Annotated in this window: 34 protein-coding genes and 6 pseudogenes; 26 read left to right on the forward strand and 14 right to left on the reverse strand. The window is 59.6% G+C overall.

What is annotated here, in order from left to right; genetic code table 11:
- The first annotated feature begins 144 nt into the window (after positions 1-144).
- The 19 genes and pseudogenes from ALO64_RS22260 (at position 145) to ALO64_RS22350 (ending at position 17,046) form a co-directional block, all read left to right on the forward strand.
- Positions 145-863: pseudogene (locus ALO64_RS22260) on the forward strand (beta-ketoacyl synthase chain length factor).
- Positions 839-1,651, forward strand: coding sequence for a lysophospholipid acyltransferase family protein (locus tag ALO64_RS22265; RefSeq protein ID WP_044343295.1), 813 nt, complete (start codon positions 839-841; stop codon positions 1,649-1,651). Before ALO64_RS22260 ends, ALO64_RS22265 begins: the two are co-directional and overlap by 25 nt.
- Positions 1,626-1,886 carry a phosphopantetheine-binding protein gene (locus tag ALO64_RS22270; RefSeq protein WP_005731021.1) on the forward strand — a complete coding sequence of 87 codons (261 nt, stop codon included), beginning with the start codon at positions 1,626-1,628 and terminating at the stop codon, positions 1,884-1,886. The genes ALO64_RS22265 and ALO64_RS22270 overlap by 26 nt, the downstream gene beginning before the upstream one ends.
- Before the next feature lie 9 nt (positions 1,887-1,895).
- Positions 1,896-2,150: an acyl carrier protein gene (locus tag ALO64_RS22275; RefSeq protein ID WP_002551686.1), complete on the forward strand. Its 255-nt coding sequence runs from the start codon at positions 1,896-1,898 to the stop codon at positions 2,148-2,150.
- Complete coding sequence (locus ALO64_RS22280) at positions 2,147-2,692, forward strand: COG4648 family protein (RefSeq protein ID WP_004654313.1); 546 nt, start codon at positions 2,147-2,149, stop codon at positions 2,690-2,692. Before ALO64_RS22275 ends, ALO64_RS22280 begins: the two co-directional genes overlap by 4 nt.
- 10 nt (positions 2,693-2,702) lie before the next feature.
- A pseudogene (locus ALO64_RS22285) lies at positions 2,703-4,380 on the forward strand (AMP-binding protein).
- Positions 4,373-5,107, forward strand: coding sequence for a glycosyltransferase family 2 protein (locus ALO64_RS22290; RefSeq protein WP_002551683.1), 735 nt, complete (start codon positions 4,373-4,375; stop codon positions 5,105-5,107). Before ALO64_RS22285 ends, ALO64_RS22290 begins: the two are co-directional and overlap by 8 nt.
- Positions 5,104-6,051 carry an LpxL/LpxP family acyltransferase gene (locus tag ALO64_RS22295; RefSeq protein ID WP_044343296.1) on the forward strand — a complete coding sequence of 316 codons (948 nt, stop codon included), beginning with the start codon at positions 5,104-5,106 and terminating at the stop codon, positions 6,049-6,051. Before ALO64_RS22290 ends, ALO64_RS22295 begins: the two co-directional genes overlap by 4 nt.
- Positions 6,032-7,579: an HAL/PAL/TAL family ammonia-lyase gene (locus tag ALO64_RS22300; protein ID WP_044343297.1), complete on the forward strand. Its 1,548-nt coding sequence runs from the start codon at positions 6,032-6,034 to the stop codon at positions 7,577-7,579. The genes ALO64_RS22295 and ALO64_RS22300 overlap by 20 nt, the downstream gene beginning before the upstream one ends.
- The gene (locus ALO64_RS22305) at positions 7,569-7,994 is read left to right on the forward strand and encodes an acyl-CoA thioesterase (RefSeq protein WP_044343298.1); all 426 of its coding nucleotides are present in this window, start codon (positions 7,569-7,571) and stop codon (positions 7,992-7,994) included. The genes ALO64_RS22300 and ALO64_RS22305 overlap by 11 nt, the downstream gene beginning before the upstream one ends.
- Entirely contained in the window at positions 7,991-8,605 is a 615-nt protein-coding gene (locus ALO64_RS22310; RefSeq protein WP_005743093.1) for an outer membrane lipoprotein carrier protein LolA, read from the forward strand. The genes ALO64_RS22305 and ALO64_RS22310 overlap by 4 nt, the downstream gene beginning before the upstream one ends.
- Complete coding sequence (locus tag ALO64_RS22315; RefSeq protein ID WP_044343338.1) at positions 8,589-10,952, forward strand: MMPL family transporter; 2,364 nt, start codon at positions 8,589-8,591, stop codon at positions 10,950-10,952. Before ALO64_RS22310 ends, ALO64_RS22315 begins: the two co-directional genes overlap by 17 nt.
- 54 nt (positions 10,953-11,006) lie before the next feature.
- Complete coding sequence (locus ALO64_RS22320; protein WP_044343299.1) at positions 11,007-12,242, forward strand: NAD(P)/FAD-dependent oxidoreductase; 1,236 nt, start codon at positions 11,007-11,009, stop codon at positions 12,240-12,242.
- Positions 12,239-12,973, forward strand: a complete 735-nt coding sequence (locus tag ALO64_RS22325; RefSeq protein WP_044343300.1) for a class I SAM-dependent methyltransferase — start codon at positions 12,239-12,241, stop codon at positions 12,971-12,973. The genes ALO64_RS22320 and ALO64_RS22325 overlap by 4 nt, the downstream gene beginning before the upstream one ends.
- Entirely contained in the window at positions 12,970-13,452 is a 483-nt protein-coding gene (locus tag ALO64_RS22330) for a hypothetical protein (RefSeq protein ID WP_044343301.1), read from the forward strand. Before ALO64_RS22325 ends, ALO64_RS22330 begins: the two co-directional genes overlap by 4 nt.
- Positions 13,449-14,645, forward strand: a complete 1,197-nt coding sequence (locus tag ALO64_RS22335) for a beta-ketoacyl-[acyl-carrier-protein] synthase family protein (protein WP_044343302.1) — start codon at positions 13,449-13,451, stop codon at positions 14,643-14,645. Before ALO64_RS22330 ends, ALO64_RS22335 begins: the two co-directional genes overlap by 4 nt.
- Positions 14,642-15,097, forward strand: a complete 456-nt coding sequence (locus tag ALO64_RS22340; RefSeq protein ID WP_044320352.1) for an ApeP family dehydratase — start codon at positions 14,642-14,644, stop codon at positions 15,095-15,097. The genes ALO64_RS22335 and ALO64_RS22340 overlap by 4 nt, the downstream gene beginning before the upstream one ends.
- On the forward strand, positions 15,094-15,822 hold the full coding sequence (gene fabG / locus ALO64_RS22345) for a 3-oxoacyl-ACP reductase FabG (protein ID WP_044343303.1): 729 nt from the start codon (positions 15,094-15,096) through the stop codon (positions 15,820-15,822). The genes ALO64_RS22340 and fabG overlap by 4 nt, the downstream gene beginning before the upstream one ends.
- Positions 15,822-17,046 (forward strand): annotated as a pseudogene (locus ALO64_RS22350) (beta-ketoacyl-ACP synthase). The gene fabG and the pseudogene ALO64_RS22350 overlap by 1 nt, the downstream one beginning before the upstream one ends.
- Positions 17,047-17,201: 155 nt before the next feature.
- On the opposite strand, the pseudogene ALO64_RS22355 reads toward ALO64_RS22350, so the two are convergent.
- Positions 17,202-18,094, reverse strand: a pseudogene (locus tag ALO64_RS22355) (LysR family transcriptional regulator).
- Between the two features lie 120 nt (positions 18,095-18,214).
- On the opposite strand from ALO64_RS22355, the gene ALO64_RS22360 reads away from it, so the two are divergent.
- From ALO64_RS22360 to ALO64_RS22385, 6 genes and pseudogenes are all read left to right on the forward strand, one after another.
- Entirely contained in the window at positions 18,215-19,462 is a 1,248-nt protein-coding gene (locus tag ALO64_RS22360) for an MFS transporter (RefSeq protein WP_044343304.1), read from the forward strand.
- A gap of 77 nt (positions 19,463-19,539) precedes the next feature.
- A complete protein-coding gene (locus tag ALO64_RS22365; protein ID WP_044343305.1) occupies positions 19,540-20,805 on the forward strand; it encodes an AAA family ATPase in 1,266 nt (421 codons plus the stop codon).
- Positions 20,802-21,472: pseudogene (locus ALO64_RS22370) on the forward strand (retron system putative HNH endonuclease). The gene ALO64_RS22365 and the pseudogene ALO64_RS22370 overlap by 4 nt, the downstream one beginning before the upstream one ends.
- A 253-nt stretch (positions 21,473-21,725) precedes the next feature.
- Positions 21,726-23,075: a GntP family permease gene (locus ALO64_RS22375; RefSeq protein ID WP_044343307.1), complete on the forward strand. Its 1,350-nt coding sequence runs from the start codon at positions 21,726-21,728 to the stop codon at positions 23,073-23,075.
- Entirely contained in the window at positions 23,076-23,936 is an 861-nt protein-coding gene (locus ALO64_RS22380) for a MurR/RpiR family transcriptional regulator (RefSeq protein ID WP_044343308.1), read from the forward strand.
- A 3-nt stretch (positions 23,937-23,939) separates the two neighbouring features.
- Positions 23,940-25,415, forward strand: a complete 1,476-nt coding sequence (locus ALO64_RS22385) for an N-acyl-D-amino-acid deacylase family protein (protein WP_044343309.1) — start codon at positions 23,940-23,942, stop codon at positions 25,413-25,415.
- A gap of 60 nt (positions 25,416-25,475) precedes the next feature.
- On the opposite strand, the gene hemE is transcribed toward ALO64_RS22385, so the two are convergent.
- The 13 genes and pseudogenes from hemE to ALO64_RS22450 all read right to left on the reverse strand — a co-directional run bounded on the left by hemE (position 25,476) and on the right by ALO64_RS22450 (position 46,614).
- Positions 25,476-26,540 (reverse strand): uroporphyrinogen decarboxylase, encoded by a 1,065-nt coding sequence (gene hemE / locus ALO64_RS22390; protein WP_005731000.1) that lies wholly within the window; start codon positions 26,538-26,540, stop codon positions 25,476-25,478.
- Positions 26,541-26,686: 146 nt separating this feature from the next.
- Positions 26,687-29,888 (reverse strand): annotated as a pseudogene (locus tag ALO64_RS22395) (dermonecrotic toxin domain-containing protein).
- 330 nt (positions 29,889-30,218) lie between these two features.
- On the reverse strand, positions 30,219-31,766 hold the full coding sequence (locus ALO64_RS22400) for an amidase family protein (RefSeq protein ID WP_044343310.1): 1,548 nt from the start codon (positions 31,764-31,766) through the stop codon (positions 30,219-30,221).
- Positions 31,767-31,931: 165 nt separating this feature from the next.
- Complete coding sequence (locus ALO64_RS22405; protein WP_044343311.1) at positions 31,932-33,350, reverse strand: FAD-dependent oxidoreductase; 1,419 nt, start codon at positions 33,348-33,350, stop codon at positions 31,932-31,934.
- A 125-nt stretch (positions 33,351-33,475) separates the two neighbouring features.
- Positions 33,476-37,921 carry a glutamate synthase large subunit gene (gene gltB / locus ALO64_RS22410; RefSeq protein WP_044343312.1) on the reverse strand — a complete coding sequence of 1,482 codons (4,446 nt, stop codon included), beginning with the start codon at positions 37,919-37,921 and terminating at the stop codon, positions 33,476-33,478.
- Positions 37,922-38,281: 360 nt separating this feature from the next.
- Positions 38,282-39,901 (reverse strand): SPOR domain-containing protein, encoded by a 1,620-nt coding sequence (locus tag ALO64_RS22415; RefSeq protein ID WP_044343313.1) that lies wholly within the window; start codon positions 39,899-39,901, stop codon positions 38,282-38,284.
- 10 nt (positions 39,902-39,911) lie between these two features.
- Positions 39,912-41,015 (reverse strand): 3-dehydroquinate synthase, encoded by a 1,104-nt coding sequence (aroB, locus tag ALO64_RS22420; RefSeq protein ID WP_044343314.1) that lies wholly within the window; start codon positions 41,013-41,015, stop codon positions 39,912-39,914.
- Between the two features lie 115 nt (positions 41,016-41,130).
- Positions 41,131-41,649 carry a shikimate kinase AroK gene (aroK, locus tag ALO64_RS22425; RefSeq protein WP_002551657.1) on the reverse strand — a complete coding sequence of 173 codons (519 nt, stop codon included), beginning with the start codon at positions 41,647-41,649 and terminating at the stop codon, positions 41,131-41,133.
- A 4-nt stretch (positions 41,650-41,653) separates the two neighbouring features.
- Entirely contained in the window at positions 41,654-43,759 is a 2,106-nt protein-coding gene (pilQ, locus tag ALO64_RS22430; protein WP_044343315.1) for a type IV pilus secretin PilQ, read from the reverse strand.
- 47 nt (positions 43,760-43,806) lie between these two features.
- Positions 43,807-44,334, reverse strand: coding sequence for a type 4a pilus biogenesis lipoprotein PilP (gene pilP, locus ALO64_RS22435; protein WP_002551655.1), 528 nt, complete (start codon positions 44,332-44,334; stop codon positions 43,807-43,809).
- Entirely contained in the window at positions 44,331-44,954 is a 624-nt protein-coding gene (gene pilO / locus ALO64_RS22440; protein ID WP_044343316.1) for a type 4a pilus biogenesis protein PilO, read from the reverse strand. The genes pilP and pilO overlap by 4 nt, the downstream gene beginning before the upstream one ends.
- On the reverse strand, positions 44,951-45,550 hold the full coding sequence (locus tag ALO64_RS22445) for a PilN domain-containing protein (protein ID WP_044343317.1): 600 nt from the start codon (positions 45,548-45,550) through the stop codon (positions 44,951-44,953). Before ALO64_RS22445 ends, pilO begins: the two co-directional genes overlap by 4 nt.
- Entirely contained in the window at positions 45,550-46,614 is a 1,065-nt protein-coding gene (locus ALO64_RS22450) for a pilus assembly protein PilM (RefSeq protein ID WP_044343318.1), read from the reverse strand. Before ALO64_RS22450 ends, ALO64_RS22445 begins: the two co-directional genes overlap by 1 nt.
- Before the next feature lie 209 nt (positions 46,615-46,823).
- Here ALO64_RS22450 and ALO64_RS22455 point away from each other — a divergent pair, with 209 nt between their 5' ends.
- Positions 46,824-49,256, forward strand: a complete 2,433-nt coding sequence (locus ALO64_RS22455) for a penicillin-binding protein 1A (RefSeq protein ID WP_408002922.1) — start codon at positions 46,824-46,826, stop codon at positions 49,254-49,256.
- Positions 49,257-49,364: the final 108 nt, after the last annotated feature.

Here is a 49,364-nt window from a genome sequence, read left to right on the forward strand (position 1 = left end):
TACCACTTGATTTTGTCTACGCCCTCCTAGTAATGACCCCCATCGGGATAATGCGCGCACTCGGTCAAATTACCGCACCCAGGCTGATATCTACCTGATATCGATGTAGCGAGAAACAAGCCCACAGGGGCGGGAAGAGAAGTCTTGATCACCTTCAACATTGCACGATGGCATGCCTGGGCTCCGGGCCTGGCGAGCGCGGACGACTGGCTGCAATGGAGCCGCAATCCGACGCTACTGGAAACCAGTGATGCCGCGCCAGACGTGTCTTTCCTGCCTGGCATGCAACGTCGCCGCCTGGGCCGCATGGCCAGAATGGCATTTGCCGTCGGCTGGCCATTGACTGAAGGTTTGGGGCGCGTACCGCTGGTGTTTGTCTCGCGCCACGGAGAAACCCCGAGAACGTTTGAAATTCTGCGCGATCTGGCTGCGAACGAGCCGGTTTCACCGACCCAGTTCAGCCTTTCAGTGCATAACGCAGTGATTGGTCTGTGGTCGATCATACGCGGTGAAACAAGTGAGATGACAGCCCTGGCCGCCGCAGGCGACGGGCTGGAGTATGGAGCGTTCGAGGCCGCAGCGTTGCTGGCCGAGGGTGCAGAAGCAGTATTGCTTGTGGTGACTGAAGAACAGCCACCACACGCTTATGCACAATGGATTGATGACGTGCCCTTCCCTACGCGGTCGGCTTGCTGCTGACGCCCGGCAACGAGTGGGAATTGTCTTTGCACAGCGACACACAAGGGAACCCGCAGACTCGATGGCCCCACGCATTGAATCTGCTGCAAGCCTTGCACACTGATCAATCCGTCTGCCTGCACCCCTGGAATAACCGGTTATGGAACTGGCAACGCAAGAACTGAAAAAACGTCAGGATGCTTATTACTGGCGTTTGCTGGCAACCGCCTTCAGCTTTGCCCTCTTCGGGTTCAGCGGCCTGTGCCTGCGCTTGTTCGTTTTTCCGGTACTGAGTTGCCTGCCCGGCAGTGTAGCCAGTCATCAGCGCCGCGCCAGGCGGACCATCAGCCGCCTGTTCTGGCTGTTCATCCGCATCATGGCGCGCATGGGCGTGTTGACCTACGAGGTACAGGGTGCCGAAAAGCTTGGCCGCCCCGGGCAGATGATCATTGCCAACCACCCGTCATTGATCGACGTGGTGTTCCTGATCGGGCTGGTGCGTGACGCCAATTGCGTGGTCAAGCGCAGCCTGTGGGAAAACCCGTTCACCCGTGGCCCGGTGCGCTCCGCAGGTTACATCAGCAACGACGGCAGCATGGACATGCTCGATGCCGCCGTGGAGCGCCTGCAAAGCGGCCAGACACTGATTATTTTCCCCGAAGGCACCCGCACCCAGCCGGGTCAGCCGCCGGTCTTTCACCGGGGCGCGGCCGCCATTGCACTGCGTGGCGCGAGCATGATCACTCCGGTGACCATCAAGGTCCAGCCGACCACTCTGACCAAGGCCGAGCCCTGGTATCGCATTGCACAACGTCGCGTGCACTTCAGTTTGCGCGTCGGTGCCGATATAGACCCCACCGCCTTCAGTTCGCTGGGTCCGCCGCCCGTGGCGTCCCGCAAGCTCAACGATTACCTGCATGACTATTTCACCAAGGAGCTCGCCTCAGATGAGCAATCTGCACCAGGACATTAAATTGTTGATCATCGATGCCCTGGGCCTCGAAGACATCACCCCGGAAGATATCGGCAACGATATGACGCTGTTCGGAGAAGGACTGGGACTGGACTCGGTGGATGCGCTCGAACTGGGCCTGGCCATCCAGAAGCGCTATGGCATCAAGATCGATGCCGATGCAAAGGACACCCGTAACCATTTCGCCAGCGTCGACAGCCTTGCGGCCTTCGTCAGCGCCAGACAACCGGCCTGAGAATTGAACATGCAAACCCGTGAAGACATCTTCGAAATCCTGCGCGCCGCAATGGTGGAACTGTTCGAACTGGAGCCAGAGAGGGTCACACTTGAAGCCAACCTGTATCAGGACCTGGAAATCGACAGCATCGATGCCGTGGACCTGATCGACCACATCAAACGCAAGACCGGCAAGAAGATTGCCGCTGAAGAGTTCAAGTCAGTCAGAACCGTGAACGACGTGGTAGAGGCCGTCTACAAACTGGTCAACACGGCCGAATGAAGCGGCTGATTGGCCTGATTCTGGTGCTGGCCGGTGTGCTGTATCCGTTTGCCGTCTACTGGGGAACCGAACACTTCGCCCCGTGGCAGTTCGCGCTGCTGCTGGGCAGCCTGTGGCTGGCGCGCGCACTGACCGGCGAGCGCAAGCCCGGCAGCCTGGCGATGGCGCTCGTCGCCCTGGTTTTTTGCGTGGCGCTGGGCGTAATCGACAGCCACCTGATGCTGCGCTGGTATCCGGTACTGGTCAGCGCGTTCATGCTCGGCCTGTTCGGTTCAAGCCTGATATACGGCCCGCCTATCGTAGAAAGAATGGCGCGCATAAACCGCCCTGAACTGCCCGAGTCCGGCATCCGCTACACCCGTAAAGTCACGCAGATCTGGTGCCTGTTCTTCCTCGCCAATGGCCTCACGGCAGCCATACTGACGCTCTGGGCACCGTTGTCCTGGTGGACGCTGTACACCGGCCTGGTTTCCTACGGATTGATGGGCCTGTTGTTCGCTGTTGAATGGATCGTCCGCCCACCCTCTGCGGGCGGCAAATGAAATGGATCGCATGAACTGGTTGAACCTTGAACACCTGCTGCTCGACGCCCTGCCCGACCGGCTGCTGACGCTGGCCCCGACCCTGGACCACGCGCAATTTCGTGATCAGGCATTGAGTGTGGCCGCAGGACTGCAAGCCCGCGGTATCAAAAACCTCGCGGTACACCTTGAAGATGCCGCTGACCTGGCCGTCGCCTTGTTCGGTGCCTGGCGCGCCGGTGTGCATGTATTGCTGCCCGCTGACTTGCAAGGCCAGACCCGCGAGCGCTGGGCCAATCAGGTCGACCTGTGGCTGACCGACCTGGCGCACGACACGCATTTAAGCGATCTGCACGCCGCGCAGCTGGCTCCGGCAGCGCTCGACCTTGACCAGTGCCGGTTGAGCCTGTGCACCTCGGGTTCCAGCGGCGAGCCCAAACTGATTGAAAAACGCCTGCGCCAGCTGGCCAACGAAGTTTGCGGGCTGGAACAGTTGTGGGGCGCGCAGCTTGGTTCGGCATGCATGATCGGCAGCGTTGCGACGCAACATATTTATGGGCTGCTGTTCCGTTTGCTATGGCCGCTGTGCGCCGCACGCCCGTTCGTGCGCCGCCAGTTGCCGTTTGCCGAAGACCTGCAACGCGCCAGCCGCGAATACCCGTCCTTTGCCTGGGTCGCCAGCCCGGCACTGCTCAAGCGCATGGGCGACAACCTCGACTGGAGCAGCCTCAGTGCCGTGCGCAGGGTGTTTTCATCCGGCGGCGCATTGCCAGCCGAAGCGGCGCAAAGTCTGCAACAACGTCTTGGCCAGTGGCCGACGGAAATTCTCGGCAGTTCGGAAACCGGTGGCATCGCCTGGCGGCAGGGCGAACAGCACTGGCAAGCCTTCGACGGCGTAGAGCTGAGTCAGAACAACGAAGGGGCGCTGCGCATCAGCTCGCCCTATCTGCCGCCCGGTCACGTAGAGCAGACCGCCGATGCCGTGCAGATTGGCAATGATGGGCGATTCGAACTGCTGGGCAGGCTGGACCGCATCGTCAAACTTGAAGAAAAGCGCGTGTCGTTGCCACTGATCGAGCAGGCCCTTACGACTCACGAGTGGGTAAATGAAGCGCGCCTTGGCGTGGTTCAGGAAAACCGTGCGTCGCTTGGCGCGCTGCTGGTGCTGAGCGATGCGGGCTTGCTGGCCCTGCGTAATCAGGGCCGTCGAGCGCTTACCGAAGCCTTGCGCCAGTATTTGCGACCGCACTGCGAAACCATCGCTCTGCCGCGGCGCTGGGCTGCGGCAAATGCCCCTCAATGCCCAGGGCAAACTGGCGCAGATGGACGTGCAGAACCTGCTCATGGCCTCACGCCCCAGGCAACCGCAAGTGCTTGACCAACAGACGGTCGACGGCGAATTGCACCTGCAACTGATGGTCCCGCCAGATCTGGCATTTTTCAGCGGCCACTTTCCCAAGGCACCGGTCTTGCCAGGCGTGGTTCAGGTCGAATGGGCGATCAGTCTGGGGCAGCGCCTGTTGAATCTGCTAACCGACTTTGCCGGCATGGAAGTGCTCAAGTTTCAGCAACTGGTGCGCCCCGGCGACCGCCTGAAACTGACCCTGCGCTTCGATGCCGCTCGCTCAAAGCTGCATTTCGCCTTTCACAACAGCGAAAACGCACCCTGCTCCAGCGGCCGGATTGTGCTGGAGGGAGATCATGCATAAGCCTTGCGTGATCATTCCGGTGTTCGACCACGAACTGGCCGTGCCCAGCGTGGTCAAGGCCGTCCGCAACGCAGGCTTGCCCTGCATATTGGTGGACGATGCCAGCAGCCCGGCTTGCGCCGCAGTGTTACAGCAGCTGGCGCAGGGTGAGGGTATTTACCTGTTGCGCCTGCCGGTCAATCAAGGCAAGGGCGGCGCGGTCATGGCCGGGTTCCGCGAGGCGGCACGCCTGGGTTTCAGCCATGCGTTGCAGGTCGATGCCGATGGTCAGCATGACCTGAACGATATTCCGGTGTTTCTGGAGCAGTCACGCCAGTACCCGCAAGCGTTGATCTGTGGCTATCCGCAGTACGACGAAAGCGTGCCCAAAGGCCGCCTGTACGCCCGTTATCTCACCCACGTCTGGGTATGGATCAACACCCTGTCACTGCATATTCGCGATTCCATGTGCGGCTTTCGGCTCTACCCGCTGGCCCCGGTTCTGGCGCTGATCGACAGCGTGCAGATCGGCAGGCGCATGGACTTCGACTCGGAAATTCTCGTGCGCCTGTCATGGCGTGGCCAGGCGATGCGCTGGCTGCCGACCCGCGTTCACTATCCGCAGGACGGCCTGTCGCATTTCCGCCTGTTTCACGACAACGCCCTGATCTCGAAAATGCACGCCAAGCTGTTCTTCGGCATGCTGATGCGTCTACCGGTGATCCTCTGGCGGCGGTGGCGCTCATGACCATTGAAAAGTCGCCCAAGGAACATTGGGCCAGTCACGAAGAGCGTGGCAGCTTCCTGCTCATGAAGCTTACCGCCTGGGGCATGCGCGTGCTCGGTCGTCGCCTGCTCAGCCCGGTGCTGTATGGCATCGTTCTATATTTCTTCGCCTTCGGCCGCCGTGCCCGACACAGCATCTGGGAATACCAGCAGCGCCTGGCGGACTGGAGCGCCAGACCCGAACTGCGCCCCAGCCAACGGCGCGTTTTTGGCCAGTTCATGGCCTTCGCCGAGGCACTGCTCGACAAGCTTGGTGTGTGGAACGGCAAGCTGGGCATCGAGCAGATCGAGATCATCGACCCAGCCCTGCTGCGCCACAACCTGCGCGGCGAGCGCGGACAAATGCTGGTCGGGGCACATCTGGGCAACCTTGAGGTGTGCCGCGCACTGGCCGAACTCGGCGAAAAAGTTACCATGAACGTGCTGGTGCACACCAAGCACGCCGAACGCTTCAATCGCCTGCTCGGTGAAGCCGGAGCGACCAACCTGCGGCTGATTCAGGTCAGCGAACTGGACCCGGCGATCATGCTGCAACTCAGCCAGCGTCTGGACGAAGGCGAGTGGCTGGCCATCGCCGGTGACCGCGTTGCCCTGCACGGCGGGCGCAATGTGCGGGTCGACTTTCTGGGCAAGCCCGCGACGTTTCCGCAAGGCCCGTGGCTGCTGGCCGGTCTGCTCAAGTGCCCGGTCAATCTGTTTTTCTGCCTTAAAGGCCCGAACGGCTATCGGGTGATTCTCGAACCGTTCTCCGACGCCATCGAATGGCGACGCAGCGACCGAGCCCAGGTCATCGCCCACTGGGCCACGCGTTATGCCGAGCGTCTTGGGCACTACTGCCTGGAAGCCCCGCAGCAGTGGTTCAATTTCTACCCATTCTGGAAGTCCGATGATGATTCAAGCTCCTGACCCGATCATTTTCGGCGAGCGCGCCCTGTGTATCGAAGACGTGCTGGCCCTGGCCAATCGGCAGGCACCGAGTGCGTTGCAAGGCGACGCTGAATTTCGCGCACGCATTGCCAGGGGCGCGCAGTTTCTCGATTCGTTACTGAACAAGGAAGGCGTGATCTACGGCGTCACCACCGGCTACGGCGACTCCTGCGTGGTGGCCGTGCCATTGGAACATGTCGAGGCGCTGCCGCAGCATTTGTACACGTTTCACGGCTGCGGGCTGGGCAAGCTGCTGGACGCCCAGGCCACCCGCGCAGTGCTGGCGGCACGTTTGCAGTCACTGTGTCAGGGCGTTTCCGGGGTGCGCGTCGAACTGCTTGAGCGTTTGCAGGCGTTTATCGATCAGGACGTGCTGCCGCTGATCCCGGAAGAGGGCTCGGTGGGTGCCAGCGGTGATCTGACCCCACTGTCTTACGTGGCCGCGACCCTGTCCGGCGAGCGCGACGTGATGTTCCGTGGCGAGCGCCGTCCGGCCAGCGACGTGCACCGCGAACTGGGCTGGACGCCGCTGGTGCTGCGCCCCAAGGAAGCGCTGGCGCTGATGAACGGCACCGCCGTCATGACCGGCATCGCGTGCCTGGCGTTCGCCCGCGCCGATTACCTGTTGCAACTGGCGACCCGTATCACCGCCATGAACGTGGTGGCGCTGCAAGGCAACCCGGAGCACTTCGACGAGCGCCTGTTCGCCGCCAAGCCGCATCCGGGCCAGATGCAGGTAGCCGCGTGGTTGCGTCAGGACCTGGCCATCGACGCGCCAACCGCCCCACTGCATCGTTTGCAGGACCGCTATTCGCTGCGCTGCGCACCGCATGTGCTGGGCGTGCTGGCCGACAGCCTGAACTGGCTGCGCTCGTTCATCGAGATCGAGCTGAACAGCGCCAACGACAACCCGATCATCGATGCCGAAGCAGAGCGCGTGTTGCACGGCGGGCATTTCTACGGCGGGCACATTGCTTTTGCCATGGACAGCCTGAAAACGTTGGTGGCCAATGTCGCAGACCTGCTCGACCGGCAATTGGCGCTGCTGATCGACGAACGTTACAACCACGGCTTGCCGAGCAATCTGTCAGGGGCCAGCGCCGAGCGGGCCATGCTCAATCACGGTTTCAAGGCGGTGCAGATAGGCACCAGCGCATGGACCGCCGAAGCACTGAAAAACACCATGCCGGCCAGCGTATTCTCGCGCTCCACCGAATGCCACAATCAGGACAAGGTGAGCATGGGCACCATCGCTGCGCGTGACGCCATTCGGGTGCTGGAGCTGACCGAGCAGGTTGCCGCCGCCACGCTGATCGCCGCCAACCAAGGTATATGGCTGCGCAGCAAGGCTGCCGATGCGCTCCCGCTGCCACCAGCACTGGCGGCCATGCACCAACAGCTGGGCGAGGACTTTGCCCCTGTCATCGAAGACCGGGCGCTGGAGAATGAACTGCGCCTGTGCCTGAAACATATTGCCAACCGCCGCTGGAGCTTGCATGCGCAGTAAGGGTTTTCTGCACGTCGACACCGAAATCGTGGTGCCGTTTTTCGACGTCGACATGATGAACATCGTCTGGCACGGGCATTACGTCAAATACCTGGAAGTCGCACGCTGCGCATTGCTCGACCACATTGGTCATAACTACATGCAGATGCTCGAATCCGGTTATGGTTGGCCGGTGATCGACCTGCAACTGCGCTACGTGCGCAGCGCGGTGTTCGGCCAGACACTGAACGTACGCGCCAGTCTGGTGGAGTGGGAGAACCGTCTGAAGATCAACTACCTGATCACCGACGCACACACCGGCGAACGCTTGACCCGCGCCAGCACCGTGCAGGTTGCGGTCGACAGCCAGAGCCGGGAAATGCAACTGGCATCGTCCCAGGTCTTTATCGATGCCGTGAAGAGAGCTTTGCCATGAACCGTCCGTTTCGCGCCTTGCTGCTATTGGGGTTGCTGTGCCTGTCTTCACTGGCGCAGGCTTTCGATCTACAACAACTGAGTGATCAGCTCGCTAAACCTGCGGTGGTGCAAGGGCGCTTCATTCAGGAAAAACACCTGCGCGCCCTGCCGCAACCACTGCTCAGCAAAGGCCGCTTCGTGCTCGCCAGGGATTTCGGGCTGCTCTGGCTGCTGGAAACACCGCTGAAACAGGATTACCGCATCAATGCCAGCGGCATTTCCCGCCGCGAAAGCGTGGGCGACATCAGCACCTGGAAGCCCGTACCAAACAAAAATGCCGGGGCCGAGCAGAACCGCTTGTTCCTTGCTGTACTGCAGGGCGACAGCAGCGGCCTGCAACGGGATTTCGACTTGCAGCTCAAGGGCGACGCGAACGCCTGGCAACTCACGCTCACACCGCGCTCGATGCTGCTGCAACAAGTGTTCAAACAGATCAACATCGATGGCGGAGAACTGGTCCAGCGTATCGAGTTGCTGGAAACCCAGGGCGACAGTACCGTCCTGAAAATGATCGACAGCAGCAGTGCTTCCTCCCTGACCGATGCGCAGCGCAATGACTTCAACGACTGAGCGGCTATTGCCGCGACTGTTCCTGCTGATTCTGGCAAGCGTGCTGGCGCTGGCCGGCTGGCAGTGGCACGACCGCTCGCCGCTGTCGGCCAACCTCATGGAACTGGTGCCGGGCACTGACAACGACGAACTGGTGGTGAGCGCCGAAAAGCGCATGCAGGAACCGCTCAATCGCGAAATGCTCGTGCTGGTGGGTCACACCGACCGCCAGCAGGCTGTGGAACTGGCTCGCACGCTGGCGGAGCAATGGCAAGCGAGCGGCCTGTTCGAGAAGGTTCAGTGGTCGCTGCAAGCCGATCTGCCCGCGTTGCGCACCCAGTTGCTGCAAGGGCGAATCGCGATGTTGCCGGCAGCGGATCGCGCTCTGTTGATCGATGAGCCGAAGACTTTCATCGAGCAGCGTGTACAAACTCTCTTCGACCCGTTTGCCGGGTTCAGCCTGGTGCCGGGTCAGGATGACTGGCTGGGGCTGACCGGACGTATCCAGAACAGCTTGCCGAAACAGGGCTCGGTCGAGGCGGATCTGGCCAGCGGCGCGCTGATCGCCAGCGCCGAGGGCAAAAGCTGGGTACTGCTGCGTTCGCGAACCCGAACCGATGCTTTCGATCTGCACCTGCCCGGTCAGGTCGCCGACCTGCTGGCGCAAGCGCGGGTGCAGGCGCAGCAGGCCGGTGGGCAATTGCTCGCCGCCAGCGGCCTGCTGTACGCCGCCGACGGGCAGAAGCAGGCCAGCCGGGAAATCACCTGGGTCGGCGGGGGCGCCACGCTCGGTATTCTGTTGCTGCTGTTGCTGGCATTCCGACGCTGGAGCGTGCTGCTGGCGTTTGTACCGGTGATAGTCGGCATGCTCTTCGGTGCAGTGGCTTGCGTGGCGCTGTTTGGCAGCATGCACGTCATGACGCTGGTGCTGGGTTCCAGCCTGATTGGTGTGGCGGTGGATTACCCACTGCATTACCTGTCCAAGAGCTGGAGCCTGAAACCCTGGCGCAGTTGGCCCGCCTTGCGCCTGACCCTGCCGGGCCTGACGCTGAGCCTGATCACCAGTTGTATCGGCTATCTCGCCCTGGCCTGGACGCCGTTCCCGGCACTGACACAAATTGCCGTGTTCTCCGCTGCGGGCCTGATCGGCGCTTACCTGACTGCGGTGTGTCTGCTGCCCGCGCTGCTTGCAAAGGTCGAGATCAACCCCGCGCAATGGCCGCTGAAACTGGCGCAACTGATGCTCGATTGCCGCGCTGCGCTGTTGCAGCGCATCAGCACGCCGATTCTGCTGGCGCTACTGTTGGCCTTCTGCGGCGGCGGGCTCTGGCACCTGACCACCAAGAACGATATTCGCCAATGGGTGGCAGCACCTCAGGCATTGACCGACGAAGCCCAGGCTATCGCGCGGATCACCGGTTATCAGCCCACCAGCCAGTTCTTCCTGGTGCGCGGTAAGGATCAACAGCAGTTGCTGGATCGGCAGTCGGCGCTGACTCAGCGGCTCGATCAACTGATCAGCATGGACAAGCTGCAGGGTTACATGGCCCTCAACCAGTTGCTGGATTCGCCTGCCGAGCAGCAACTGACCCGTGATGCACTGGGCAAATTGCCGCAACACTGGGCGCCACTGGTACAGCTTGGCGTTCCGGCCAACGCACTGAAAACCGAACTCGCGCAATTGCAGGCACTGCCAACGCAAGACATTGATCAGGCGCTTCAAGGCCCGCTCAGCGAACCGTGGCGCACGCTCTGGCTGGGTGCCAGCGAAGATGCCGAAGGCGACGCTCAGGTAGCCAGCATCGTCAGCCTGCGTGGCATGAACAGCATGGCGTTGCTGCGCGTGCAGGCCATCGGACTGGAGGGCGTGCAACTGGTCGACCGCCTGGGTGAGCTCAACGAGGTGTTTGCCCACACGCAGATCAGCGCAGCGGAATTGAAACTGGCATCGTGCGTACTGATCGTCCTGCTGCTGATCGCTCCGTTTGGCTTCGGCGGTGCGTTGCGCATCGTCGCCCTGCCCCTGCTAGCGGCCCTGTGCAGCCTCGCCAGCCTGGGCTGGATAGGTCAGCCGCTGACTCTGTTCAGCCTGTTCGGCCTGTTGTTGGTTACGGCGATCAGCGTCGATTACGCCATTCTGATGCGCGAGCAGATAGGCGGCGCGGCGGTCAGCCTGCTGGGCACGCTGCTGGCCGCCGTGACCACGTGGCTGTCGTTCGGCCTGCTGGCTGTTTCCGGCACCCCGGCGATCAGCAATTTCGGCCTGTCGGTCAGCCTGGGGCTGGCCTTCAGCTTTCTTCTGGCACCGTGGGCCAGCCCGCGTAAAGCGCTTCATTCGCCAGCCAATGCTGAAGGGCCACACGCATGAGTCTTGCAGCGTTGTCGTCACTCCCTGCCACCGCCCAATCGGAAAGGAATACCTGTGCCCATCACTGATAGGGAAATTCGTCAGGTCGTCGTCATCGGTGCCGGCCCGGCCGGTTGCATTGCAGCAGCCCTGCTCAAACGCCAGGGCCACGACGTGCTGATTATCGAGCGTCAGCTGTTCCCGCGCTTCTCCATCGGCGAAAGCCTGCTGTGCCATTGCCTGGACTTCGTCGAAGAAGCCGGGATGCTCGACGCCGTGCAGGCCGCCGGTTTCCAGCTCAAGAACGGTGCTGCCTTTGCGCGCGGCGAGCAGTACAGCGATTTCGATTTTGGCGATACCTTCAGCAACGGCAAGCCGACCACCTTTCAGGTGCAACGCAGCGAGTTCGATAAGCTGCTCGCTGATCAGGCCGAGCTGCAGGGTATGGAAATCCGCTATCAGCAGGAAATCATCAGCGCCGACTTCGACAGCCTGCAGCCGGTATTGCGGGTAAAACGCGAGGACGGCAGCGAATACAGCGTGCAGGCCAGCTTCGTACTCGACGCCAGCGGCTATGGCCGCGTACTGCCGCGCCTGCTGGATCTGGAAGCGCCGTCGGGCTTTCCGGTGCGTCAGGCGGTGTTTACCCATATCGAAAGCCCGCCCTTTGACCGTCAGAAGATCCTGGTCAGCATCCATCCGCAGCACAGCGATGTGTGGTTCTGGTCGATCCCGTTCAGCGAAGGTCGCTGTTCGATAGGCGTCGTGGCCTCGGCCGAGCGCTTCAAAGACAAGCCCGATGACCTGGACGCCTGCCTGCGCGCCTTTATCGATGAAACACCGCAACTGGCCAGCGTGCTGAAAAATGCGGTCTGGGATACACCGGCAAGGACCATCGGCGGCTACTCGGCGAACGTCACAACCCTGCATGGAAAGGGCTTTGCGCTGCTGGGCAATGCGGCGGAATTCCTCGATCCGGTGTTTTCGTCAGGCGTGACCATCGCCATGCGTTCGGCGAGCATGGCCGCTGGCGTGCTGAATCGACAATTGCAGGGTGAGAGCGTGGACTGGGAAACCGAGTTCGCCGTTCCGCTGAAGCGTGGCGTCGATACCTTCCGGGCCTATGTCGAAGGCTGGTACGACGGCTCGTTCCAGAGCGTCATTTTCTACCCGGGAAGCGCGCCGGATATCCGCCGCATGATCAGCGCCATTCTGGCCGGCTATGCCTGGGACGAGCGCAATCCGTTTGTCAGCGAGCCCAAACGCCGCTTGCGCACGCTCTCGGAAATCTGCGCGGACGGTGACTCATGAATCGACCGTTCCTGAGTGACAGCTATGTCGAGGAAACCCGCTTCGGCCTGTGGTTTCTGCGCAGCCATACTTGGCAGTACCGCGTATTGCGTGTGGCGATAGACGATTTGCGCAGCCTGTTCGATAGCGCGCTTCCGGCCGCACCGGTTTTGCTCGACGCCGGTTGCGGGCAGGGCAAGTCGTTTCAGCACCTGAGCAGGGTTTTTCAGCCTTCAAGGCTGATTGGTGTCGATGCCGACCTGCACAGCCTGGAGATGAGCCGTCAGGAGGCGCGCGCCAGAGGCATAGAGGTCGAGCTGATCGGCAGTGACTGCGCGGCGCTGCAAGTGCCGGACGCCAGCGTCGATCTGCTGTTCTGTCACCAGACCTTTCATCATCTAGTCGAGCAGGAGCAGGCGCTGGCCGAGTTTTATCGCGTACTCAAGCCAGGCGGTTACCTGCTGTTCGCCGAGTCCACCGAGGCGTACATCGACACCTGGGTGATTCGCTGGCTGTTCCGCCACCCCATGCACGTTCAGAAAAGCGCGGCTCAGTATCTGCAGATGATCCGCGACCAGGGTTTCGAGTTCGGCGCACAGCATGTTTCGTACCCTTACCTGTGGTGGAGCCGCGCCAGGGATTTCGGCCTGCTCGAAGCCTTGAAACTGCAAAAACCCAGGCCGTTCGGGCAACGGGAAGAAACGCTGGCCAATGTCGTGGCCCGCAAACCGCTACAAGGTGGCGCATTATGATCCGGGTATTATTTCTGGCCTTTCTGCTGCTGGGCGGCTGCACTGCACAGGCACCGCTGCCGACTACCGCACCGACGATGCAATTGCCGATGCAGCTGCACATCGAACGCCGACAGGCTGATCAGCGGCAAGACTGGATGCTGGTCATCCAGCGCGAAAACGCCGGGTTGCGCTGGTCGATGATGGACCCGCTGGGTATCCCCCAGGCTCGCCAGTTGCTGATAAACGGACAATGGCAAGCCGACGGTCTGCTTCCCCCCAACCCCGAAGCACGCGAGCTGTTTGCGGCAATAATGTTCGCCATGACCTCGGATCTGGAAATGCATGGCCGCTACCCCACGGCGTACCGCCAGGGCATGCAGCGGCGTCTGGATGATCGCTGGCTGGTCGAATATCAGTCAGCCAACGCCTACACCATCCGTCTCAAGGACGGGTTGAGCTACAGGGTTACACCGCTGAACGACGAGAGCATGCCATGACTGCCTATCTCAATGCGCTGGGCCTGATCTGCTCGCTGGGCGACAGCCGTGAAGAGGTGTCGCGCAGACTGTTCGCAGGCGACAGCTCGGGCATGGTGTTCGAAAGCGGCTGGGTGCCGGAACGCGCATTGCCGGTCGGCGCGGTAAAATCCGCATTGCCGCCCATTCCGCCCGCCATGCAATCGCAGCGCAGCCGCAACAACCAGTTGCTGCTGGCCGCGGCCTTGCAGATCGAAGATGACATTCGTCAGGCTATCGCGCGCTACGGAGCCGGGCGGATTGGCGTGATCGTCGGCACCAGCACCTCGGGTATCGATGAAGCAAGCGAGAGCATGGCAAGCTGGCTGCGTGATAAGACCTTCCCCGACGATTACGATTATCGCCAACAGGAACTGAGCGCACCGGCGAACTTCCTGGCCGGCTGGCTGCAATTGAGCGGCCCGGCCTATGTGATTTCCACAGCCTGCACGTCCAGCGCGCGGGCGCTGCTCAGCGCACGCCGGGCGCTGGACATGGGCCTGTGCGATGCGGTGCTGTGCGGCGACGTCGACAGCCTGTGCAGGTTGACCCTCAATGGGTTCTCGGCGCTTGAAGCCATGTCGCCACAACTGTGCAATCCGTTTTCAAGTCACCGCAACGGGATAAACATCGGCGAGGCGGCAGCGCTGTTTCTGATGACCCGCGAAGCTGCCAACAGCCACTCGATTGCCCTGCTGGGCGCGGGTGCCAGTTGCGACGCCCACCACATCTCGGCCCCGGAACCTACCGGCCGAGGTGCGCAGGATGCCATGCTGCAAGCGTTAGGCAGTGCCCGACTCGATGCCGCACAGATCGGTTACCTGAACCTGCATGGCACCGCTACGCCACATAACGATGCGATGGAAAGCCTGGCCGTGCAGGCGGTATTCCCGAACGGTGTGCCTTGCTCGTCGACAAAGCCGCTCAGCGGCCACACGCTGGGTGCCGCGGGAGCGCTGGAAGTGGCGTTTTGCTGGTTGAGCCTGGCACCGGACAACAGCGAACAGGCCCTGCCCCCGCACCTGTGGGACGGCGAAGCTGACCCGCTATTGCCTGCACTGCAATGGACACTGCCAGGTTCGCGCCTGGCACCTGCAAATGCTCGTTACATGATGAGCAATTCGTTTGCCTTCGGTGGCAACAACATCAGCCTGATTATCGGAGATGCCCCATGACCGAGTGGTCGCTCGCCGAACTCATACCCCATGCTGGCGACATGATTCTCATCGATCAGGTGCTGAGTTTTGACCAAGAGCAGATTCAAACCCACCTGACCGTGCGCGCCGATGGTCTGTTCAACCAGCCGGACGGCAGCCTGCCCGCCTGGCTGGGCATAGAGCTGATGGCCCAGAGCGTCGCGGCCTATGCCGGTTGCCAGGCGCGCACCAAGGGTGAAGCGGTCAAGCTGGGGTTTCTGCTCGGCAGCCGCAAGTTCGAATGCAACGTAGCGCGCTTCCCGCTGGGCAGCGAACTGCATATCCATGCCGTGCGCTCCTTGCAGGACGACAGCGGCATGGGCGTGTTCGAATGCACCCTGACCGGACCGGATATCAAGGCTTTTGCCCGACTCAATGTATATTGCCCGCCCAACACTGCTGACTATCTGGCTGAAGGAGCCCCGGCATGACTGAATCGATACTGGTCACCGGCTCCAGCCGTGGCATCGGCCGCGCCATCGCTCTGCGTCTGGCCCAGGCCGGATACGACCTGATCCTGCATTGCCGCACCGGCCGCAGCGAAGCCGAAGCCGTGCAGGCCGAAGTCGTTGCGCTGGGCCGTCAGGCACGCGTTCTGCAATTCGATGTCTCGGACCGTGCCGCCTGCAAGACAATTCTGGAACAGGATGTGGAGACGCACGGCGCCTATTACGGCGTGGTACTCAACGCCGGGCTGACCCGCGACGGCGCGTTTCCGGCACTCAGCGATGATGACTGGGATCAGGTGCTGCGCACCAATCTGGACGGTTTTTATAACGTTCTGCACCCGCTGACCATGCCGATGATTCGTCGTCGTGCGGCGGGCCGTATTGTCTGCATCACCTCGGTTTCCGGCCTTATCGGCAACCGTGGCCAGGTCAATTACAGCGCCTCCAAGGCAGGCCTGATCGGTGCCGCCAAGGCCTTGGCCATCGAACTGGGCAAACGCAAAATCACTGTCAACTGCGTCGCGCCGGGACTGATCGACACCGCAATGCTGGATGAGAACTTACCAGTCGACGAACTGCTGAAAATGATCCCGGCGCAACGCATGGGCACGCCCGAGGAAGTGGCGGGTGCCGTGAATTTCCTGATGTCGGCCGAAGCAAGCTACATCACTCGTCAGGTGCTGGCCGTCAACGGAGGGCTGTGTTGATGAAGCGTGTGGTCGTCACCGGGATGTCCGGCATTACCTCGGTGGGCAGCGACTGGCCGACTATCGATGCGAGCTTCACCGCCAATCGCAGCGGCATTCGCCGAATGGACGAGTGGAACCGTTTCGCCGAACTGAATACCCGACTGGCTGGCCCCATCGACGATTTCGCCGTGCCCGCACACTGGACACGCAAGCAACTGCGCAGCATGGGCCGCGTATCGCGACTGGCAGTGGCTGCTGCGGAACAGGCGTTGATCGACGCCGGGCTGCTGAATGATCCGCTCATTCGCGATGCGCATGGGCACCGCCTGCGGCTCGTCAACCGGCAGCACCGACGAGATCAAGGCCTTCGGCAACATGCTGATCAACTCGGTGGCAGTAGGCCTGAACGCCAACTCCTACGTACGAATGATGCCGCACACCACCGCCGCCAACATCAGCATTTTCTTCGGCCTGACCGGACGCCTGATTCCGACTTCCAGCGCCTGTACCAGTGGCAGCCAAGGCATTGGCTACGCCTACGAGGCGATCAAGTTTGGCCGTCTGCCGCTGATGCTGGCGGGCGGGGCCGAAGAGCTGTGCCCGACCGAGGCGATGGTGTTCGACGCGCTGTACGCCACCAGCCTCAAGAATGACGCGCCACACACCACGCCACGCCCCTACGACAGCGGGCGAGACGGGCTGGTGATCGGTGAAGGCGGCGGCATGCTGGTGCTCGAAGAACTTGAGCACGCTCAGGCACGTGGTGCACACATCTACGCCGAAATCGTCGGCTTCGGCAGCAATGCAGACGGCGCCCACAGCACTCGTCCCGAGCAGGCCACCATGCGTCGCGCCATGGAACTGGCCCTGGAAGATGCCAACCTGTCGCCCGACGCCATCGGTTATGTAAACGGTCACGGCACTGCCACCGAACAGGGCGACATCGCCGAAACCCTGGCCACCAGCAGCCTGTTCGGCTCACGCATGCCACTGAGCTCACAGAAAAGCTTCCTCGGCCACACACTGGGAGCCTGCGGCGCACTGGAGTCATGGTTCAGCATCGAAATGCTCAACAGCGACCGCTATATCCACACGCTAAACCTGGTCGACATCGACTCACAGTGCGGCGAACTGGACTACATCGTCGGAGAACCCCGGCGGATGAGTAATGAATATGTGATGAACAACAACTTTGCCTTTGGCGGGGTGAATACGTCATTGATATTCAAGCGTTGGGGGTGAGATCACGCACGTCTCAACTCTCGTACGTCGCTCCGCGTCGCATGACGTTCTGGACGCTCTGCGTCCGGTCTTGATTCTGCAGCATGGCGCAGATTTGTGACGCAGAGCGTCACGACAGGCATTCCCACGCGGAGCGTGCGGAACGATAACCTCAACTATCGTGCGACATTGCGCGTTAAAAGCTCGGTAAACGCCTTGGCCATCGGTGACTGTTCGTCCTTGCGCTGTACCAGCCACACCGCGCTTGTCGCGCCGGGGTCGAGGACATTGCGATAGACCACGCCGTCGATGCGCATTCGGCGGTAGGACGCTGGCAGCACGGTGACGCCCAGTCCAGCCGCCACCAGGCCGATGATGGTCATCACTTCACCCGCTTCCTGAGTGATCAGCGGGCTGAAACCCGCGGCGCGCGCCAGACTCAGAACCTGCGCGTAAATGCCGCTGCCATAAGTGCGCGGGAAGAACACGAACGGCTCAGCGGCCAGGGCCGACATATAGATCCCGTTCTCGCTTTCTGCCGCCAGTGGATGGTCAGCACGCATGATCGCCACCAGTGGCTCGTTCAGCAGTTCAAACACCACCAACGAATCGGGTAACGCCAACGGGCGCATGATGCCGACCTGAATGGTCTTGTCCTCAAGCCCTGCTGCCACTTCCTGGCTGGTGATTTCGGTCAGGGTCAGGTGCACATCCGGATAAGCCTGACGGAAGGCAAAAATCGCCTGTGGAATGCTGGAAGTGAACGGTGCCGACGAAGTAAAGCCAATCTTCAGCTCGCCGATTTCACCCAGTTGCGCACGCCGGGCAACATCAGTGGCTTTATCGACCTGCGCCAGCACCAGACGCGCCTCATCCAGAAACAACCTGCCGGATTCACTCAGCTCGACACGCCGGTTGGTGCGATCAAACAGACGCGTGCCCAGCTCCTGCTCCAGCGTCTGGATCTGCTGACTCAGCGGCGGCTGGGAGATACCCAGCGCCTGGGCTGCACGACCGAAATGCACTCTTCGGCAACCGCGATGAAGTAACGCAGATGGCGCAATTCCATGCGGCCTCCATTAAGTCGTTTTACCTATCAAACAGGTCGAACAATATATTGGATGGAATGATTGGCGGGCTATATGATTTTTTCATTGCCTGCCCAATCGTGCTCCGAGGTTTCCCTTGAATCCTGCCGTCGCCCACCACAGACTTGAATGCCTCCGCTAAACCGTCTGGCGACACTTACATCGAGAAAAACACGCCGCTTTTCAAACGCACCGCATTGGCGCTTTTCGCTGGCGGGTTCTCGACATTCACCCTGCTGTATTGCGTCCAGCCGATGATGCCAACGCTGTCCGGCGAGTTCTCCCTTTCGGCAGCCCAGAGCAGCCTGATTCTGTCCGTCGCCACGGCGATGCTCGCCATCGGCCTACTGATCACTGGACCGATATCCGACCGGCTGGGGCGCAAATCGGTGATGGTCATGGCGCTATTCTGTGCATCGCTGTTCACCATCGCCAGCGCGCTGATGCCCAGCTGGGAAGGCGTACTTATCACACGGGCAATGGTGGGCCTGTCGCTGAGCGGTCTGGCGGCAGTGGCGATGACTTACCTGAGCGAGGAAATCCACCCCACGCATCTGGGCCTGGCAATGGGGCTGTATATCGGCGGCAGCGCGGTCGGCGGGATGAGCGGGCGGCTGATCGTCGGGGTCATGATCGATTACGTAAGCTGGCACGCGGCGATGCTGGTGGTCGGTGGGCTGGCCCTGATCGCAGCCGTGGTGTTCTGGAAGATCCTCCCGGAATCGCGCAACTTCCGCCCCCGCTCACTGCACCCTCGCAGCCTGCTGGACGGCTTTGTGGTGCAGTTCAAAGACGCCGGGTTGCCGCTGCTGTTTCTGGTCGGGTTTCTGCTGATGGGCGCATTCGTCACGCTGTTCAACTACATCGCCTACCGCTTTTTGAGCGCCCCCTACAACCTGAGCCAGGCCGTGGTCGGGGTGTTTTCCGTGGTGTATCTGTCGGGAATTTACAGCTCGGCAAAGATCGGCTCATTGGCCGACCGTCTTGGCCGCCGACGGGTGCTATGGGCCGTGATCGTGATGATGCTGGCTGGCCTGCTGCTGACCCTGTTCACACCGCTGCCACTGGTTATCACAGGCGTACTGATATTCACCTTCGGCTTTTTCGGTGCGCATTCGGTAGCCAGCAGTTGGGTGGGACGCAGAGCGACAACGGCCAGAGGTCAGGCTGCTTCGCTTTACCTGTTCTGCTATTACGCGGGCTCAAGCGTAGCCGGAACCGGTGGCGGAGTGTTCTGGCATTACGCGGGCTGGAACGGCATCGGGCTGTTTATCGGGGTGTTGCTGTTGATTGCCCTCGGGGTAGCGTTGCGGCTGGCGAGGTTGCAGCCGCTGGGGGCGAAGGTTTAGTCACAGATAGGGCGATGGCGGATAGAGTGAGCCAAGGTACACTGGCGCATCCGCCAGTTCTGGTAAAGGAAACCGACATGCGCCTCGACCACCTCCATCTGCAGAATTTTCGTTGTTACGAAGATGCTCATTTTGATTTCCAGCCGGGGTTCAATTTGGTGGTGGGGGTTAATGGCAGTGGGAAGACGTCGCTGTTGCTGGGTGTCGCGGGATGCTTCGGGAATTTACTTGGAAGCATTGGCGTCCATCAGCCATCGATAGCTGAGTCCGATGTTCGGTTCGCGTTAGTAAAGTTCGAAGACAGGATTCGTTTCGAACGCAGCTATCCTCTTGTATTGACTGCCCAAGGTGGCGCGTTTGAGCGTCAGGAATGGCACGTATCGCTGGAACGCAGCAGTCTTCAGACAAATTTCAGCGCGCTAAACAGTCTCGTATTTTCGGAAAATCTGATTAGCATCGATGTAAGTACCCACGGGGATTTGCCTGTATTCGCCGTCTATCAAGCCAATCGACGCTGGCTGACGATGAGTGTAACCGCTGAGCTTGCTGCACAGAGCAAACCATCAAGACTGGATGCATACACCTCTTGGTTCGATGCCGCCTCCAATTTGAAAAACTTCGAGACCTGGTTCATCGGCAAAACACTGGAGCGCTTTCAAAGACTATCCCGAGCAGGTTCTTCCAGCGTTTTCAACGACGAACTGACCTGGATAAACTCAGCCATCCAATGCGCACTACCCGACGCCAAGGGAATAGAGTACGACATGGAGCTACGTGCGTTGGTAGTCGATATGTATGATCGAAAAATCCCGTTCAACGACCTGAGCGACGGACAACGCGGAATGGTCGCACTCTTCGCCGATATCGCTCGCCGTATCTGCTTGCTCAACCCGCACATGGGGAAGGATGTTCTAAGCAAGACAAACGGCATCATCGTCATCGATGAGCTCGATATCCATCTTCACCCCGGCTGGCAACGCACCATTGCTCCAGCACTGAAAAAAGCATTTCCCAGCATCCAGTTCATCGCTGCCAGCCACTCGCCACAGGTCATCGGCAGCCTGCAACCGGGCGAGGTCATCCTGCTGAATAACCATGACGGCTCTCATCCAAGAGCAACCTATGGCCTGGACTCCAGCACTATTCTGGAAGAAGTCATGGGCGTACCGCAGCGCGAGCCTGAAATTGAAGCACTGCTCGACGAGCTATTCAGCACACTGGAAAACAACGAGCTTGAAAAAGCCAGACTGCAGCTTGATGCGTTAAAACAGAAAGCGCCCGATCTGCCCGAGTTCGCAGGTGCCGAAGCGTTGCTCAAACGTAAGGAGCTCATTGGACGATGAGACGCGTTATCAAGGGAACTGAGCCTGCGTCACTCGCCGAATGGAAAGCCAGCGCAAACGAAGACTGGACGCCCACCTATCCAACCCTGCAGAACCCGCAAAAACGCGACTTGCATAATTGCTTGCTGCAAGAGCAGAACTTCTCATGCTGCTATTGCGGCAGGGAAATAGAGCTTGATAGCAGCCACATCGAACATTTCAGACCGCAGGATCATTATCTGCCATTGGCACTGGAATACAGCAATCTTCATGCGTCTTGCCTGCGCGAGACCACACCAGGAAACCCGTTGCACTGCGGCCACTATAAAGGCAACTGGTTCGATGAGGACCTGCACATTTCCCCGACAGAGGACGATTGCGAACAGCGCTTCTGTTATCTGCTCACAGGGAAAATCCAAAGCACGTCCCACACAGATCTTCCCGCCACGACGATGATCGAAAAGCTCGCACTCGATATCGCGTATCTGACAAAAAGACGCCAAGAGGCAATCACGCGCGTGTTTGATGAGCAAATCTTAGCCAGCATCAGCGACACAGAGTTGACACTTTTGGTTCTGGGGATGCCAACAAACAGCTCGCCTTTAGCCACGTTGTCGCCCGCTATGCGGAGCAGTTTCTGGCGTCTTTAAACCCTCCTCCCGAAAAAAGCTCGGTCAAGAATACGTGACACGCGTCGTCCTGCGCACGTACGCGGAAAGAAAATTACTTTCATATATTTGTTTATATTTCATTTTCGTGTAATTTATTTTCATCACGAAAACAGAGATAAAAATAATGAATACCTGTGATCGCCTCGAAACCTGCTTCACTCCTTTTCCTGCGTCATCCCTGCCGAGTACTCCCGAGTCGCCTTCCGGCTGACGGCTTCAGAGGCGTCGGTATTGCGCCCTCGCCTACCCATTCTGCAAGGAACCGCCGCTATGTCGCCGTCACCCGGTATTTCGCTGTTGGTCTACGCCGCTGTCGCAATCATTGCCTTGATCGTTCTGATTGCGCGGTATCGCCTCAATCCGTTTATCGTCATTACGCTGGTGTCGGTCGGTCTGGCGCTGGTTGCCGGGATGCCGGCCAGTGGCGTGGTCGCCTCTTACGAAGCGGGAGTGGGCAAAACGCTGGGGCATATCGCGCTGGTCGTCGCGTTGGGCACCATGCTCGGCAAAATGATGGCCGAGTCCGGTGGTGCCGAGCAGGTGGCGCGCACTTTGATTGACCGCTTTGGCGAACGTAACGCGCACTGGGCCATGGTCTGCATTTCGTTTCTGGTGGGTTTGCCGCTGTTTTTCGAAGTGGGTTTCGTTCTGCTGGTGCCGATTGCCTTTACTGTCGCGCGGCGTGTCGGGGTGTCAATTCTGATGGTCGGCCTGCCGATGGTCGCCGGTCTGTCGGTGGTGCACGCGTTGGTGCCGCCACACCCTGCGGCAATGCTCGCCGTTCAGGCTTATCAGGCGTCGGTAGGGCAAACGCTGTTCTATGCCATTCTGATCGGCATCCCTACGGCCATTATCGCCGGTCCGGTGTATGCCAAATTCATCGTGCCGCGTATCCATCTACCGGCTGAAAACCCGTTGGCGAAACAGTTTCTCGACCGCGAACCAAGAGCAAAACTGCCCAGTTTCGGCCTGACCATGGCGACCATTCTGCTGCCGGTGGTGCTGATGTTGCTGGGTGGCTGGGCCAACCTGATCAGTACGCCGGGCAGTGCGTTCAATGGCTTTTTGCTGTTTATCGGCAACTCGGTGATCGCCCTGCTGCTGGCCACCCTGCTGAGTTTCTGGACGCTGGGCATCGCTCAGGGTTTCAATCGCGACTCGATCCTGAAATTCACCAATGAGTGCCTGGCACCGACCGCCAGCATCACGTTGCTGGTCGGTGCCGGTGGCGGTTTGAACCGTATTCTGGTCGACAGCGGCGTCACCAACCAGATCGTTGGTCTGGCGCAGGACTTTCATCTCTCGCCTTTGCTGATGGGCTGGCTGTTCGCGGCGCTGATGCGTGTTGCGACAGGCTCGGCAACGGTGGCTATGACCACCGCATCGGGGATCGTTGCACCAGTGGCGATGGGCCTGGGTTACCCGCACCCCGAGTTGCTGGTGCTGGCGACAGGCGCAGGCTCGGTGATCTTTTCCCACGTCAACGACGGCGGTTTCTGGCTTATCAAGGAATATTTCAACATGACTGTAACGCAAACCTTCAAGACCTGGACGGTACTGGAGACACTGATTTCCATCGTCGCTTTCGCCTTGACGCTGGGCCTGGCGCAGGTGCTCTGAGTGGACATTCTGTACCAGATACGTGCCCGTCAGGATTCACTCAGCGCGGGAGAAGGCCGGATCGCCAGGCTGGTGCTCAGCGATATCGCCTTTGCCGCAAGTGCCAGTCTGGACGAGCTGGCCAGCCTCGCCGGGGTCAGCAGCGCGACGCTGTCACGCTTCGCTCGCAGCATCGGTTGTCGGGACCTGCGCGACTTGCGCCTGCAACTGGCTCAGGCGAGCGGCGTGGGCAGCCGATTTCTCAACCCTGAACCGGCCCCGGAGCAGTCGGCCTTTTTCATCCGGATTGTCGGTGACATAGAAGCCACTCTGCATCAGCACCTGGCCGGGTTTGATGAGTCGCGCTTTGCCGCAGCCGTAGCGTGCCTTAGCGATGCACGCATGATTCATGCGTTCGGCATGGGCGGTTGCTCCAGCCTGTGCAGTGAGGAGCTGCAAACCCGATTGGTACGTTTGGGCTACCCGGTGGCGGCCTGCCGCGACCCGGTGATGATGCGCATGATTGCGGCCACGCTTGGCCCGCAACACAGCCTGATTGCCTGCTCGCTCAGCGGGCGCACGCCGGAGCTGCTCGACGCAGTAACCCTGGCGCGTAGCTATGGCGCGCGCGTGCTGGCCATTACCTTGCCTGACTCCCCTCTGGCGCAACTGGCCGAGGTGGTGTTGCCGTTGCAAATTGCTGAGACCAATTTCATTTATAAACCCACCGCCGCGCGCTACGGCATGCTGCTGACCATTGATGTGCTGGCCACTGAACTGGCGCTGCTGAGCCCTGAAGACAATCAGGAACGGCTGCGTCGGATCAAGCTTGCACTGGATGAATACCGTGGTGGCGAAGACGGCCTGCCGTTGGGAGACTGAAGCATGATTTACGACCTGATCATCCGCGATGCGCTGGTCATCGATGGCAGCGATACGCCCGGAGTGCGCGCCGATGTAGCGATTAGCGACGGGCGCATCCAGCGCATCGGCAACCTGATCGATGCCACTGCGCAGGAAGAGGTCAATGCTGCCGGTCGTGTGCTGGCCCCCGGCTTTATCGACGTCCACACCCATGACGACACGGTAGTGATTCGCAAGCCCGACATGCTGCCCAAGATCAGCCAGGGCGTAACCACGGTTATCGTCGGCAATTGCGGGATCAGCGCATCACCGGTCTCGCTGCGCGGCAATCCGCCAGACCCCATGAACCTGCTGGGCGACGCGGCAGCGTTTGTCTATCCGCGCTTCGCCGACTATCGCGCAGCCGTGGATAACGCCCGGCCCGCCGTGAACGTGGCCGCTTTGATTGGCCATACGGCGCTGCGCAGCAATCACATGGATGATTTGTTTCGCAGCGCCAGCCCGGAAGAGATTGACGCGATGCGTGAGCAGTTGCGCGACAGCCTCGAAGCCGGCGCGCTGGGTTTGTCGACCGGCCTTGCTTACGCTTCGGCCTTCTCGGCCGAGACCAGCGAAGTCAAGCAGCTGGCTGAAGAGCTCAGCGCTTTTGGCGCGATCTACACCACCCACTTGCGCAGCGAATTCGAGCCGGTGCTGGAGGCGATGGCGGAGGCCTTCGACATAGGCCGCCATGCGCGCTCGCCAGTGGTGATTTCCCACATGAAATGCGCTGGCGCGGGTAACTGGGGCCGCAGCCCGCAACTGCTGGCGGCCCTGGAAAAAGCTGCGCAGGACCATCCGGTCGGTTGCGATTGTTACCCTTATGCGGCCAGCTCTTCGACGCTGGACCTGAAACAGGTCACCGACGCATTCCGTATCACCATCACCTGGTCAACGCCGTACCCGGATCAGGGCGGCCGGGATCTAAAGGACATTGCCGCCGACTGGGGGTTGTCATTGCTGGACGCCGCACGCAAGTTGCAGCCTGCGGGCGCGGTGTATTACGGCATGGATGAGGGCGACGTCGAGCGCATCATGTCTCACCCGCTGTCGATGATCGGCTCCGATGGCCTTCCGGAAGATCCGTTTCCGCATCCGCGCTTATGGGGCGCATTCCCCAGAGTGCTCGGCCATTTCAGCCGCGACAAAGGATTGTTTGCGTTGCACACCGCCGTACACAAAATGACCGGGCTTTCGGCAACTCGCTTTGCCTTGCACGAGCGCGGCTTTATTCGCGAGGGCTATTGGGCGGATCTGGTGCTGTTCAACCCGCAAACCGTGCGCGATGTGGCGGATTTCAAAGACCCTCAGCGAGCGGCACAGGGCATTGATGGTGTCTGGATAAACGGCCGATTGAGCTATGCCGAAGGCAAGCCGCAGGGCGAGCGACAGGGTAGATTCCTGCCGCGCAGCGGTTCGCTGCTGGAGGGCTTTACGGATGGAAAAGCGCCGACGTAAGCGTCGGCGCTGAAAAGAGCCGATGCGCCCTGATGTATCGACGCATCGTCAGTCGGACAATTACTGGTGATACTGCGCCGACAACTCATGTACTGCGTTGATGAACGCACCAGCATTGGCCGGATCGACTTCAGGGGTGATGCCGTGGCCGAGGTTGAAGACGTGGCCGGTGCCGCTGCCGTAGCTGGCGAGGATGCGTGCAACTTCCTGGCGGATGGCTTCCGGGCGTGCGTAAAGCACGGTCGGGTCCATGTTGCCCTGCAGCGAAACCTTGCTGCCGACACGCTGACGTGCTTCGCCGATGTCGCAGGTCCAGTCCAGGCCCAGAGTATCGGCGCCGATGTCGGCGATGCTTTCCAGCCACAGCCCGCCGCCTTTGGTGAACACGATGACCGGCACCTTGCGCCCGTCGTGCTCGCGAATCAGGCCGTTGACGATCTTGCGCATGTAAGCCAGCGAGAATTCCTGATACGCCGCCGAAGACAGGCTACCGCCCCAGCTGTCGAAGATCTGCACCGCCTGGGCGCCCGCGAGAATCTGGCCATTCAGGTAGGACGTGACTGACTGCGCCAGCTTGTCGAGCAGCAGGTGCATGGCTTGCGGGTTGTCATAGAGCATGGCCTTGGATTTGCGGAAGTCCTTCGAGGAGCCGCCTTCGACCATATAGGTCGCCAGGGTCCAAGGGCTGCCGGCAAAGCCGATCAGCGGCACACGGCCGTTGAGTTCGCGACGGATGGTGCTGACCGCGTCCATCACATAGCCCAGGTCCTTCTGTGCATCCGGGATGGGCAGTGCTTCGATGTCAGCCAGCGTGCTGACGGTTTTCTTGAAGCGCGGGCCTTCGCCGGTCTCGAAGTACAGGCCCAGGCCCATTGCGTCGGGAATGGTCAGGATGTCGGAGAACAGAATCGCCGCATCCAGCGGGTAGCGATCCAGTGGCTGCAGCGTGACTTCACAGGCGAACTGCGGGTTCTTGCACAAGCTCATGAAGTCCCCGGCACTGGCGCGGCTGGCGCGGTATTCAGGCAGGTAACGGCCTGCCTGGCGCATCATCCATACCGGCGTGACGTCTACGGGTTGCTTGAGCAAAGCGCGAAGGAAACGGTCGTTCTTCAGGGCAGTCATGTCGGCATCCGCAATAAAAGTGCCGGCATTTTCTCAGAGCGCGACGCAAAAGGCACGGCAAGANNGAGCCGTGCCTTTTGTCTATCGTGCCGATTTGCTGTGCCAATACAGCTCCGCGCCCGGCGTAAGACTATGGCGGGCCTGCGCTATTTGTGGGGATCTATGACGTCAAACGCCTTGATAACGCCTTTTTCAGCCGGGGCAAGTATCAGGCGCCAGGCACCTCTGCCGGTACTCCTGCCAATACCGGGAAGGTCCAGCGAGAACTGGCTTTTACCATACTTGTGCAGACTGCCATTGCCATCCAGCACATATCTATCAACTGCTTTTTTGACAGCAGCTTCAAGGTCATCGTTAGGGAGGTCATTTTCCGCATGCCTGAAACGCCGACTTTCAAAAAAGCCATCGATGTCCACTTTGTATCTTTTTATCCGATTGCTATCCGAGGAATCGCCATCACTCCCCGAGCCGTTCGATGGTCTGCCTTTTAATCGTTTGTTGCCGCCGCGCAACCCTGCCGACGCATGTACCCAGACCCCTTGCCTATCAAGTTGAATCGGCAATTGATAATGCGCATCTGGCCGCCGGGGATCGATCACACTCCATGCTGCGAAATCGGCATCGTATCTGACGGCATAGGTCTTACCTTGTTGCACAGCATAAAAGCGGCTTGGCGCACCTTCCTGGGTCTTTTCATAAACGCCGTTGTCGAGCTGTTTCAATCCACCGGGTGTTTTTGCCACTGCTGTTTTCGGATCAAGGACAGAACGGCCGATTGATGTGGTCGACGATGTCTGAACCCTTCGTGCTCTGGGCAGCGTCAAACCATCAGCCAGCAGCAACGCCGCCTGGACAAAATACAAGGGGGCACCTTGCTCTTCACCGCCAGCTTTTGCGACGCCCTGCCAGATGGCATAAAAGCTGCGCAATGCTGCAATCGGCAGCCTTACCTTGAAAGGCGCGAAGGTGAACACGATGTCGCCAACGACTTTGGTGATTTCCCAGGCACTTTCCCAATAGGTTTCCCAGTTGGTTTTGGTCTGTTCATCGACAGCAGAAATCACCCCCCCGACTTCAGAGTCATAGACGGCCTCAAGAAAACTTCCAGTGCAGGGCTGCAGTTCCATGAACAGCGTTTCACGGCGGACGGTCAGAATATGCCTGACATCGTCCTGGGAGGCCAAAGGCGCCCTGCCCACCAGATAGTCCAGCAAATCCGGTTCAAGCAGTATCCGCTGCTGAAACTCCTGCGGATCGCTCATTTCCCGGAAGCATATTCCGTCAGGAGCCTGCGGGGTAAAAACCACAAAAGCGGCGACGCTGGAGCGCGACTCTGCGCCGATCACCAGTACACCGCTCAATGACACGTCATTGATGGATAACTGGCTGACCTGAATGCGATGCCCCTCCACCGTTGCACGGTCATCACTGTCAATTGGGTGATCAAGCACGGCAGCAACCCATTTGTAGCCCCTGCTCGCCAGCTCGGGAGGAAGTCCGCCATCGCCCAGAAAGTCACCCGCCATCTTCGCCTCTATCACATCGAGGCGCATTTGCGCGCGCATAACGTTCACGGTGCCATTGCCCTGCCGCCGACGTGGACAGTACTGTGCGGAGGTATCTTGAATAATCTTCGCCAATGTTCAGATCACGAATCAGGCCGAACAGATAACCGGCGTTGAGGAAACTGACCAGTTGCCCCTGATCGTCAAACGCGCGGCTGGTGAGCAGAAAGTTGATATTGGTGAGTGCAATGTTTTCCAGCGACAGATCTGTAAGGCTGCGCTTATGCGTTTCATAATGCGGCTCCAGTTCTGAAGGGCCGATATATTCGTAATCGGTATCAATAATAATGCCTGGATCAATCTCGATGCTGACGGTATGCACGCTGATATGGTCAGGATCCACTGCAATACCGTGGTCGAGCAAAATCCGTTCCTGCAGCTTTTGCCGCGCATATTTGCGCAATTGGTCGGGCTGTCCGTAGCCGGAAGGATCCAGCAGGTCAGGTGCCTGAGCTTCGAGCAAGGCTTGGCTGTAGTCCTGCACCGCCATTTTCCAGCTTTGTTTTTCGGCAGCCGTCGCGTTCGCGAACCAATCAGGCAGAAACCCGCTTTCGATTTCGGTTGGTTTGCCGGGGTCGAACCAGCCGCGATTTTCCTCGATCGCGTGCTGGGTCAGAACATCGCGAAAGCCCTGTACGTCCTGCTCGAATTGCATACCCAGCGATGACCGCTCGTCAGCCTTCAATTGCGAACTGATTGCCAGATAGAAGCTGTCGGCGCCCTGTTTGAATGAAGTTATCTCACCGTTGCCGGTGTCCTTTGCGCTGTAATTTCCGTAGTTGTCATGCAGCAGAATAATACGGTTATCGTCAGTATCTGCCGGGGCGTAATTGCTCGCGCCAGCGTCGAATATCAACACGTCCCGGCCCGATTCGGCCGCCAGTAATTTGCGGACAATACTGCGGGCCAGCTCATCCGTGTACTAATTGAAGCTTCGCGTTCGCGACAGCCCATCGATAGCCAGACTGTTGCTCCACTCATCCAGCGAAATGTTCATTGCCTCGCCAAAAGCGTCCGGCAGAACAAGATTATTCAGGAAATCGGCCTCTTCCTGTTCTGTCAGCGGCATCTGCTGCAACAGCTCTTCGAGACGTCCTGCCGGAACCTCGGGGCATAAGGCGCACAGCGCGCTAAGGGCCGGAGACAGCGGCGTCTGCTGACGAACCCACAGAGGCAGGAAAGGATTGCGCGCGCGGGTATCCAGTTGGCCCTTTGAGGTGCCTTCATCAGCTGCCACCAGCGCATCGAACAACAGCGGTCTCTGGTCTTTTGCCAGCCCCGCTATTTGCTCACGCAGGGTAACGATTCGTCCGGCATCACTGCTACTGCCCGGAAAGTTACCCCCCATTCCAACGCTGGAACCTGCCGGCAACTGACTGAACACCCAGCGCAGTAACGGCTCGTCATCGGCGACCTGAACATTGTCCGGGACGATGTAAGCGTCGACATTTTGCGTCAGGACAATACTGTCTTGAACGACGCTTTCATCACTGCCTTCCAGAAAGACCGCGAGTACTTCATCGTTTTCGTTGTGAATCCTGATGGACAGGTCTGCTGGCCAGTCTGGCAACTGAACCAGCAAGGAGAACAGCGCGTCTTCACCGTCTTCAGGAAAAAAATCCTTTTCTGTAAAGCGCTCGACGAACTGGTCGATTATCCGGTCCGCGCGTTCTCGGGTCCGGTGTTCGCGCACGGCAACCGTGCTGGGCGTGAACCTGTCCGGCCCGAGAGATTTCTGCTCATTGGATCGAGCAAGTTTGCCCATGGGTGCTGCTTTCAACATGGCTATTTCCTTATAGCGACATGGATGGCGGGAGTATCTAAGGCGATGAACTCCCCAAAAGGATCAGGAGCCTAAACCTTTTTAAGAGCAGGTACAGAGGGCGGAAAACAGCTGTAAACAATCGCTTGTCGCAGACGCCGGAACAGGCCTCGATCGGGACCTGGACAAGAGGGTTGAAACCTTGATGCGCCGCCTCTGGCGGGGCGACGCAACTTAATGAAAGGCGGTTGTAATTCCGGGACCGGATTATTTCAAAACGCCACAAAACCGTTTTTTCCGAGCCCCGTCCCCGCCATCCAGGCCTGGCCTGCACCAGACTGGGATAGGGAATCAATCAGCCTGGCTGATACCCGAATGAACCGAAGCTGCCGATGTTGCAAGCGCCTGTTCGAGTGCGTAGGCATAGCTCAGCAAAGCACCTTCATCCCAGGCAGTGGAAAGAAAATACAACCCTCTTGGCAGGCCATTCTCTTCGAGCCCGACAGGCACGGTTATTCCCGGATAACCGACGATAGCGCCAACCGCTTTGAAAGAAACCTCTGACCAGTCAATGAGCACGTCGAGCGAGTGTTGCTGCAAGAGCCCATCGATCAATTGTCGATGAGCAGCACGCAAGCTGGTTGCAATCGACAGGTAATCCTCCTGATCTACAGACACGCTGGAGGAGTCAATCAATAAATCCTGATCATAAGCTTGCGCCTCAGGAAACGCGGTGTTGAATGCAATGATCTCATCCAGAGTGCTGACACCCAGCCCGGTGCGTGTGCTCAAGTAAGCGTTAAGCTCGCGCTTGAAATCACGCAGCAGCACTAAAAACTCTGAAGTGCTATCAATCGACGGAACATCGACGGGAACCAGTATCGCCCCGGCAGCACTCAGACGACTCTTCACCTTTTGGAATTCAGGATCGTCGTCCATTGGCATGCCGTCATGGGTGTGGTTTGGATAGCCCAGGCGCTTGCCGCTCAAGGCGTCCGTTCTGAGGTGGTCGACATAGTTCACTACATCGGTGGAGGCTCGGGCGGTAGCTTCGTCTAGAGGGTCGTTGCCGCTCATCGCCGTCAGCAGGATCGCGGTATCCGTGACCGTTCGCGCCATTGGGCCGGGGGTGTCCTGACGACTGGAGAGCGGAATCATACCGGTACGACTAAGCAGACCCAGCGTAGGCCTAAGCCCTATGACGCCACTCGTGGCGGCAGGTTGAATGATCGAACCATTGGTCTCGGTGCCTATCGCCAAAGGTGAAAATCCAGCTGCAAGACCCACTGCCGAACCTGAGCTGGAGCCAAGCGGATCAGCGCTCAAGTCATAGGGATGACGCGTCTGTCCGCCTCGGCTGCTCCAGCCGCTAGGTACCTCGTACCCACGGAAATGCGCCCATTCGCTGAGATTGGCCTTGCCGATAATGATCGCGCCGGCATCGCGAAGCCGCTGCACCACAAAAGCATCGCGTGGAGCAGGCAATCCGACCATTGAGAGAGCGCCCGCAGTGGTCTGCATCTGATCGCCCGTATCAAGATTGTCTTTTACCAGTATGGGGATGCCATGCAGCGGCCCACGTTTCTCCCCGCGAGAACGCTCCCCGTCCATTTGCGCGGCTATCTGCAGAGCGTCGGGGTTGATTTCAATGACAGCGTTGAGCGCCGGGCCATTTTTGTTCAGCACTTCGATGCGCTGAAGCAAGTCTGTCACCAGCCCGACAGAGGTCAGGTTGCCTGCACTCATGCGTCGCTGAAGCTCGACACCGGATTCAAAGTAAACAGCCTTGTTTTCGATGATCGAACCGAAAACGGGTCCATCGAAGTTGGCGGGTGTCTGGCTGGCAAATGCAAAGAGCGCTATCGAGAGCGCGAGGCAGAAACCAAACTGATTTTTCATGATGTCCTTCCCTGGTTGCTAAAACGCTCGTCTTGATCGAGTTACACCAAGCTTAGGAAGGAGGTGGCAGAGGGGATGTCAGAAAAGTCGGTAAATCACCCGTGATGGGTAGACGCCTGTTGTCAGAGCGCGCCTCAGTAACGGAGCGCTCTGGCAACACAAGGCTCAGACGCCCAGATAATCCAGAATCCCTTCAGCCGCATTACGGCCTTCGAAGATAGCGGTCACCACCAGGTCAGAGCCGCGCACCATGTCGCCACCGGCGAAGATCTTCGGGTTGCTGGTCTGGTGCTTGTACTGTGCTTGTTCCGGGGCCACGACACGGCCCTGACTGTCAGTACTGATCGTGAACTGCTCGAACCATGGCGCAGGGCTTGGGCGGAAGCCGAATGCGATGACCACGGCTTCTGCCGGGATAATCTCTTCGGAACCCGGAATCGGCTCCGGGCTGCGACGACCACGAGCATCAGGCTCGCCGAGACGCGTCTCGACCACCTTCACGCCTTCAACCTTGCCATCGCCCACGATGGCGATAGGCTGACGGTTGTAGAGAAACTTCACGCCTTCTTCCTTGGCGTTCTTCACTTCCTTGCGCGAGCCTGGCATGTTCTCTTCGTCGCGACGATAAGCGCACGTCACCGACTTGGCACCCTGACGGATCGAGGTGCGGTTGCAGTCCATCGCGGTGTCGCCACCGCCCAGAACCACAACACGCTTGCCTTTCATGTCGACAAAATCTTCCGGGGCCTTTTCAAAGCCCAGGTTGCGGTTGACGTTGGCGATCAGGAAGTCGAGCGCATCGTGCACGCCTGGCAGGTCTTCGCCGGGGAAGCCGCCTTTCATGTAGGTGTAGGTGCCCATGCCCATGAATACAGCATCGTATTCTTCGAGCAGTTGATCGATGGTGACGTCCTTGCCGACTTCGGTGTTGAGCCGGAACTCGATACCCATGCCGGTGAACACTTCACGGCGATGGCTGAGTACGGATTTTTCCAGCTTGAACTCGGGGATGCCGAAGGTCAGCAGACCACCGATTTCCGGATTCTTGTCGAACACCACCGGCGTCACGCCGCCACGCACCAACACGTCGGCACAGCCCAGGCCTGCAGGCCCTGCGCCAATGATGGCGACGCGTTTGCCGGTTGGCACGACTCTGGACATGTCCGGACGCCAGCCCATGGCAAACGCGGTGTCGGTGATGTACTTCTCGACCGAACCGATGGTGACCGCGCCGAAACCGTCGTTCAGCGTGCAGGCACCTTCACACAGGCGATCCTGCGGGCACACGCGGCCGCAGACTTCCGGCAGAGTGTTGGTTTGATGAGACAACTCCGCCGCCGCGAGGATGTTGCCCTCGGCGACCAGCTTGAGCCAGTTGGGAATGAAGTTGTGCAGCGGGCACTTCCACTCGCAATACGGGTTGCCGCAACCCAGGCAGCGATGCGCCTGATCGGCGGACTGCTGGGGCTTGAACGGTTCGTAGATTTCCACGAACTCCTTCTTGCGTTGACGCAGCAGTTTCTTCTTCGGGTCTTTACGTCCGACGTCGATGAACTGGAAGTCGTTACTGAGACGTTCAGCCATTCTCTGGAGCCTCTTTACGGCAGCTTCAGGTTACATGNNGCCTGAAGCTGCAAAAAATCGTGATCGCAGGCAATTAGCGCACTGCCGTTGGCTTGCGGTTTGAAGCTCACCGCTAGCAGCTGCTTTTATTGCGGATTCGCCCGAGTGCTGGAGAGCAGCGATTTCAGGTTGGCAGCCTTGGGCTTGACCAGCCAGAAACGACGCAGGTAGTCGTCCAGGTTTTCCGCAAGATTGCGGCCCCATTCGCTGTCGGTTTCAGCCACGTACTCGTTGAGAACGCTCTGCAAGTGTGTGCGATAGGCTTCCATCGACTCGCCGCTGATGCGCTGGATCTCGACCAGCTCATGGTTGACCAGGTCAACGAAGGTGTTGTCCTGGTCGAGCACGTAAGCGAAACCGCCCGTCATACCGGAACCGAAGTTGTAGCCGGTCTTGCCCAGTACGCAGACGAAACCACCGGTCATGTATTCGCAGCAGTGATCACCAGTGCCTTCCACAACGGTGTGGGCACCCGAGTTACGCACCGCGAAACGCTCGCCCGCCGTGCCCGCCGCAAACAGCTTGCCGCCGGTTGCGCCGTACAGGCAGGTGTTGCCGATGATCGCGCTCTCGTTGGTCTTGAACGGGCTGCCCTTTGGCGGCACGATCACCAGCTTGCCAGCGGTCATGCCCTTGCCGACGTAGTCGTTGGCATCGCCTTCCAGATACATGTTCAGGCCACCGGCGTTCCACACTCCGAAGCTCTGACCGGCAGTGCCTTTGAAGCGGAAAGTGATCGGTGCCTTGTTCATGCCCTGGTTGCCGTGCAATCGGGCGATTTCACCGGAAATCCGTGCGCCAATGGAACGGTCGCAGTTGCAGATGTCCAGTTCATACTCGCCACCGCTGAGCGATTCAATGGCCGGCTTGGCCATCTCCACCATCTGCTCGGCCAACAGACCCTTGTCGAACGGCGGGTTGCGATCCACCAGGCTGAACTGAGGCTTGTCAGCCGGAATGTGGTCGCTGCCCAGCAACGGTGTCAGGTCCAGATGCTGCTGCTTCTCGGTTTCGCCCGGCAGGATATCCAGCAGGTCGGTACGGCCGATCAGTTCTTCCAGCGAACGGACACCCAGTCTGGCCAGCCACTCACGGGTTTCTTCAGCCACGTAGGTGAAGAAGTTGATCACCATGTCGACGGTGCCGATGTAGTGGTCCTTGCGCAGCTTTTCGTTCTGAGTGGCAACGCCGGTAGCGCAGTTGTTCAGGTGGCAGATACGCAGGTATTTGCAGCCCAGCGCGATCATCGGCGCGGTGCCGAAACCGAAGCTTTCAGCACCGAGAATGGCCGCCTTGATCACGTCCAGTCCGGTTTTCAGGCCACCGTCGGTCTGCACCCGGACCTTGCCGCGCAGGTCGTTGCCGCGCAGGGTCTGATGAGTTTCGGCCAGACCCAGCTCCCACGGCGCGCCAGCGTACTTGATCGAGGTCAGCGGCGATGCGCCGGTGCCACCGTCGTAACCGGAAATGGTGATCAGGTCGGCATAGGCCTTGGCCACGCCAGCGGCAATGGTGCCAACGCCCGCTTCTGCCACCAGCTTGACCGAAACCAGCGCCGCCGGGTTGACCTGTTTCAAGTCAAAAATCAGCTGCGACAAGTCTTCGATGGAATAGATGTCGTGGTGCGGAGGCGGCGAAATCAGCGTCACGCCCGGTACGGCATAGCGCAGCTTGGCGATCAGGCCATTGACCTTGCCACCCGGCAGCTGCCCGCCCTCGCCTGGCTTGGCACCCTGTGCAACCTTGATTTGCAGCACATCGGCATTGACCAGGTATTCGGGCGTTACACCAAAGCGGCCCGTGGCGATCTGCTTGATCTTGGAGCTGCGGATGGTGCCGTAACGCGCAGGATCTTCGCCGCCTTCACCGGAGTTGGAACGCGCGCCCAGGCGGTTCATTGCCTCAGCCAGCGCTTCGTGAGCCTCCGGCGACAAGGCACCCAGAGAAATACCGGCCGAATCGAAGCGCTTGAGGATTTCGCTCAGCGGCTCGATTTCGTCGATGCTCAGCGGCTGGTCAAGCGTTTTGACCTGTAGCAGGTCGCGAATCATCGACACCGGACGCTGGTCTACCAGCGAGGTGTATTCCTTGAACTTGCTGTAGTCGCCCTGCTGCACGGCGGCTTGCAGGGTGCTGACCACGTCCGGGTTGTAGGCATGGTATTCGCCACCAAACACGAACTTGAGCAGACCGCCTTGCTGGATCGGCTTGCGCGTGCTCCAGGCTTCGGCTGCCAGCGCTTTCTGTTCGGCTTCAATATCGACGAAACGCGCGCCTTTCAGGCGGCTCGGCACACCGCGGAAACTGGTGTCGCAAACCTCCTCGGACAGACCGATGGCTTCAAACAACTGCGCGCCACGGTAGGACGCAACGGTCGAGATACCCATCTTCGACAGGATCTTGAGCAGCCCCTTGGTGATGCCTTTGCGGTAGTTCTTGAAGACTTCGTACAGATCGCCAAGCACTTCGCCAGTACGGATCAGATCGCCCAGCACTTCATAGGCCAGGAACGGATAGACCGCCGACGCGCCGAAGCCGATCAACACCGCGAAATGGTGCGGGTCACGCGCGGTTGCGGTTTCGACCAGGATGTTGCTGTCACAGCGCAGGCCCTGTTCGGTCAGACGGTGGTGAACCGCGCCGACCGCCAGCGAAGCATGCACCGGCAGTTTGCCCGGTGCGATGTGTCGGTCGCTCAGCACGATCAGGGTACGACCGGCACGCACGGCCTCTTCGGCCTGATCGGCAACGCTGCGCACAGCGGCTTCAAGACCCAGGCTTTCATCGTAGTTCAGGTCAATGATGTGGCGTTCGAAGCCCGGACGCTCCAGGTTCATCAGCGAACGCCATTTGGCTGGCGAAATGACCGGCGAACTAAGGATTACGCGTGAGGCGTGCTCTGGCGATTCCTGGAAGATATTGCGCTCGGCACCGAGGCAGATTTCCAGCGACATGACGATGGCTTCACGCAGCGGGTCGATCGGCGGGTTGGTCACCTGCGCGAACTGCTGGCGGAAGTAATCGTAGGGCGAACGCACACGACGCGACAACACCGCCATCGGTGTGTCGTCACCCATCGAGCCCACAGCTTCCTGGCCCTGTTCACCCAGCGGGCGCAGCACCTGATCGCGTTCTTCGAACGTGACCTGATACATCTTCATGTACTGCTTGAGCTGCTCGCTGTCGTAAAAAGCCGAGCCGTGGTCGTTGTCTTCCATGGTGGCCTGAATGCGCAGGGCATTCTTGCGCAGCCATTGCTTGTACGGATGACGCGACTTGAGACGGTTGTCGATGGCGTCGGTGTCGAGGATCTGACCGGTTTCAGTGTCCACGGCAAAGATCTGCCCAGGACCGACGCGGCCCTTGGCGATAACGTCTTCAGGCTTGTAGTCCCACACGCCGATTTCCGACGCCAGGGTGATGTAGCCGTTCTTGGTCGTGACCCAGCGCGCCGGGCGCAGGCCATTGCGGTCGAGCAGGCAGACGGCATGACGACCTTCGGTCATCACGATGCCGGCCGGGCCGTCCCACGGCTCCATGTGCATGGAGTTGTATTCATAGAAGGCGCGTAGATCCGGGTCCATGGTCTCGACGTTCTGCCACGCAGGCGGAATGATCATGCGCACGCCACGGAACAGGTCGATGCCGCCGGTCACCGTCAGCTCAAGCATGTTGTCCATGCTCGATGAGTCCGAACCCACGCGGTTGACCAGCGGGCCCAGCTCGTCCAGATCCATCAGATCGTTGGTGAACTTGGTGCGACGCGCCTGTGCCCAGTTGCGGTTGCCGGTGATGGTGTTGATCTCGCCGTTGTGGGCAAGAAAGCGGAACGGCTGCGCCAGCGGCCATTTCGGCAGGGTATTGGTGGAAAAGCGCTGGTGGAACACGCAAATGGCAGTCTGCAGACGCTCGTCGCTCAGGTCCGGGAAGAAGGCCGTGAGATCGGCCGGCATCATCAGGCCTTTATAAATGATGGTCTTGTGCGAAAAGCTGCAGATGTAATGATCGGTATCTGCGGCGTTGGACACTGACGAACGGCGGCGCGCGCTGAACAGCTTGATGGCGAATTCCTGATCGCTCAGGCCTTCACCACCAATGTACACCTGCTCGATTTTCGGCAGGCGCTCCAGTGCCAGACGGCCAAGGACGCTGGTATCGATCGGCACCTGACGCCAGCCGACCAGTTCCAGGCCCTCGGCGAGGATCTCGCGGTTCATGTTTTCGCGTGCGGCGTCCGCCTTGGCGTCGTCCTGATTAAGGAACACCATGCCCACAGCATATTGGCGGGGCAGATCGGCACCGAAGTGCTCTTTGGCCATCGCACGCAAGAAGCCATCGGGCTTCTGAATCAACAGACCGCAACCGTCACCGGTCTTGCCGTCGGCGTTGATGCCGCCACGGTGGGTCATGCAGGTCAGGGCCTGAACGGCCGTCTGCAACAGGTGATGACTGGGCTCGCCCTGCATATGAGCGATCAGGCCGAAGCCGCAGTTATCCTTGAATTCATCTGGTTGGTACAGACCTGCTTTCATAGACACTTTCTCACCAGGCTGCCTCTATGCGAGGCAAATTTCCTTTTAATTCAACCAATTACCTGTCACGCCGAACGTACGCCAGCTTCGGACAGGCAAAACGGATGTCATTGTACACAGCGACACAAGGGCTAACAAATTTAACGACGACTGATTGATAATCAATGTCGCAATTATGAAAGTTTTAAAACGGGTCGCTGTGCTAGTCAAAGCATTTCTTCAAGTATCTGACTGACGCGACGGGAGACTGTAAAGCGCTTGTAACGCAGACGCCGCAAGGCGCGCACCAATCAGGTGGCGCGCTTTGCGGGTTAAGTCAGGCTGGCTGGGTGAAGCGGCCCGGATAAGGCCGCTGCGACTTCAGCGACTGGCACCAAGCTCTTGTTGGACGCTGGCGACAGTACGGGGCCAAGGTTTACCAGCCTGAACCTTGGCTGGCAATACTTTGATGGCTGCCAGGGCGGCAGCACGGTCAGGAAAGTTGCCATACGTGATGACGTACAGCGGCTTGCCCTGCAGGGTTTTCTTGAAATAACGGTACTCGCCACCTTGCTCTGCGATGTAGGCCTGAGCGGTCGCTTCGGAGCTGGTGCCCAGAATCTGTACCACATAATGGCCTGGCGCCTGACTGCTGTACCAATTGCTACCGGCAGCCGGTTTGGCGGCTGCTGGCGCAGGTTTTTCCGCAGGCTTGGCAGCCGGGGCCGGAGCTGGCTTGGCTGTGGCGACCTGAGCAGGCGCAGGTGCAGGCGCTGGCGCTGGCTTGGCGGCTGGGGCAGGAATAGACGAGCGTGGCGTCTGGGCGGCAGCCTGACCGGCAGGCACGCCCGCAGGCGGCGCAGTGGTGGTCACGGTCGGCGGCTGGGCAGGAGAACCTGTCGGCACCGCGTCTTCGTCGGAATCACTCGACCCGGCCGCTTCAGCCAGCGGGCCGCGCATCACCGGTTGCGAGTTGCCATTCATCGGTAGCGGCATCGGCTGGGAATTGCCCGCGAACTCGATGGCCGGGCTACCGTTGTTCGATTGCTGAGCAGTTGGCTTGCCCTCGCCCAGCGGCAATTGCGCCTGAGCAGAAGCTGGGGCATTGGCTGGTGTGCCCGTTTTGTCACCGCGACCCGGGATCAGCACTGCTGCTGCCACGGCCACTATGACGACGGCACCCAAGGCCAATACGTGTTTTTTCGGCATGTTGAACCCCACACTTGGACGCTTGACCGCGGAACGACTCGCGATCATCGCCTCGATCATTGAATCGCGGGCTACCTGGTTGATTGCCCCAGGCCAGCCATCGGACTGTTCATGAATATCGGTGATCTGGTCGACAGTGAACAACGCGATTCCTTGCCCTGCACCCTCCAGACGCTGAGCCAGATACTCTCGGGTTTCCTCTTCCGTATAGGGTTGCAGCTCGATGCCGTGAAAGCGTTCGCCTTCGACATCGCCCTGCAGGTCGGCACACATCTGATCGAGACGATCGAGCAGCGATGGCTCTCCGAACAGGAATACATGCGGACGCCCTTCAGGCGTTCCCGCAGCAAGATCCAGCAACGCTTCGAGCGCCGAATCGCCCAGTTGTTCCGCGTCGTCAACCAGCAAGTAGACTTCCTGGCCGGTCAGCCCGAGCTGCACGACCTGCGACAGGATCGCCTGCATTTCAGCCTGGGCAACGCTCAGCGCCTGGGCAACCTGCTGCAGCACACCTGCCGCATCGCCAGCGCCGCGTGCAGAAACCACAACGCTTTGCACAGACTGCTTGTTGGTGCTTGCTACCAGCGCCTGACGCAGCAGGGTCTTGCCGCTGCCCTGCGGCCCGGTCACTGCCAGCAACAACTGGCTGTAACGCGCCAGATGATGAAGCTGACCCAGTACAGGCTTGCGCTGGGCAGGAAAGAATTTGAAGCCAGGTACCCGCGCTGCAAAGGGGTCATGACTCAACTGATAATGGCCGAGGAAGGCCTCGTCGGCATGCAAACTAGTCATGGGTTTTCCGTTAACCTCTAAGCTGATCCACCAGGGCGCGATAGTCCGCAACCAGAGTGGCCTGTAATACTTCTTTTGGATAATCGTCCGTGATAACCGCTTCACCCATCTGGCGCAACAGCACCAGACGCAAGCGACCGTCGATGACTTTCTTGTCGATCGCCATGTGTTCGAGGAAATTGTCTTCCGTCATGTCCTGTGGTGGCACCACCGGCAGCCCGGCGCGCTGAAACAGGCGAATACCGCGATCCCGATCCTGCGTGCTGATCCAGCCCAGACGCGAGGACATTTCCAGCGCCATGACCGTACCGGCAGCTACCGCCTCGCCATGCAGCCAGACACCATAGCCCATATGCGTCTCGATGGCGTGACCGAATGTGTGACCCAGGTTCAATGTGGCGCGAACACCGGACTCACGCTCGTCGGCGCCGACCACCAGCGCCTTGGCCGCACAGGAGCGTTCGATGGCCACGGTCAGCGCCGCCTGATCCAGCCCGCGCAGCGCGTCGACGTGCTCTTCAAGCCAGGTCAGAAACGGCTCGTCGCAGATCAGGCCGTACTTGATGACCTCTGCCAGCCCGGCGGACAGTTCACGCTCGGGCAGGGTGTTGAGCGAGGTGGTATCGATCAGCACGACGCTCGGCTGATAGAAGGCCCCCACCATGTTCTTGCCCAACGGATGATTGATGCCGGTCTTGCCGCCCACCGAGGAGTCCACTTGGGACAGCAACGTGGTGGGGATCTGGATGAAATTCACGCCGCGCTGATAACAGGCGGCAGCAAACCCGGCCATGTCGCCAATCACACCGCCACCCAGGGCGATGACCGTGGTGCGGCGGTCATGACGAGCGGTCAGCAGGCCATCGAAAATGGTCTGCAGGGTTTCCCAGTTCTTGAACGCCTCGCCATCGGGCAGAACAATCGGAAGAACGTTGTAACCGGCCAGGGTCTGCGTCAGACGCTCCAGATACAGCGGTGCCACTGTCATGTTGGAAACGATAGCCACCTGACGCCCGACGATATGCGGGGTCAGGAGCTCTGGCTGATCCAGAAGGCCTTCGCCAATATGGATCGGGTAGCTACGCTCACCAAGCTCGACCTTAAGTGTCTGCATGTGTCCCCACATTGATTACCGGTTGGACGGTTTGTGCTTCAGCAGGTCATGACGCAAGGCCATGCACCGTCGCTGTTTTGCTGGTCGACGAGAATAGCGCATTTTCGCCTGCGCTTTAACGGGGAGGAAGCTCTGCAAGGCGCGCCAATATCTCGAGAACCACCATTCGGGGTGGCCGCTCATCGGTTTCAATCACCACGTCGGCGATTTCCCGATAAAGCGGGTCGCGGATAGCCAGCAATTCACTGAGCACCCGGGCCGGATCAGCGGTACGCAACAAAGGACGATTTCGGTCACGCGCGGTGCGCCCGACCTGCTGTTCTATGGAAGCATGCAGATACACCACGCGCCCACCGGCACGCAACGCCTGACGGTTTTCACCGCGCATGACCGCACCGCCACCGGTGGCCAGAACCAGGCCATCGGCTTCGCACAGCTCGGCAATCATGGCCTGCTCGCGCTCACGGAAACCCGGCTCGCCTTCCTTGTCGAAGATCCACGGGATATTGGCGCCCGTGCGCAACTCGATTTCCTTGTCGGAATCCTTGAACGGCAGTCGCAACTCTTTGGCAAGCAAACGGCCGATGGTGCTTTTGCCAGCACCCATCGGCCCCACAAGTATTAAATTTCGCACAAAATCAACGACTCACAGAAATCGCCTGGTTGTTCATGATACGCGGAGTCAAAAATACCAACAGCTCGGATTTGGACTCGGATACCACATCGCGCCTGAAAAGCCGGCCAAGATACGGTACATCGCCAAGAAATGGCACTTTATCGACAACTTTACTTTGCGTATTTGAGAACACACCACCAATGACGATGGTTTCGCCATCGGAAATCAGCACTTTGGCGTTGACCTCGTTTTTCTTGATCGGTGGTACACCAAGCAACGCATTCAGGTAGTCCGGCTCATCCTTGGTGACCTTGACCTCCATGATGATGCGGTTATCCGGCGTGATCTGTGGCGTTACCTCAAGCGACAGCGAGGCCTCCTTGAAGCTCACAGTGGTTGCACCGCTGGAGCTGGATTCCTGATACGGAATCTCGGTGCCCTTGAGGATCTTGGCGGTTTCCTTGTCGGAAGTGACTACCTTGGGCTGGGAGACGATTTCACCGTTACCGGTCTTCTCCATCGCGCTCAGCTCAAGGTCCAGCAACGTATTGTTGGTGACGAAGCCCAGGCCAATGCCGGAGGTTGCGCCAGATGCGCCCATATCGACAAACGGCACGTTGGAGGTCACGTTGCTGCCAGTGTTACTTGCCTCATCGCCATTATTATCAAGGCCATAGGTTGTCCATTTTCCATTGCCGCTGGTGTTGGTCGAGCCGCCCCAGCGCACACCCAGTTGCTTGTTGTAATCGACGTTGGCCTCGACGATGCGCGCCTCGATCATCACCTGACGCACCGGAATGTCCAGTTGCGAGACGATGCGACGCAGTTCGTCGAGCCGGTCCTGGGTTTGATAGGCAATGATGTTGTTGGTCCGGTCGTCCACAGTGATCGAGCCACGCTCGTCGGTCTTGGACTCGGCGCTGGTCACCGACTGGAACAGCTTGGCGATATCGGCAGCCTTGGCGTAATTGACCTGCAACAATTCACGACGCAGGGGCGCCAGCTCGGCGATCTGCTTGAGCGATTCAAGCTCCTGACGCTCGCGGGCAGCAATTTCATCGGCGGGCGCGATCAGCAGAACGCTGCCGACCTTGCGCTTGTCCAGGCCCTTGGTTTTCAGCACCAGGTCCAGCGCCTGATCCCATGGCACGTTCTGCAGACGCAGGGTAATACCGCCCTGAACCGTGTCGCTGGCCACCAGATTGAGGTTGGTGAAGTCGGCAATCAGTTGCAGCACCGAGCGTACGTCGATGTCCTGGAAGTTCAGCGACAGCTTTTCACCGGTGTACACTGGTTTGTCAGCGGCGCGGCGGTCCAGATCCTCATTGGTCAACGGCCGTACACTGATGGTCAGCTTGTTTTCGGTCTGGAACGCCGAGTAGTCGAAGGCACCCGACGGTTCGATCAGGATACTGGCCTTGTCGCCCGTAGCCGACGCACTGACAAACTGCACCGGCGTGGCGAAGTCCTTGACGTCCAGCCGCACGCGCAGCGGTTCGGGCAGTTGGGTCTTGGCGAAGTCGACGCGAATCTTGCCGCCCTGCTCCTGAATATCCGGGGCAATGCCGGGGTTGCTCAAATCTATGATCACATTGCCTTCACCCAGCTCGCCGCGCTGGAAATCGACATTCCTGATGGCCTTGACGCCCGCGGGGATAAACGGTCTGGCAGATGCCGGAGTGGGTGGCGGCACCGCTACCCGTTGCGCGCCCATCGCGGTGGTTGGCTGGGAAGCCTGCGCAGCGGCTGCGCCCTGACCGATAACGACGTAAAGGTTGTTGCCGTCGACGCGGGAGCTGTAGGGCGAAAGCGTGGTCAGGTTGATGATTACCCGCGTGCGGTCCTGAGCCTGTACAACGACCACGCTGCGTGCGTTACCGTTACCGAGTTCACGGCTTTTGGTCGCCAACTGACTGGTCACGCCCGGCAGGTCCAGCGCAATACGCGCAGGTTGCGCCGTGGTGTAACCGCGCGGCGCAGGCACCGGCGAGTCGAATGCCAGCTTGAGCTCGATGCGATCACCCGGCAGGGCGGCGACATCCAGAGTCTTTAGGTTGGCAGCCTGGAGAACCGGCGAAAGCATCGCGATGCATAACGACACGCCGATAATCGAGAAAATCCGGGTCATGATCAATTTCCGTTGAGCGCTACTGTGCATACTTGGCCTTGCCCACTTCATGAGCGTTCTTTGAGGGCGATAGTGCGCGGCCTTTCCAGCCAGGCCCCCTCTCCATCAGGAACAATTTCAATGACATCTACCTGCGCATCACCGATTGACACTACCCGGCCGTTGTTACGGCCCAGGTAATCTCCCACCTTGACGCGATGAACGCCTCCCGCACCGCGCAGCAGGGCAAATGTCCCTGACTCGTTGCCAATCGTGCCGACCATCTCGAACGACTCGATATTGAACCCTTCCAGGAATTGCCTGACCCGGTGCTCGTCCGGCGCTACCAGCCGCGAGCCCTTCTGGCGGTTGAGCAGGTCGATCTTGACCGGAGGCTGAAAAGGACTGCGCAGCGTAGAGGCGTTGTAGGTGAACGCTTCATACGGACGAAACTTCGGCAGGGCCTCGATAGTGCCGCTCGGGCGCGCTCTGGCCTGATCCATGAAGGCCGACAGGTCGGCAAAATCATTGTCATTACCGCAACCGGCCAACCCTGTCATAACCACACTGACGCACAGCAATCGCGCCGCCCTCATTTCTTCAGCCCTTCATCGTTGTAGCGGTAGGTCTTGGCCAGAATGCTCATGCGCAACTTGGTCGGCACCTTCGGGTCGACCGGTTTGATCTCGAAATCATGCAGCGTGACGATGCGCGGCAGGCTGGCGACACCGCTGACGAAGGTCGCCAGGTCGTGATAACCACCGACTACCGTGATCTGTATCGGCAGCTCGATGTAGAACTGCTGGACCGCCTCGGGCAGCAGCTTGATTTCCTCGAACTCAAGCCCGCTTCCCAGCCCGGTCCGGGTTATATCCTCAAGCAAGCCAGGCACTTCGGTGTCGCTGGGCAATTGCCGCAGCAGAGCACCGAAGGTGTTTTCCATTTCTTCCATCTGCTTCTTGTAAGGCTCAAGGTTGGCAGCCTGGAAGGCCTTGTTGGAAAACTGCTCCTTGAGCGTCACTTCACTGTTCTGTGCGCTTTCCAGCTGGGTTTCCAGGTCCTGGATAAAGAAGAAGTAGCCCAGTGCGAAAATCAGTACCGCGAACAGCACGCCGGCAATGGCCTTGACCGCTGCGGGCCAGGAACCCAGGTTGTTCAGGTCCAGCTCGCTCAGGTCAACCTTGCGAAGCCCTTCCAGCCATTCAGACATATTCATGGCTTGGCTCCTGTAGCGGGCGTGGTTGCGGCAGGTGCAGCTGCGGCAACCGGCGGCTGGGCCTGACGCACTGTCAACTGAAAGACGTTGGCCTGATCCACAGCCCCTGCAGTCGTGGCCTTCACTTCAGTCAGGCTCGGCGCTTCCAGCCACTCAGAGGCTTCAAGGTTGCGCATCAGGTCGGAAACCCGGTTATTCGATTCGGCAGCGCCACTGATGGCAATCAGCTTGTCGGTCATTTTGACCTGCGAGAAATAAACGCCATCCGGAAGAGTGCGCGCCAGTTGATCGAATACACGCCCCGTGATCGGGCGGTTGCCTTGCAGGTCCTGAATGATCTTCATGCGCTCAAGTAACTGTTTACGACGCGCCTTCAGGTCGCTGATCTCCTTGATGCGTATATCGAGCTGAGCGATCTGCGTCTGCACAAACGCGTTGCGCGCCATCTGATGCTCAATGGCGTTGCTGACGTAACGATCAATCAGAAACAGAATACCGACTGACACCACCAACACGCCGACCAGTGCGGTCAGGAAGCGTTTTTTTCGTTCTTCGCGAAGCTCTTCGCGCCACGGTAATAAGTTGATCCGCGCCATCAGTCGAAGCTCCTCAACGCCAGACCGCACGCGATCATCAACGCGGGAGCGTCACTGGCCAGCGCCCCGGCATTGACCTTGGAGCTCAGGGCCATGTCGGCAAACGGGTTGGCGACCATCGTCGGGGTGCCAATGCGTCGTTGAATCAAATGCTCCAGCCCTGAAATCGAAGCCGTGCCGCCTGCCAGCATGATGTGATCCACGGAGTTGTATTGACCGGCCGCAAAGAAGAACTGCAAAGAACGAGAGACCTGCTGCACCAACGCATCCTTGAAGGGGTCCAGCACCTCGCTGACATAGTCGTCGGGCAACCCGCCCTGCTTCTTGGCAAGCCCGGCCTCCTCCATGGAAAGCCCATAGCGGCGCTGGATTTCGTCAGTCAGCTGGCGGCCACCAAACAGTTGCTCGCGGGTATAGATGATCCGGCCATGATGCAGCACGCTGAGGGTGGTCATTGTGGCACCGATATCGACCACCGCCACGGTAAGCTCGTCATGACCGTTACCCAGTTGCGCAGCCAGCAGGCCGAACGAGCGCTCCAGGGCATAGGCCTCGACGTCCACCACGCGCGCGGTCAGCCCGGCCAGAGCCAGCGCCGCCTCACGCACTTCGACATTCTCTTTGCGGCAGGCAGCCAGCAATACTTCGACGCGTTCGGGATTGCGCACCGAGTAGCCCTGCACTTCGAAATCGATGGCGACTTCTTCCAGCGGATAAGGGATGTACTGGTCAGCCTCAAGCTTGAGCTGGTTTTCCATGTCGTCGTCGGAAAGACCGGCGTCCATTTCAATCGTCTTGGTGATCACGGCGGAACCGGCTACGGCGACCGCCACGATCTTGACGCTGGTCTTGGCCTTGGCGAGCACGCGAGACAGCGCCTGACCAACCCCTTGGAGCTCGGCAATATTCTTTTCGACGACAGCGTTGGCCGGCAACGGCTCGACTGCGTAAGACTCGACCTTGTAACGAGTGCCGGAACGACTCAATTCCAGGAGTTTTACCGAGGTGGAGCTAATATCGATCCCTAGAAGGGTGTTGGCCTTCTTACTGAAGAGTTCGAACACAACCTGATTCCTATGAGTTTCCGCCACTTACGGAGTTATTTCGGGCCAACGTCACTGTCGACAGCCTTGACAGTAGCGCAAATCACGCTCGTAGACGAAAAATGCTTATAATGCCCAGCGATTTTTTCATTTAAGAAAGCCTCAAGGCGTGTTCATTTGTAAATGCCTGCGCTTAACCCATTATTTTTTCTGGAAATCCAAAAGCCTTGATACGCCTGCTGAAGTTTTTCTGGTGGTCCCTCGTCGCGGTATTCTGCTCGCTGTTGCTTGGCCTGAGTGGCGCGTTTCTCTACCTGAGCCCGACCCTGCCATCGGTTGAAGCGCTGCGAAGCATTCAACTGCAAATCCCCCTGCGCGTATTCAGCAGCGACGGCAAGCTGATTGCCGAGTTTGGCGAAATGCGCCGCACGCCGATTCGCTTCGCGGAAATTCCGCCCAACTTCATCAACGCCCTGCTATCGGCCGAAGACGACAACTTCGCCAACCACTATGGCGTCGACCCGAGCAGCCTGATGCGCGCTGCCACACAACTGGTAAAAAGCGGCCATATTCAGTCAGGCGGCAGTACCATCACCATGCAGGTCGCGAAAAACTTCTTCCTGACCAGCGAAAGAAGCTTTTCACGCAAAACCACCGAGATTCTGTTGGCCTTGCAAATCGAGCGCCAACTTACCAAAGACGAGATTCTCGAGCTGTACGTCAACAAGATTTATCTGGGTAACCGCGCCTACGGAATCGAAGCCGCGGCGCAAGTCTACTATGGCAAATCGATTCGCGATGTAAGCCTTGCGCAAATGGCCATGATTGCCGGTCTGCCCAAGGCGCCGTCACGCTTCAACCCGCTGGCCAACCCGACCCGCGCCAAGGAACGCCGCGACTGGATCCTCGGCCGCATGTATCGTCTGGGCAAGATTGACCAGACTGCTTACCAGACAGCCTTGAACGAACCACTCAACGCCAGTTATCACGTGCCAACCCCGGAAGTGAACGCGCCGTACATTGCTGAAATGGCACGCGCCGAAATGGTCGGCCGTTACGGCAGCGAGGCCTATACAGAGGGCTTCCGCGTCACTACCACGGTGCCGAGCGACCTTCAGGAGCACGCCAACAAGTCCATCCAGCAGGGCCTGATCGATTACGACCAGCGCCACGGCTATCGCGGCCCGGAAAGCCGCTTCCCGGGCATGACCCGCGCCAACTGGGTACAGGAACTGACCAAACAACGCATGATCAACGGCCTCGAGCCCGGCATCGTGACCCAGGTCGACAAGACCGGCTTGCGCGTGCTGACCCGCAACGGCGAGAAGGAAGAAACCGTCGACTGGGCCACCATGAAGTGGGCGCGGCCTTACCTGAATACCAACAGTCTGGGGGCAAATCCGAAGCAGCCAGGCGATGTTGCCAAGGTGGGCGACCTTGTTCGCCTGTTGCGCCAGGGCGACGGCTCGCTGAAATTCAGTCAAATTCCCGTCGCGCAGAGCGCCCTGGTCTCGCTTGACCCGCAAAACGGTGCCATTCGTGCGCTGGTCGGCGGCTTCGCTTTCGAGCAGAGCAACTACAACCGCGCCATGCAGGCCAAGCGTCAGCCGGGCTCAAGCTTCAAACCGTTCATCTACAGCGCTGCACTGGATAACGGTTACACCGCCTCCAGTCTGGTGAACGACGCACCTATCGTGTTTGTCGACGAGTATCTGGACAAGGTATGGCGTCCGAAAAATGACACCAACACCTTCCTTGGCCCGATCCGCCTGCGCGAGGCGCTGTACAAGTCTCGCAACCTGGTATCGATCCGCCTGCTCCAGGCCCTCGGTATCGACAGCACCATCGACTACATCACCCGCTTTGGCTTCTCCAAGCAAGACTTGCCGCGCAACCTGTCGCTGGCACTGGGCACGGCTACATTGACCCCGATGGAAATCGCCACCGGCTGGGCCACCTTTGCCAATGGCGGTTACAAGGTCAGTCCTTATCTGATCCAGACCATCGAGAACCGTGACGGGCAGACCCTGTTTGTGGCCAATCCGCCAAGCGTTCCGGCCAACGACGTCAATACTGCGCCCAACACGTCGACCTTTGCCGTGCATGCCAGCCCGAGCGTGATCGCAGGCCCACCGGCCCAGCCGCAAGCGCCCGCCGTTGCAGAGCGCGTTGTGGATGGCCGCACGACCTACATTCTGAACAGCATGCTGCAGGACGTAATCAAGCGCGGCACCGGGCGGCGCGCTCTGTCGATGAACAGGCCGGATATCGCCGGCAAGACCGGTACCACCAACGATTCCAAGGATGCGTGGTTCTCCGGTTACAACGCGGACTATGTGACAACTGTCTGGAGCGGCTTCGATCAGCCTGAAAGCCTTGGTCGTCATGAATTTGGCGGTACGGTCTCCCTGCCGATCTGGATGGACTACATGAGCGCTGCACTCAAGGACAAGCCACCGCATCAGCAGGCAGAACCGCCGGGCATCCTCAGCCTGCGCGTAGACCCACTGAGCGGCCGCGCTGCCACGCCCAGCACGCCGAACGCGTTCTTCGAACTGTTCAAAAGCGAAGACACACCGCCAAGCGTCAACGAACTGGGCGGCAGCAGCGCACCGGGCAGCCCGTTGCCAGCGGATGAGTCAGCACCGATCGATTTGTTCTGATAGCACTGCGCAGGTAGGTGACGCAGAGCGTCACATGGACCGTGAGGAACGATCATTTCAACTATGTGCGACGCTCCGCGTCGCATGCCATTCTGGACGCTACACGTC

This window comes from Pseudomonas meliae (assembly GCF_001400515.1).
GTDB lineage: Bacteria > Pseudomonadota > Gammaproteobacteria > Pseudomonadales > Pseudomonadaceae > Aquipseudomonas > Aquipseudomonas amygdali.

Excerpts from the sequence above, each read along its gene's own strand:
- ALO64_RS22310 (WP_005743093.1), top strand. The coding sequence starts at position 7,991 with ATGAACCGTCCGTTTCGCGCCTTGCTGCTATTGGGGTTGCTGTGCCTG.
- ALO64_RS22415 (WP_044343313.1), bottom strand. The coding sequence starts at position 39,901 with ATGACTAGTTTGCATGCCGACGAGGCCTTCCTCGGCCATTATCAGTTG.
- ALO64_RS22375 (WP_044343307.1), top strand. The coding sequence starts at position 21,726 with ATGTCGCCGTCACCCGGTATTTCGCTGTTGGTCTACGCCGCTGTCGCA.
- ALO64_RS22400 (WP_044343310.1), bottom strand. The coding sequence starts at position 31,766 with ATGAAAAATCAGTTTGGTTTCTGCCTCGCGCTCTCGATAGCGCTCTTT.
- ALO64_RS22335 (WP_044343302.1), top strand. The coding sequence starts at position 13,449 with ATGACTGCCTATCTCAATGCGCTGGGCCTGATCTGCTCGCTGGGCGAC.
- ALO64_RS22295 (WP_044343296.1), top strand. The coding sequence starts at position 5,104 with ATGACCATTGAAAAGTCGCCCAAGGAACATTGGGCCAGTCACGAAGAG.
- ALO64_RS22330 (WP_044343301.1), top strand. The coding sequence starts at position 12,970 with ATGATCCGGGTATTATTTCTGGCCTTTCTGCTGCTGGGCGGCTGCACT.
- ALO64_RS22405 (WP_044343311.1), bottom strand. The coding sequence starts at position 33,350 with ATGGCTGAACGTCTCAGTAACGACTTCCAGTTCATCGACGTCGGACGT.
- ALO64_RS22340 (WP_044320352.1), top strand. The coding sequence starts at position 14,642 with ATGACCGAGTGGTCGCTCGCCGAACTCATACCCCATGCTGGCGACATG.
- ALO64_RS22265 (WP_044343295.1), top strand. The coding sequence starts at position 839 with ATGGAACTGGCAACGCAAGAACTGAAAAAACGTCAGGATGCTTATTAC.
- pilP (WP_002551655.1), bottom strand. The coding sequence starts at position 44,334 with ATGAGGGCGGCGCGATTGCTGTGCGTCAGTGTGGTTATGACAGGGTTG.
- aroB (WP_044343314.1), bottom strand. The coding sequence starts at position 41,015 with ATGCAGACACTTAAGGTCGAGCTTGGTGAGCGTAGCTACCCGATCCAT.
- pilO (WP_044343316.1), bottom strand. The coding sequence starts at position 44,954 with ATGAATATGTCTGAATGGCTGGAAGGGCTTCGCAAGGTTGACCTGAGC.
- gltB (WP_044343312.1), bottom strand. The coding sequence starts at position 37,921 with ATGAAAGCAGGTCTGTACCAACCAGATGAATTCAAGGATAACTGCGGC.
- hemE (WP_005731000.1), bottom strand. The coding sequence starts at position 26,540 with ATGACTGCCCTGAAGAACGACCGTTTCCTTCGCGCTTTGCTCAAGCAA.
- pilQ (WP_044343315.1), bottom strand. The coding sequence starts at position 43,759 with ATGACCCGGATTTTCTCGATTATCGGCGTGTCGTTATGCATCGCGATG.
- ALO64_RS22305 (WP_044343298.1), top strand. The coding sequence starts at position 7,569 with ATGCGCAGTAAGGGTTTTCTGCACGTCGACACCGAAATCGTGGTGCCG.
- ALO64_RS22445 (WP_044343317.1), bottom strand. The coding sequence starts at position 45,550 with ATGGCGCGGATCAACTTATTACCGTGGCGCGAAGAGCTTCGCGAAGAA.
- ALO64_RS22315 (WP_044343338.1), top strand. The coding sequence starts at position 8,589 with ATGACTTCAACGACTGAGCGGCTATTGCCGCGACTGTTCCTGCTGATT.
- fabG (WP_044343303.1), top strand. The coding sequence starts at position 15,094 with ATGACTGAATCGATACTGGTCACCGGCTCCAGCCGTGGCATCGGCCGC.
- ALO64_RS22270 (WP_005731021.1), top strand. The coding sequence starts at position 1,626 with ATGAGCAATCTGCACCAGGACATTAAATTGTTGATCATCGATGCCCTG.
- ALO64_RS22280 (WP_004654313.1), top strand. The coding sequence starts at position 2,147 with ATGAAGCGGCTGATTGGCCTGATTCTGGTGCTGGCCGGTGTGCTGTAT.
- ALO64_RS22300 (WP_044343297.1), top strand. The coding sequence starts at position 6,032 with ATGATGATTCAAGCTCCTGACCCGATCATTTTCGGCGAGCGCGCCCTG.
- ALO64_RS22290 (WP_002551683.1), top strand. The coding sequence starts at position 4,373 with ATGCATAAGCCTTGCGTGATCATTCCGGTGTTCGACCACGAACTGGCC.
- ALO64_RS22325 (WP_044343300.1), top strand. The coding sequence starts at position 12,239 with ATGAATCGACCGTTCCTGAGTGACAGCTATGTCGAGGAAACCCGCTTC.
- ALO64_RS22365 (WP_044343305.1), top strand. The coding sequence starts at position 19,540 with ATGCGCCTCGACCACCTCCATCTGCAGAATTTTCGTTGTTACGAAGAT.
- ALO64_RS22275 (WP_002551686.1), top strand. The coding sequence starts at position 1,896 with ATGCAAACCCGTGAAGACATCTTCGAAATCCTGCGCGCCGCAATGGTG.
- ALO64_RS22385 (WP_044343309.1), top strand. The coding sequence starts at position 23,940 with ATGATTTACGACCTGATCATCCGCGATGCGCTGGTCATCGATGGCAGC.